Raw genomic sequence first — 57,445 nt, forward strand, 5'->3', positions numbered from 1 at the left:
CTTTCAGAAACACCGTCAAAGACATCAGTATCGGCGGGGCCTTCATCCAAACCCAGGAGGCGTTTATCGTCGGCCAGGAGATCGACCTCTACCTGACCTCCCCCATCAATCAGGTGTCGTGCATGGTGGCCGCCAGGGTGGTGCGGCGGGACCAGAACGGCATCGGTATCCAGTTCGAAAATCTCACCCGCCGCCAGCAGGGGGTCATCTTGTCGCTCGTGGAGCAGCGCGGGTGAAGCCTCGCGGCCGGCCGGCCGCGGAGGGGCCGTCAAATTCCCCCCTTACGTCAGTCAAAATTTTGACGGAATTTCCCGCCAGATCCCCGCTCCTCTTGCATGGAACCAATCCCTAAGCCCCGAAATTCATGAAACCGTGTTTTGGGTCGGCTGGCTCGGTTGTTGCTGTGCTTCCCTGCAAATTTTCCGGGTGAGGGTCGCGGTAAGAAATAATTCCACAATATGGCGCAGGATTTTGTTTCGTCACTAAGGCACATTCGTCGGCGCATATCGAGATATGGGCCGGCGGATGTAACGCCGGGTACGGGCCAAAAGACAAGCAAGATGTGAAATTCTTTTTTGCCGAGGCCCTAAAGTTCCGCGGGTATCGCATGGCATCCAAGGCGCCGGGTTGCGTTGGATGCCGCCAGAGGCTCAGACAGGGTTTTACGGATGGGAAAAACAGCGATTTCGGCCGTTTTGGGGAGTCTCCTGGTGTGGGGCGCCCTTCTTGCGAACGCCTGGGGCAGCACGCTCCCGTCCGGGTCCGCCGAGACGGCAGCGCCCTGCGGCCCCCAGGAGCATCCGCCTTACAACGACGTCGCCCCCCCGCCGGCGGTGACCCTCTGCGGGGAGCCGCTGCCGCTGGGGGACCGGCGGGTATGGGAAAGCCTTGATCGGGAGTTCACCATCGCCGTCTGGAACCGCGCCCAGGTGTTTCTCTGGCTGAAAAGGGCCGGTCGTTATTTCCCTTTCATCGAGGCCAAGCTCGCCGCGGCGGGTATGCCCGGGGATCTCAAGTATCTGGCGGTGGCGGAAAGCGATCTGCAGTCGCATGCCCGCTCCCCGGCCGGTGCGTTGGGGACTTGGCAGTTTATGGAGCGCACCGCCCGCCGCCACGGACTTGTCAAAAATCAGCAAATGGACGAGCGGCGCAATTTTGAGCGTTCAACCGCGGCGGCCCTGAGTTATCTTCAGGCCCTGCGGCAGCAGTTCGGTAGCTGGACGCTGGCGATGGCGGCCTACAATTGCGGTGAGAACCGGGTGGCGCAGGAAATCAGCACGCAGCGGGTCAGCGATTACTACCGCCTGGATCTTCCCCTGGAAACCGAGCGCTATATTTTCAGAATCGCTGCCATTAAAATTATTATGGAGAACCCGGAGCGCTACGGCTACCGGGTTGACCCGGCCCACATTTACGCGCCGCGGGCCGTGGATACCCTCGCGGTCAGTCTGCCGCACCCGGTTCCCATCGCCGATCTGGCCCAGGTCCTGGGAACCGATTTCAAGCTGATCAAGGAACTCAACGGTCATATCCGCGGCCACCAGCTGCCGGCTGGCCGCTACGCCCTCAACCTGCCGGCCGGCAGCGGTGAGGGCATTGCCGCCCTGATGCAGGATCTCGCCCACAGTGGCGGAGATCCGAAGACCGGCGAAGGGCCGCGGCATCACGTGGTCCGGGCCGGTGAAACCCTGAGCCAGATTTCCCAGGTTACCGGGGTTTCCCTCGCCCAGCTGCGCCAGCTCAACGGCATTGACGGATCCCTGATCCGCACAGGCCAGAAGATCCGGATCACCCCCTGAAGTTTCGGGCCTGATACGCTGTGCCGGCCCCTGTCGGGCTCGGGGGGGATGCACCGTCAGCGGCTGGTGGAGACGGCATGCCGGTGGGCGAAACTGTGAAGTTGTTTGGCCATTTTGGGAGGGGTTTTTTCACAAACGGGGGTCGGTGCGGGTTTCTCAATTTTTATGGTACTGGAATCGCTATGAAAAACTCAAACGAAATCACGGTTTGGTTTTTGCTTGCGCAGAAGGCAAGGCCTCTCGGCGAGCATCTCAAACCCTGTTCATCCCACGTAAGGGGTCACGCTAACATGCCAGAATACTTATCGGTATCGGGTTTCCCCAATGGGGACCGCCGTGCCGGCATCGAACGACGACAGTTTTCATACACCGGTGTGATTCCCGAGCGAAGATCGGGCAGAGAGCGCCGCTCGGGAAAGGATCGCCGGGGGGCGGATACCCGGCTTGCGGATACCGGTGCGCGCTGTCGCATGTGCGACCGCTGCGGTCCGGAGGTCGTGCACAGCCTGTGACCCCCGCTACTTCGACATGGACCTCATTGACAAGCGGTCAGTTTCAGGATAACCGAGAAAGGCCAGTGTTTTCGCGGTTGGGATAGCGCTTTGGGGGATCTGAACGCGGAACCGTCGGGGGTGTCATCCAGCCCAACGGTTTCAGCGCTGGAAAGGGACCGCTTCCATCATGAGCGAGCAACGCAGTACCGGCATCCCTGTGGAGAGACGCACCGAGCCCCGCCAACTCACCGAACAGTACCACAGCGTCGAGTTCCGTCTGCTCGGCCTGGAGGCCGTTTACCAGTTTAAAATCTGGGACATGTCCAGCAAGGGCATGTGTTTATTGGTCAAGGAGGAGTCCGAGGTCCTCAACCACCTGGCGGTCGGTGATGTTCTTGAGATGCGCTACTGCCCTGCAGGCCCATGGGGGGACGCTCGCCATATGCGGACCGAAATCCGCCACATCTCCAGGGACGAAAAGGGTGGCTTCAAGGGCCATTTTCTGGTGGGGCTCTCCATCCTCGGGGCATGAGAGCGTAAATGAGCCGCTATGGGCGCCCAAAGGCGGTGTGCGCCCCGAACGGCGCACATCCCTGGGGGTACCCTTCGCCTGGTTGAGGCACCAAAATCAGGCCTCGGAAAAAAGGCAGGGCCGACGATGACCCTGCCTGAAGTCTCCTTGCCCCACGGGCGGCAGCGGGCCCTATGCGCGCCGCACGTTCACCGCCTGGGGGCCCTTGGGCGAAGCTTCGATCTCGAAGGTGACCGCTTCGGCCTCGCGCAAGGTGCGAAATCCGCTTCCCTCGATGCTGGAATAATGAACGAAAACGTCTCCCTGGCTGTCGGTTTCGATGAAGCCGTACCCCTTTTTGTCGTTGAACCACTTAACCCGGCCCTGCGCCATGCCAACCTCCTCATGCGTGTGACGTTTTAGCCCCCCTGCTGCGTTCGTCGGACGATTTTTCCGGATGTGGGTCCGTAGCGGGCCCCTCACCACCCCGATGTCCAAAAAAGTCCCTGAATCTTTTCCCTTATGAAGGTCGTCGACCGCTAAAAACCCCCGCTGCCTTGGGGAAGGCGGTCCCGCAGATGAAGTCCCCCAGCGGTAAGGGTCCTCGAGCGCGACGGACGGGTTGGCTCAATTCTCAGCTACTTTTCGGGGTGATGAAGGCAAAACGGAAACGTCGCTAGTCGTCTTCCATTAGACCAAATGAATTCCGCTGTCAAGTAAAACGGCGGCAGGCCTTGACTGCCGCCAATGCATTGTTAGAACAAGTCGTTAGCGTAAATCCGATGCGTTTCGGGATCACCTGCCGGTGCTCAGGGAGGCGATAGCTTTTTCAGCAATTGATTGGCTGCGGTCAGCAATGGATCCCACACCGGGCCAAAGGGCGGCGCGTAGGCCAGGTCCGCCTGGGTGAACTGGCCGACGCTCAGGCCGGCGTGCAGCGCCACCGCCGGGGCGTTGATGCGGTGCGCCGCGCTGCCCAAGGGCCCCACCATTTGCGTTCCCAGAAGGCGGCCGCTGGACTTGTCGCCCACCATCTGGACCCGGACGGTCGACGAACCTGGCTGACCGTGGGCCTTGGTACGGCTGGCGATGGTCACGGCGGCGGGATCGAAGCCGGCATCCGTTGCTTCCCGCAGGCTCAGCCCGGTTCGGGCGACCTCCAGGTCGAAAATTTTGAAGACCGCCGTGCCGACCACCCCCTGGATTTCGCCGCCCGTGCCGCAGACGGCGTCGGCCACCGCCCAGCCGGCGCGATTGGCGATCAGGGCCAGGGGGCTCCAGGTGTTGCGCCCCGAAACGACGTGAAAGACCTCGGCGCAATCTCCAGCGGCGTAAATGCAGGGATCGACAGTGCGCAACCGGCGGTCCACCGCGATGGCATCGCCGGCTCCCAATGCGAGGCCGGCATCGGCGGCCAGTCGGCTGTTGGGTCGCACCCCGACGCCCACGATGACCATGTCGGCCTGCAGCCTCAGACCGTCGCAAACCACCACCAGACCGTCGCCGGCTGCCTCGATGCGCTTGACGGGGTGGCCCGCATGGCAGGCCACCCCGTGGATGGTCAGCTCCCTGGCCACCATCGCGGCCAGCTCCCGATCCAGCCAGGGCAGCAGGTCCGGCCGGGGCTTGACCATCGCCGTTGCGATGCCGCGATGGTGAAGCGTTTCCACCATCTCCAGGGCGATATAGCCCATGCCGATGATAACGGCCTGGCGCACCGGCTTTTGGGCCAAAAAGGCCTTGATGCGGCGGCCGTCCTCGAGGCTTTTGAGGGCGAAGACCCCCGGGAGGTCGCAACCGGGCAGGTCGGGGATGACGGCCTCGGCCCCGGTTGCGATCAGGAGCCGGTCGTAGGCGACCGTAAACGGTGCGCCCTCCAGGGTGGTGCCGGAAACCCGACGCGCGGCCGGCTCGATGCGGGTGACGCAGTGGCCGGTGCGCAGGTCGATGCCCTGTTTTTCACGAAAGACTTCCGCAGGGCGCACCACGAGGGTTTCGATGGGGCGCTCGGGGTCGGCGATGTTGTAGGGCATCCCGCAGGCGCTGTAGGAAACGTCGCGGGTTTTTTCGAGAACGGTGACCGCCATTTCCGGGCAGCGGCGCTTGGCACGGCTGGCCGCGCTCATGCCGGCGGCATCGCCGCCAATGATGACAAACTGCATAACCGGCTCCTTTCCGGGTGAAAACCGCGGCGGCGGCGGCGCGCTGCGGCGGGAGTGCCCATGGACAGGGGCTAAAAATTCGTTTACCTTGAGTGTCCGCTGCCTGCCCCGCGCCGCAGCCCAAGTCTTTCAGGGTAAAACGACCGTGCGGGGGGAGGCGGCTGGCAGCTGGCCAGCTGGCCGCGCTTGACACGAACCGTTAAACAGGATGCGATCGCACCCCACACAAAACGCATTATCGGGCGGTTGTCAAAACAAATCTGGCGCTTGCCGTCCCTGCCGGCGGCAGCGCCGGGACCGCCCAGGTCACGATGGAAAAAACGATACCGCACCGTCCAGGCGCCCTCCGGAAGCGCCTTGAAAAGCTCCAGCGGATGCTGCCGCAGACCCTCTGCCGGGACCGCTGGCCTTTTTACCGGGCCGCGGCCCGCCTGAAGGCCCAAATGGCGCGCAATCCGGCCGACCCGCTGCTGGCGCGGCAGTTGGCCGATCTGGAGGCCCGGCTGGCGGCCTCGCTGGCGGTCTGTGAGCAGCGCGCGCGCCACCGGCCCGAACCGCGCCACAACCCCGATCTGCCGATTTTCGCCCACCGCGACCAGATTGTGGCCGCCATCCGCAGGCACCCGGTGACGATCATCGCCGGACAGACCGGATCGGGCAAGACCACTCAGATCCCCAAGTTCTGCCTGGCCGCCGGCCGCGGCCTGCAGGGGCAGATCGGCTGCACCCAGCCCCGCCGGATCGCCGCCACCAGCCTGGCCCGGCGCCTGGCCGAGGAACTCGGCACGGCTCCCGGCACGGTGGTGGGGCATAAGGTCCGCTTCCAGGACACAACCCGGCCCGAAGCCTATATCAAGATCATGACCGACGGCATCCTGCTGGCCGAGGCCCAGGGCGACCGCCGGCTGGCGGCCTACGACACCCTGATCGTGGATGAGGCCCACGAGCGCAGCCTGAACATCGATTTCGTCCTGGGCTTGCTGAAAACCCTTTTGGTGCAGCGGCCGGAGTTCAGGCTGATCGTCACCTCGGCCACCATCGACACCGCCAAATTTTCGGCATTCTTCGACCAGGCCCCGGTCATCGAGGTCTCCGGGCGGATGTTCCCCGTGACGGTCCACTACCGGCCGCCGGACCCGGATGGGGCCGAGAACGGGGAGGCCACCCACATCGAGCAAGCGCTTGGAGTGATCGACGGGCTCCAGGCCGGCGGGGCTGCCGGAGACATCCTGGTCTTCATGCCCACCGAGCAGGATATCCGCGAGACCTGTGAGCTCCTGGCCGCCCGGCGTTACCGGGACACCCTTGTCCTGCCGCTCTTCGCCCGGCTGCCAGCCGACCAACAGGCCCGGGTCTTCGCAAGCGCCCCCGGCCGCAAGATCATCGTGGCCACCAACGTGGCCGAAACCTCCCTGACGATTCCGGGGATTCGCTATGTGGTCGATTCGGGGCTCGCCCGCATCTCCCACTACTCGCCCCGTTCACGGACCACCTCGCTGCCGGTGCGGCCGGTTTCGCGCAGCAGCTGTGATCAGCGCATGGGGCGCTGCGGCCGGGTGGCGGACGGCGTTTGCTTCCGTCTCTATGCCGAGGAGGACTACCTGGCCAGGCCGCTGTTCACGGCGCCTGAAATCCTGCGGGCCAACCTGGCCGAAGTCGTCCTGCGCATGATGGCTCTCAAGTTGGGGGACGTCGCGGAATTCCCGTTCATTGATCCCCCGGTCGACGCCAGCATCCGCGACGGTTTCAACCTGCTGCTGGAACTGGGGGCCATCCGGGAGCGCGGCGGCGGTCGCCCGCGCCCCGGGCGGCCGCGCCACGATCTGACCGCCAACGGGCGGATGATGGCCAAAATCCCCATCGACCCCCGCTTGGCGCGCATGCTGCTTACGGCCCGGGCCGAGGGCTGCCTGGAGGAGATCACCATCATCGCCGCCGCCCTGAGCATTCAGGACCCGCGCGAGCGTCCCCCCGAAAGGGCCGCCGAGGCCGACCGGGCCCACGCCGCCTTCAAGGACCCGGCGTCGGATTTCATCACCCTGCTCAACCTCTGGCGGCTTTTCAACGGGAGGGCGGGGGAGCGGATGGGCAGCGCGCAGCTGAAGAAATTCTGCCGCGAGCGTTTTCTCTCCTTTCGGCGCCTGCGGGAATGGCGCGATCTCCACGGCCAGTTGACGGCGATTCTCGAAGAACACGTCCTGCCGGGCCCGCAAGCGCCTCCGGCGGCCGGCATCGGCAGCGCCGCGGCTGAGCCCCAGGGCGATTTCAGCGCCCGCTACGGTGCCATCCACCGCGCCATTCTAAGCGGCTTTCTCTCCAACATCGCCCTCCAGAAGGATGGCAACTTTTACACCGCCGCCCGCAACCGCGCGGCCATGATTTTCCCCGGCTCGGGCCTTTTCAACGCCGCCGGCAAGTGGATCGTGGCTGCCGAACTGGTGGAGACCTCCCGCCTTTTTGCCCGCACCGTGGCCAAGATCGACCCCGCCTGGCTGGAGCCGCTGGCACGCGAGCAGTGCCGCTACACCTATCTCGAGCCCCACTGGGAGCGGGCCCGGGGCGAGGTGGTGGCCCGCGAAGAGGTGACCCTCTACGGCCTGCCGATCGTTTCCGGGCGGCCGGTGTCCTACGGCCGGATCAACCCCGCGGCGGCGGCCGAAATTTTCCTGCAGCGCGCCCTGGTGGAAGGGGATGTGCGCACGCTGCTGCCCTTCATGGTCCACAACCAGGCCCTGATGGCATCCGTGCGGGACCTGGAAGACCGGGTGCGTCGGCGGGACCTGCTGATCGGGGATGCCGAGGTGTTTCAGTTTTACCGCGACCGTCTGCCGGGTGTCAGCGACTGGGCGAGTCTCAAACGGCGGATCCGTGAGGCCGGCGGCGACGCTTTTCTGCACATGACCCGCGAGAGCCTGCTGCGCTACCTGCCCGACGCCGGCGAGTTGGCCCAGTATCCGGACCGGGTGGCCCTGGGGAAAGGGGATTATGCCTGCGACTACAGCTTCGCACCGGGAGCCCCGACCGATGGCGTCACAGTGCGCATCCGGGCCGCCCAGGCGCCCCAGGTGGCCCCCGAAGCCCTGGATTGGCTGGTGCCCGGGCTGCTGAAGGACAAGATCGCGGCCCTGATCCGGGGGCTGCCCAAGGCCTATCGTCGCCAGCTGCTGCCCCTGGCCCGCACGGTGGACATCATCGCAAATGAAATGCCCCGCGGCCGGGGCGCACTGCTCACCGCGCTGGGGCGGTTTGTGCGCCAGCGTTTCGGGGTGGACATTCCGGCCGCGGAGTGGCCCCGGGAGAGCCTGCCGGAGCATCTCAAAATGCGCATCGCCCTGACCGATGCCGGCGGAAAGGAGATCCTGGCGGGCCGCGACCCGGCGCTGCTCACCCGGGAGGTGGCCGCTGCCCCGCAGCCGGAGGCGTTGGCCGCCGCCCGGCGCAGCCGCGAGAAGCACGGCCTGAGCAGCTGGGATTTCGGCGACCTGCCCGGGGTGGTGCCGATTAGGGGCTCCGCCGGCGGCTGCTGGGAGGCCTTTCCGGCGCTCAGCGCCGAGCCCGACGGCATTCACCTGCGGCTTTTTGAAAGCCGCTTGCAGGCCGATGCGGCCCACCCCGACGGCGTGGCGGCCCTGTTGCGCGAGGTGCTCAAAAAGGAGTTCAAGCTGCTGCAGAAATCGGTGGCCCTGCCGCCTGGGCTGAGCGATGCGGCACGCTATTTCGGGGGCCAGCAGGCCGTGGCGGCGGCAATCGGCCAGGCGGTCTGGGATACTCTGTTTCGCCGCGATCTTCGCAGTCGGGAGGCCTTCGAGGCCCAGCTGGCCGCCGCCGGCCCCCGGCTTCAGGCCGCGGCCCGGGTCAAGCTGGCGCTGGTGGCGCCCGTGCTGGCGGCCTATCAGCGGGTGCGCGAAACCCTCTGCGGGCTAGAGTCGTCCCATGCTGGCAACGCCGTGGTGCGCGCCTACCTCCAGGGGCTGCGGGCGGCAGCCGCCGCGCTGGTCCCCGAAAACTTCCTGACGCGCTATCCCGATGCGCGCCTGGCGCACTTGCCGCGCTATCTCGAGGCCCTGGAGATCCGGGCCCGGCGCGGGGTTGACAACCTGGAGCGCGATTTGCTGCGGGCCCGTGAACTCCAGGTCTTCAGTGAGCGGCTGGACCGGTTTCGGGGCATGCTGGGACCGCAGGATTCCAGCGCCAAGCGGGCCGCGGTGGAGGAGTTCGGCTGGATGATCGAGGAATTCAAGGTCTCGCTTTTCGCCCAGGAGCTCAAGACCGCCGTGCCGGTGTCCCCCAAGCGGCTGGACCGTTTGGCGCGGGAGATCGACCGGATGGCATAAGCGCCGCCCGCGGGGGGCTTTCAGGCCTCCGGCCTGAAGCGTGCGACCAGCGCCAGGCAGTGCTCGGCCTCGGCCTGCCGCCCGCGCTTGCGGCAGCCGGCGGCGTAGATGGCGCACTTGGCCGCCAGGGTTTCCCAGGCCGCCCGTCGTTGGTCCGCCGTGAGCACATTCCGGGCCAGCAGGCCGCAGATGGCGCGGATGCGGAAACGATCGAGCCCCGGGGCGCGCGAGAGCTGGTCCGGGTGGCCGCCGCGCTTGACGATCAGCGGGCGCTCGATCAGGTGCACGGGGTGGCGGCAGCCGATCCGCAGCCAGAGGTCGTAATCCTCGCAGGCGGGCAGGCGCTCGTCGAAAAAGCCGGCGGTTTCAAACAACGAGCGGCGCAGCATCACCGCCGAGGGGCTGACCAGGCACAGTTCAAGGGAAGGCTCGAAAATCATGCCGCCGCGCTTGCGGTGGCGCTTGCCGGGGTTGACCCGGACCCCATTGCGGACCCAGATCTCTTCGGTCTGGCAGATCACGGCCTCGGGGTGGCGCTCGAAAAACGCGGTCTGGGCCGCCAGCTTGCCCGGCAGAAAGTAATCGTCGGAATCCAGCAGGGCCACCAGGGGGGCCCTTGCTGCGCGGATGCCGGCGTTGCGGGCGGCGCTGACGCCGCGGTTGGGCTGGCCGATCACCCGCAGCGCCGCGCCGTACCTCGCCAGCAGCGCCGGGGTCTCATCGGTGGAGCCGTCGTCCACGACGATCGTCTCAAAGGCTTCGAAATCCTGGGACAGGACCGAGTCCAGGGCCGTCGCCAGCGACCAGGCGCGGTTGTATGTGGGGATGACGATGCTGACCCGCGGGGCCGGGGGGTGAACGTTCACCGGTATTTCCTCTACTGCGCGATGCTCCTCAAGGACCTCACCCGGCTCTATAGCAGAAGCCGGTCGAACCGCCAAATGGGCCCTGGGCCGCTGACGACCGCATCCTGAAATTTTCTTCGGGGCCGGGGCGGTTTGCCCCCCCGACCCGGCGGGAATTTGCGGCGAAAAAATTAAGGCTTGACAAGTTCTGAATTTTCTCATAAATTCAGTTAGATATACAAAGACCTTGTGCGGTCAGTCAAAAAACTGAAGGAGCTTCAATAACTTACGGGGAGAAACCTGCGGCGGAATTCCTGACCGCAGTCACGGCTGAGGAAAAGGACCTCCCGGGCGTTATCCCCCCGCTGGATGCAGAAAGGAGGAGGGAGCGTATTTTTGAATTTGGACGTCTTGCAGGATTCAGAACCCAAACCCATAAGGAGGAAGGCATGAAAAAAACGGCTGTCATTTTTTTGGCGCTGGCATTCGGCTGCGGATTGTTGCTCGGTACCACGCCTGATTCGGTTCAGGCCCAGACGACCTTCGTGACCATCGGCACCGGGGGCATCACCGGGGTGTACTACCCCACGGGCGGCGCGATCGCCAAGATGGTCAACGAAAAACGCGGCGAATACGGAATTCGCGCCACGGTCGAGGCCACCGGCGGGTCTGTTTTCAACATCAACGCGGTGCTCTCCGGCGACCTGGAGTTCGGTGTGGCCCAGTCGGACCGCCAATACCAGGCCGTCAATGGGCTTGCCGAATGGGCGGAAAAGGGTCCCCAGAAGGACCTGCGGGCGGTTTTCAGCCTCCATCCGGAAACCGTCACCCTCCTGGCGGCGGTGGATGCCGGGATTAAATCCGTCGCCGACCTCAAGGGCAAGCGGGTCAATCTCGGTAACCCCGGTTCCGGTCAGCTCCAAAACTCCATCGACGCCCTGACGGCGGTCGGCATCGACCCTGATAAAGACATCAAGGCCGAGGGCATCAAAGCCGCCGAGGCCCCGGGTCTGCTGCAGGACGGCCGGATCGACGCGTTCTTCTACACCGTCGGCCATCCCAACGGCGCCTTCAAGGAAGCCACGGCAGGCGCCCGCAAGGTGTTCTTCGTGCCCCTTGAAGGTCCCGGCATCGACGAACTGATCAAGGCCAAACCCTACTACGCCAAGTCCGTCGTACCGGTCATGGCGAATTACCAGGGTGCCGCCAACACCGAAGACATCAACTCCTTCGGCGTTCTGGCCACGTTTGTCACCTCCGCCAAGGTGCCCGACGAGGTGGTCTATGCCATCACCAAGGAGGTCTTCGACAACCTCGATACCTTCAAAAACCTTCACCCGGCCTTTGCGATCCTCACCAAGGAAAGCATGCTGGAAGGCATGTCGGCCCCGATTCATCCGGGCGCGATGAAATACTACAAGGAAGTCGGCTTGAAATAAGGCCCTGGCGTGCGCATCGGAGCGGGGCTGGGGGCCCGGGGGTGACTCCGGTCGGTCCCTGATCTGCCCGCACCCCGCGGCGGCTCCGCGGGGTGCGGACACGCCGCTCTGATTTGCCCGCGACGGATCCCAGGCGGGTCGTTTCAAGACGGCACCTGCTGTCACCAGACCCGGAGGCCGGCGCGGGCCCAACCGCCATTTCAAAATAGAAGAGAGGTGGCCGCGATGAGCGAAACCGATATCAAGGGCAAAGACGAAGGTCTGGAACTGGCCCGGCGGATGGCGGAGGAGGAGGAGGGGATCGGGCGGCGGCCCCGGGGGCTGGAAAAATATGTGATCCCAACGATCGCCGTGGCCTGGAGCCTCTTCCAGCTCTCCATCGCCAGCTGGCTGATTCTCGACTCGACCTTCATTCGCGCGATCCACCTCGGGTTTGCCCTGCTGATCGTTTTTCTCAATTATCCCCTCTTTAAAAAAGAACGCTTCGGCTTCAAGTTTCTCTCCGCCACCGACCGTATCCCCATCTTCGACTATCTCATGGCCATCGTGGCCTGCCTGGCGGCGCTCTACATCGCCATCGATTACGCCGGGATGACGGCGCGCTACGGCGCCCCCATCACGCGCGATATCGTGATCGGCATGCTGCTGGTGGTGGTCCTGCTGGAGGCCTCGCGGCGCGTGATCGGCCCGGCGTTGCCGATAATCGCGATCTTTTTCATCCTCTACTCTTTTTTTGGCCCCTACATGCCGGATCTGATCGCCTTTAAAGGCGTTTCGATGAACCGCTTCGTCGGTCAGATGACCATGTCCACCGAGGGGATCTACGGGATTCCCCTGGATGTCTCGGCCACCATCGTCTTTCTGTTCGTGCTCTTCGGCGCAATGCTGGACAAGGCCGGCGCCGGTCATTATTTCATCCAACTGGCCCTCAGCATGCTGGGCGGGTTCAAGGGTGGGCCGGCCAAGGCCGCCGTGGTGGGCAGCGGGTTGACCGGGCTGGTCTCCGGCTCCAGCATCGCCAACATCGTGACCACCGGCACGTTCACCATCCCACTGATGAAAAAGGTGGGCTATCCCCCCACCAAAGCCGCCGCCATCGAGGTCGCCGCCAGCACCGACGGCCAATTGGCGCCGCCCATCATGGGGGCCGCGGCCTTCATCATCGCCGAATACGTCAACGTGCCCTACGTGGAGGTGGTCAAGGCCGCTGCGGTCCCGGCCTTCGCCTCCTACGCCGCGCTTTTCTACATCACCCATATCGAGGCCTCCAAGCTGGGGCTGCAGGGCATGGCCCGCAGCGAACTGCCGCCTTTTTTCAAGACCCTGCTCGGCGGCGCCCATTTCCTGGTGCCCCTGGTGATGCTGCTCTACGAGCTGATCGTCGTGCGCCACTCCCCCGAGTTGGCCGCCTTCAACGCCATCTGGGTGATGGCGCTGATCATGTTCTTCCAGAACCCGGTCAAGGCCTATTTCAAGAAGGAACCCCTGGGGCCGGCCTTCAGGCAGAGTGTCGTGCAGATTTTCGCGGCCCTGGCGGGTGGCGCGCGCAATATGGTATCGGTGGCCCTGGCAACCTCGGCGGCCGGAATCATTGTGGGGGTGGTCGCCCTGGGGCTGGGGCAGCTGATCACCGCCATCATCGACACTCTTTCGGGGGGCAATATTTTTCTCATGCTGGTGATCACGGCCATCACCAGCCTGATCATCGGCATGGGGCTGCCCACCACCGCCACCTACATCGTGATGGCCTCCCTGACCGCCCCGGCGATCGTCGAAATCGGCGGTTTCAACAATTTCATCGTGCCGCTGATGGCCGCCCATCTGTTCTGCTTCTATTTCGGGATCCTGGCCGATGACACCCCGCCGGTTGGGCTGGCGGCATACGCGGCGGCCGCCATCGCCAAGTCGCCGCCGGTGCCCACCGGTCTGCAGGGCTTCATGTACGACATCCGCACGGCGATCCTGCCGTTCATGTTCATCTTCAACACCGACCTGATACTCCACAACGTCACCAGCTGGGCCCAGGGGTTGTTGATTTTTGCCATGGCCTGCATCGGCAACTTCGCCTTCGCCTCGGCCACCCAGGGCTGGTTCGTGGCCCGCAACCGGATCTGGGAGGTGCCACTTTTTTTGTTGGTGACCTTCTCGCTGATGCGGCCGGACGCGGTGGCGCCGATTCTGGGGCTGGCCCATGAGCAGCGCTACTGGACCTACCTCATCGGGTTGGCCATCTTCGGGCTGCTCTACCTGATGCAGCGGCCCCGCATTCCCCTGGCGACGGCGACGGAAAGCGGTTGAACCAGCGGCCGCCGGTGCGCCGGCGGGTCGACCCGGAAGGAGGAAAGCGATGGGCGACATTCAAAAAATCATGGTGGCCATTGCGTTCAGCGACTACTCCCAAGGCATCTTCGACTTCGGGGCGCGGCTGGCCCGCAACCTGGACGCCGAAATCCTCGTGGTGAGCGTCATCAACCAACGGGACGTGGCCGCCGTTCGCAAGGTGGCGGCCCTGGGGTACGCGGTCGACGGCGAACATTATGTCCAGGGGGTGCGTGAGGACCGCCTGAAAATGCTCACGGACTTTGCGGCCAAGACCGGATTTCCCGAGGAGCGCATCACGGTGCGGATCCTGCTGGGTGACCCCCTGGAGGAGCTGTTGAAAACGGCCCTGCGGGAAAATGTCGATCTGATCGTGATGGGGGTCAAGGGGCGCTCTGAGCTGGAACATGTTCTGGTGGGATCGGTGGCCGAGAAGATGTTTCGCCGCAGCCCGATCACCATCGTGTCCTATCGCGGCGAGAAGGAGGCCCACCACCTGCGCAAGCGGGTGGCGCATCTGCTATCGGATTAACGGCCGGGCGAGCGTTTCCTTTTTTCCCCGACCAACCGCGGCGGGTCCTCGAAGGGGCCCGCCGCTTGACTTTCGCACTCGGGGGCCTACCCTATTTTCAACGCTTTTTTGACACCGAAGAATAGAGGAGGTATCCAATGAATTCGCATCCAACCGACCCACAACGGCTTAAAATCATAATGGATCTGGAACGCCTCAACCGCTCCAACGCCGAGGGCTGCCCGGCCTGCGGCCGCAAGTTCTCCCTGGGGGATACCGTCGTACCGGCCTGCGGGGCGTGGGAGGGGGGCCCCAAGCTGATTCACGAACACGAGGCGGTCTTTGACCACAGCCGGGGGGGCTACGTCGAAAGGCGCTGCCACGCGGCAAACCGCGGCCCCATCGGAGCTTGACCCGGCCGGCGTTTTAGCTGGATACCTGTCCGCTGAGTCCGTGAGTAGCTTATCCTTGGGAAAAGGACCCTCGATTGGGACCTCAAAACGCCTTGCGGCATGACCGAGCGGGTGGTTTAAAAGGAAACTCTGTGGCTGCCAATGACCAACCCGATGCTGCCCAAGAGCAAAATTTCGGGTTCCAACCCCGAAGCCTACGCCAGCGGCTGGTGCTTTTTGTGCTGCTGCCGGTGGCGGTGCTGCTGTTTTTGATGGGTCTCGTCGGGTTTGTGTTCGCCCGCAACAGCCTGCTGACCCAGTGGCAGGAAGCGGCCGTGCTCAAACTCCAGCGGGCCGCTCACCGGGTTGACATGCGGCTGGTGGCGCCCAAGGAATGGCTGGGGATTTTCGCCAGCACACTCGGCCTCCCCAGTGCATCCACGGTGCAGCAGATGATCATCGAGCGGCTGCAGACCATGGAGGGGGTCGCCTATGTCAATCTGGTGTGGGAGGATCCCGCCCCGGAGGCCTCCCCCAGGGACCGCCGCCACGATGCCGCCCGGGGCCCCAGCGCGGGGGCTTTCCCCCCGGGAGGTCGTTCGCACCCCATGCACCGCGGGGGATCCAAGGCCGAGATCATGTCGCCGCGTTACGACGAACTTGTGGCGGGGGAAACCGTGACCCTGGTCGCCCCCTTGAGCGACCCGGACGGCAAGCGCCTCGGGCGCCTGGAGGTGGCCCTGCGCTTTGACTACATCATCCAGGACGTGTTGGGGTCGGGTTCGTGGCAGCAGGGTCTCAAGGCGTTTCTGGTGGACGATGCCGGACGGGTGCTGACCTGCACGGTTCCCGGCGGCTCCCTGAATCTCTGCGCCGCCGATGATGTCCTGACCCGCGAGACGCTGGCGGCCATGCAGACCCGGGATTCCGGGACCGTGCTGGGCAGGGGCCTTCCCCCGGCGGAGGTGAGCGGTTTTCACCGTCTCCAGGAGGCCCCCTGGACCCTGATCGTGATCGCCCCCGGGGACATGGTGCTGGCCCCGATCCTGCGCTTCCGGCGCTATTACGCCGTGACGGGGGTGGCTTTCATCGGGTTTGTGCTGGTTTTGATCCGCCTGATGACCCAGCGCACGGTGGCCGCCATCAAGGATGTCTCACGGGCCGCCGAGGCGGTGGCGCGCGGCGACCTGGGCGCGCCCCTGCCGGTGCGCAGCCGCGACGAGGTGGGCGAACTCACCCGCAGCTTCAACACCATGCTTTCTCAGCTGGAGGAGCGTATCCGCATCAAGCAAGCGTTAGGGCTCGCCCAACAGGTCCAGCAGAATCTACTGCCGGACCGCACCCTGACCTTTGGGAACCTCGCGGTTGCCGGCGCCAGCCTTTACTGTGAAGAGACCGGCGGGGATTACTTTGATTTTCTGCAGTTTCCGGCCCTGGGCGACGGGCGGCTGGGGATCGCGGTGGGTGATGTGGTGGGCCACGGCGTGGCCTCGGCGCTGTTGATGGCCACCGTGCGCGCCCTCTTGCGCAGCCGGGCCTCCCAGGGGGGCGCAGCGGGGCGGATTGTAACGGATGTCAACCGCCTGTTGTGCTTGGACACGGCCGCGGCGGGCAATTTCATGACCCTTTTCTTCGCTCTGCTGGACCCTGCCGCCGGGGAGATCCGCTGGGCGCGGGCGGGCCACGAACCGGCCCTGCTCTACGACGGCGGCGAAGACAGCTTTTTGGAGCTGCGCGGCACCGGAATGGCCCTGGGCGTGGATGAGACCCAGGAATACGCGTCCTCCAGCTACGTCGGCTGGAGCGCAAGGCAACTGCTGCTTTTCGGCACCGACGGGATTTGGGAGACCGAGAACATGGGCGGGGAGCGCTTCGGTAAGAAGCGCCTGCGGCAGCTGTTGCGTGAGAACTGGCAGCGCTCGCCGACGGACATTCTGCGGGCCGTCACCGACGCCGTGGCGGCCTTTCGGCGCGATGCGGTTCAGCACGACGACATCACCCTGGTGGTGGTCAAGTTCCGTCCGGCCGCAGCGGCCGGTGACTGAGGCCGCCGCCGGCCGCTACATGGCGTCCACGTCGGTTTCGGCGATCATTCGGTCCAACTCCTTTTTGAGGTTCGGCGGCAAGCCCACGATTTCAAGTGAAAGAAAGCCCTTGATGATCAGGGAGGTGGCGTCCTGCTCGCTGAGCCCGCGGGCCATGAGATACTCGATCTCATCGCGGGCGATCTTGCCCACCGCCGCCTCGTGGGACATCTCCACATCGGGGGTGCGGCCCTCCAGCTCGGGAATGGCGTGAATCGCGCCCTGCTCCGAGAGCAGCAGCCCCTTGCACTCCAGGTGGGCCTTGGCGCCCGGCTGGGCGCCCACCAGGTGACCGCGGGCGATGATTTTACCTCCGGTGGAGACCGCGCGCGAGACGATCTCGGCCCGGCAGTTGGGGGCTTCCATCAGCACCCGACTGCCCACGTCCATCAGCGACCCCGGCCGCGCCATGAGAACCGAGTTGAGGCTGGCGGCGGCGTTTGGCCCCCGGAGGGTCACACTCGGGTACATCTGGATATCGCGCGCCGGCACCAGGCAGATGTAGTTGGAGATGAAGGTGCCGCCCGCCTCGACGATCACGGCGGTCCGGGGGCGCACGGCCATCTGTTCGGGCCAGTGGTGGATCATGGTGAAGGAGAGTGTGGCGCCCTTTTGGACGTAGAACTCTGACACCCCCACATGCAGGCCCGAGCGCACCCCGTGGGAGGTCGCGCAGCCGGTGATGATGTTGAGCTCGGCGTTTTCCTCGGCAATCACGATGTTGTGGACATCCTGGGCGAGCTTGTCCTCGGTGAGGTAGAGACAGGCCTGCAGCGGGTAGTGGGCCTTGGCGCCGGCCCGGGCGCGGATGAAATACCCCTGCCCGTGGCGGGTCTCGGCCCTGCGGGTGTAGCGGTCCTTGTCCATCGCCACCGCCTGCCACCAGTATTCCTTGAGCCCGTCGTATTTATCCCGTGCATCGCCCACGGCCAGCATCTCGACCCCCTCATGGAGGCTGCGGCAGTGGACCACCGAGTGGTCCATCTGGAAAAAACTGCCCGAGCGTTCCTTCTCGCCGGGGTCCACCCCGGCCAGCAGGAGTTGCTTCCGGTCGTCGGCTGGCAGACCCGCGAGGTCGGCCAGCGGCGGGTGGGCCGGAACGTCCTCGCGGTAAAGGCTCAGGTCCAGGTCGGCGGGGCCGTCACCGGTTTGGGTGCTCATGTCTTTTCTCCTTGGCGGAAGCAGCGGTAGCATTCCTTGAAGCCGCAGTCCCGTATAGTGTGCAGCATTTCCCGCGGATTGGCCTGACAGGCGATCCGGCCCTCCATCAGGACATGGCCGACATCCACGTTGACGTACTCCAGGATATGACCGGTGTGGGTGATGATCAGGCCCGACTTGCGGGACTGGGCGTAAATCTGTTTCAGGGTGCGGATGCCGTTGGGGGTGTGTTTGCGGCCGAGTACATGGTTGGTGTACTCGCCGATGAGGTGAATGTTCTCCAGGTCCACACCGGACTCGGGCTCGTCCAAGAGAACCAGGTCGGGGTCCTGCAGCAGCAGTTGGAGCAGTTCGGCGCGCTTGATCTCCCCGCCGGAAAAGCCAACGTTGATTTCGCGGTCGAGAAAGTCCAGCAGGTTGAGTCCCCTGGCCAACTCCTCCAGCAGTGCGCCGTTGCGCCGGGCACTGGCGGTGATCAGCTCCCTGAGTTTCACGCCGCGAATGGTCGGCGGGCGCTGGAAGGAGATCCCCAGGCCCAGCCGGGCGCGTTCGTCGGTGGGCAAGGCAATGATGTTTTGCCCTTTGAACCAGATCTCCCCGCTCACGGTATAGCCTGAAAATCCCATCAGAGCGTTGAGCAGGGTGGTTTTACCGGAGCCATTGGGGCCGAAGATCGCGTGGATCTCGCCTGTGTTGATGCTGAAGTTGACGTCTTTGAGGATCTCTTTGGCGCCCACCCGCACCCTGAGGTCCCTGACGTCCAGCAGGGGTGTTGCCGTCATTTTTCGAATTCCTGTCTGGGGGGCTCCCCGTCATGCGGACCCATGGCGGTGCGCCTATTTTTCATCGGTCGAGGCTTTGACCTCCGCCACGATGTTCTTGAGGTCGCGGCGGCTGCGATAGGGCTGGCTCAGGGCCTGGATGATTTTTTTCATCTGCCTGCGCCGGCGCTCGGCGGCCGCGGTGAGCTTTTCCTCCAGCACCTCCAGCGGGCAGGGTTTCATCAGGTAGTCAAAGGCCCCGCGCTTCATGCCCTCGATGGCCTCGGCGACCGTGGCGTGACCGGTCAACATGATGACCTCCACCAGCGGATGCCGATCCCGGATCAAATTGAAGGTTTCGATGCCGTCAAGCCCCGGCATGCGGACGTCCAGCAGAACCACCTCCACATTGCCGCCCTCTTCCAAGCCCGCCATGACCCGATTGTTGTAATCGATGCCGGCCCGCTCGTCCAGCCACTCGATGGCGGCCTCGCCGCTGTGCACGGTGCTGACGGTGAAGTCCCGTCTACGCAGCCGGTTGGCCAGGGTGGTCACAAAAGGCACTTCGTCATCCACCAGGAGCACATTTGCTTTAACCATTGCCTTGCCTCCCTTGCTTTTACGTCTCATTTTAGTCCTCCCCGGCGCGCATGTCCATAGAAGATTGCGGCGCGGGCCCAGCAACCCGCGTTGACCCGGCTCGCGCCGCGAACGCCCGGGCGTTTGCGGCCTTGACCCCCCGCGCTCTTTTCACTATAGTACTCGCTTTGCGGGGCGCTGCGGCCCGCACACGGCCCTCGGGGCCGGCGCCGTTGGTGGCCGCCGGCTGCAGGCGCTACCATTAAGGGAGTGATCTCGCGATGCATGTGACCTTCTATGGCGCCGTGCGTGAAGTTACCGGCTCCATGCACCTCATCAGCTCGGAAACCGATCGGGTCCTGTTGGACTGCGGGCTTTTCCAGGGACGGCGCCGGGAAAGCGACCGCAAAAACCGCATTTTGCCGTTTGACCCGCGGATTCTGACCAATGTCGTTCTCTCCCACGCCCACATCGACCACTCCGGACGCCTGCCGCTGCTGGTCCGGCAGGATTTCGCCGGCCGCATCATCTGCACCCGGGCCACCGCCGGCGCCTGCAGCTATCTCCTGCCCGACAGCGCCCGTATCCAGGAGTCCGACGCCGAGTACCTCAACTACAAGACCGTGCGGGGGCACCTTTACGACCTGAAGACCTCGCCCCGCACCCATAAGGTCAGCAAACGCGAGGTGCGCCGGATCAAAGAGCTGCTCAAGACCGACCACAACCGCCTCAACACCGGGGTCATCGACGAATTGATCGCCAAGTACCATCTGGAGGCGGTGCGGCCGCTTTACACCGTCGCGGACGCCGAGGCCGCGCTATCGTATTTCGACGGCTATCCTTACCGCGAGCCGGTGGCTGTGGGCCGTGAGATGCACTGCACCTTCTACGACGCCGGCCACATTCTCGGCTCGGCTGTGAGCATCATTCGCCTGCGCGAGGACCATCGCTGCTGCACCGTGGGCTTCAGCGGCGACCTGGGGCGGTTTGGCATGCCGATCCTGCGGGACCCGACCTTGGCCTTCGCGCCCGAGGACGCCGCCCTTGATCTGCTGATTATGGAGAGCACCTACGGCCAGCGGCGGCACAGCGCCGTGGCGGACCTTAAAAGCGCCCTCCAGACCGCTTTGCAGGACGCCATCGCCCGCGGCGGCGTTGTTTTGATTCCCTCATTTGCCTACGGGCGCGCCCAGGTGCTGCTCTACATGCTGCACCTGCTCTACGACGAGGGGGCCCTGCCGCGCCTGCCGATCTACCTGGACAGCCCTCTGGGGACCAAGATGACCCAGGTCTACGCCGAACACCCCGAAGTCTACGACCGCGAGGCCAACGAGGTCTTCCTGGCCAACGGCAAGAACCCGTTCACCTTTCACCACGTCAACTTCGTCGCCTCGGTGGAGGAGTCCATGGCCCTGATGCGCGACCCCCGCCCGGCGATTGTGATCGCGGCCTCGGGGATGTGCGAGGCGGGCCGCATTCTGCACCACCTGCGCTACAAGATCCACGACCCGCGCAACACCATCCTGATCGTGGGCTACATGGCCGAGAACACTCTCGGCCGGCGCATCCTGGAATTCGGGCAGGCTTACGAGGCCGCCGGCCGCTCAGGCCCGGCGCCGGTGGTCAAATTTCTCAACAAGGAATACCCCCTGCGGGCGCGTGTGGTGAAGCTCGACGGCTTCAGCGCCCACGGTGACCGGGATGAGATGCTGCGTTTTTTGCGCGCCTCGAACCTCAAAATCCGACGAATCGCCCTGGTCCACGGGGAGGAGGCACAGTCCCTGGCTTTTGCCGATTTCCTGCGCGGCGAGGGGTTCGACGCCTTCGTCCCCCGGGTCGGGGAATCGGTGCGCCTGTAGCCGCGGGGGCCTTATGATCAGCGTCGAAAATCTCAGCAAAAGCTACGGCGGAAGAGTGCTGTTCGAGTCCATCAGCTTTCGCCTCAACGCCCGCGAGCGGGTGGGGCTGGTGGCCCGCAACGGCGAGGGCAAGACCACGCTGTTGCGGATCATCGTTGGTGAGGAGCAGGCCGATGCCGGCAGCCTGGTCATTCCCCGCAACTATCGCATCGGCTACGTGCGCCAGCAGTTGGATTTCAGCGCTGATACGGTTCTGGGAGAGGGCGTTCGCGGGCTGCCGCCCCACGAGCGCGACCAGGTCTGGAAGGTCGAAAAAATCCTGACCGGTCTGGGGTTTTCCGAAAACGATTTCGGGCGGCGCCCATCGGATTTCTCCGGCGGCTACCAGGTGCGGCTGAACCTCGCCAAGGTCCTGGTCTCTGAACCGGACCTGCTGTTGCTGGATGAGCCCACCAACTACCTGGACATCACCTCCATCCGCTGGATCGAGCGTTTTCTCCTGAACTGGCTCCACGAGGTGATTTTGGTCACCCACGACCGCGGTTTCATGGACAAACTCGCCACCCATATCGTCGGCCTGCACCGCGGCAAGGCCCGCAAGATCGCCGGCGACACCCACAAGTACTACGCCCAGATCGCCCAGGAGGAGGAGATCTTCGAAAAGACCCGCCTCAACGACGAGCGTCGCCGCAAGGAGATCGAGCTGTTCATTTCGCGCTTCCGCGCCAAGGCCCGCCTGGCCAATCTGGTGCAGTCGCGGATCAAGACCCTGGGCAAGATGGAGAAAACGGAAAAGCTGGAAAAGCTCCAGGAGCTGGATTTCGCCTTTCGCAGCCGGCCCTTCAAGGGTAAATTTGTGCTCCAGGTGCGGGGCCTCGCGTTTGGCTTCGCGCCCGGCCGGCCGCTTTTCAAGGGGCTGGACTTTGCGGTGCGCGCCCAGGACCGGATCTGCATCATCGGCCCCAACGGCCGGGGCAAAACCACCCTGCTCAAACTCCTCCATGGCGCCCTGACCCCCACCAGCGGCGAGGTGAGCCCGCACCCGGCGGCGGCCCCGGGCTTTTTCGAGCAAACCAACGTGCAAAGCCTGGTGGACAGCCGCACGGTGGAGGAGGAGATCCTCTGGACCAGCCCGGATGTGGGCCGTCAGCAGGCCCGCAACATCTGCGGTGCGATGCTGTTTGCCGGCGACGAGGCCCTGAAGAAAATCAGCGTGCTTTCCGGCGGCGAAAAGGCGCGCGTGATGCTGGGCAAGCTCTTGCTGACACCGGTCAATCTCCTGCTGCTGGACGAACCGACCAACCATCTGGACATGGAATCCTGCGACGCCCTTCTGGCCGCCATCGATAGCTTCCCGGGCGCGGTGGTGATGGTGACCCACAACGAGATGTTTCTGCACACCCTGGCCGAGCGTCTGATCGTCTTCCAAGGCGGCACTGCCCGCCTCTTCGAAGGCGGCTACCAGCGCTTCCTGGAAACCGAAGGCTGGCGCGACGAGGGCGGAGCCGCCGGCGGGAGCCGCAGCGGCGCGCAGATGGTCAAGCTCAGCAAAAAAGAGGCCCGCCGCCGGCGCTCGGAGATCATCACCCGGCGCGGCCGGGAACTGCGCCCCCTGGAAGAGGCCATCGCCGCGGCGGAGAACCGGATCGAGGCCGAGGAAGCCCGGCTGAAGGATCTCAACGGCGGGATCTTGGCGGCCTCCCAGAACGGGGACGGCGCGCGCATCGCCGAACTCTCGCGAAGCCTGCATGCCTGCCAGGAGGCCATCGACCGGCATTTTGCGGAGCTTGAGAAACTCAGCGCGGCCCTGAACCGGAAAAACGCCGGCTTCGAGTCCCAGCTGGCCCAGCTGGGGGAGGGCGACGCGTCGGACTGAGGGCCGCAAACCGGCAGGCCCCGCAACGGGCGGGGATGGCCGCCGCGGTCGCACCCACGGACACTTAACCGGAAGCTTTCGCCATGGAGACCCTTGCTGCCAATACCGTGCGCTTTGTGGACAGCCATCTGCACCTCGATCTCGTCGCCAAATCCCATCGGGCGCGGATAACCTGGCTGCGCAAGGCCGGGTGCCTGCCCGTCGCCTGGGCCATGGGCGGCGGCGGGGGGAGCGTCCCCAAGCTGCGCAAGTACCTCGAGGCCCAGCGCAACACCATGCACCGCCTGCGCAAGGCCGATCTGGCGGGGTGGTTTCTGACCGGCGTGCACCCGCGCCATATCCCGGCGGCCCTCAAACCCGAGGCGCTGGCCTCCTTGCTGGCGCCTTTTCTCGCCGATCCCTTCTGCCGCGGGGTCGGCGAGATCGGCCTGGATGCCGCCGACGAGCGCGAAAAGGAAATCTTCATCGCCCAGCTGGAGTTGCTGCGCACCGAAATGAGCCGCCATCTGGTGGTCGGGGTGCACACCCCGCGCGAGGACAAAGAGCGGGTGACCGAGGAAATCCTGGCGATCCTCAACCGCTACACGCCATGGGCGGACCGCATCGTGGTGGACCACTGCAGCCTTGCAACCCTCGGGGCGGTGCTGGAGGGCGGCTTCTGGGCCGGCGTGACCCTCAGCCCGGCGAAGTCCTCGGCGGCGGATGTGGTCGAAATGTTGGCGCGCTACCCGCGCGCCCTGCACCGGGTGATGCTCAACAGTGACAGCGACGGTGAGTTCCACGAGGACCTGCAACGTTTCGTCGCTTCCCAGGGCCTGCCGCCGGAAGCCCTGGTGCGCCTGAGCCGCGATAACGCCCTGACCTTCTATCGTCTGCCGCGGCCGTCAAAGCCGGTCTGATCCGCCTGGCGGCGCGGCCGCAAGATAAGTTTCAGCCCCATTCAGGCCCGGCCCCGGCCGCGCGCCAAGGAGGTGGCCCATGTCCTATATCCTGGCCTTTTACGGCAGCCCCCGGCGCCGGGGCAACACCGCCACCCTGCTGCAGCACGCGGTTCAGGGGGCGCGTGCGGCCGGCGCCGAGGTCGAGGAGGTCGTCCTTAGGGACCTCAAGATGTCCCCCTGTCTGGAAATATACGGCTGCAAGAAGGACGGGCGCTGCGTGATCCAGGACGACTATCAGCCACTCCACGACAAGCTGCTGCGGATGGACGGGATCATGCTGGCCTCGCCGATTTTTTTCTACACCGTTTCAGCCTTCACCAAGGTCCTGATGGACCGCTGCAACGTTCACTGGGTCAAAAAATACTGGATCGACCAGGCGACCATGGGAAAATGGGAAAATCGCCGCAAGGGGCTCTTCATCGCCGCCGGGGCTACCCGGGGGCGTAAATTGTTTGCGGGGGTCGAGCTGAGCATCCGCTATTTCTTCGATGCCCTGGACACCCAGTTGTGGCGGTCATTGTGCTTTCGCGGGCTGGACTTTCAAGGGGACGTGCTGAAGCATCCGGCGTACTTGGAAGAGGCCTTGGCCGCCGGCCGCGACCTGGCCCTGGCGCTGGCAGCCGACGCCGAAAGCGCCGGGGAGAGCCCACCCCCCGCAACTGGAGGCGTCTGAATCGCCATGGAGCTGAAAAGCCTGAACCTGAAAACGGCCGCTGTGGAGACCCTCGTGGTGCCGGTCTGCGAGGATGCCGAGCTGCACCCCAACCCGGTCCTGAGCGCCCTGGCAGCCCAAGCCAAGGCCCTGCCCGAATTCAGTGGCAAAAGCGGTGAGGCGCTGACCCTGCACGCACTCCAAGGGCTCCCGCTGCGCCGGGCGATCTTCCTCGGCCTGGGCCCCCTGGCCGCCATCGACCGCGAAGGCCTGCGCCGTTTTGCCGGGGCTGCCGTTCAGAGGTGCATCGGCTGCCGTCTGGCGGAGGCCCTGATCGCCGTGCCGGCGGCCGCCCGGCTGAAGATTACGGTCCCCGACCTGCTGACAGCCCTTCTGGAAGGCGCTTTTCTGGCCAACCATCGGTTCGACCGCTACAAGGCCGAAAAAAAGGAGACCCCCCTGGCCCGGCTGGCCTTTCTGGTCCGGTCCCAGGTGGCCCGGCAGCACCGCGACCTGCCCGAGCGGGTGGCCACGGTCTGCGGCGGCACCCTGCTGGCGCGGGAGTGGGTCTCCATGCCGGCCAACGACAAGCGGCCCGCGCAGTTCGTGCAGGCCTTAACCGAACAGGCCCGGGCCGCAAATCTGGACGTGACCGTGCTCGACGAACGGGCCCTGCAAAAGGAGAAGCTCGGCGCGCTTTTGGCCGTCGGCGGCGGCAGCGACAGCAGACCCGCGCTGGTGCTGATCGACTACAACCCCCGAGGGGCGCGCCGAAGCCTGGCGCTGGTGGGCAAGGGGGTGACCTTCGATGCCGGCGGTCTGAATCTCAAACCCACCGGGTCCATCGAGGAGATGAAGATCGACATGGCCGGTGCGGCCGCGGTGGCGGCCGCGATGATCGTGATCGCCCGGCTGAAGCCCAAGCTGCGGGTGGTGGCGGCTCTGCCGGTGGTGGAGAACATGATTTCCGGCAGCGCCTACCGGCCCGGGGATGTCGTCACCAGCTACGCCGGCAAGACGATCGAGATCGGCAACACCGACGCCGAGGGGCGCCTGATCCTGGCCGATGCCATGGCCTACGTGGTCCAAAAATACCGGCCGGACACCCTGATCGACCTGGCGACCCTGACCGGGGCCTGCGTGGTGGCGCTGGGGGAGGGGATCGCCGGGGTTTTTTCGCGCGACGACGATCTGGCCGAGGGCATCCTGCGCGCCGGCCGGGTGACCCATGAACGCTGCTGGCAAATGCCTCTACCGGACGACTACAAGGAGCTGCTCAAGAGCGAGATCGCCGATCTGCGCAGCGTGGGGACCACCCGCTGGGGCGGCGCCATCGCCGCGGCCTTGTTTCTGTCGGAGTTTGTCGGCGACACCCGCTGGGCGCACATCGATATCGCCGGCCCGGTCTATCGCAAGAAGGAAGACGCCTACTGCGGTGCGGGGGGCACGGGCTTCGGCGTTCGGCTGCTCTGGGAGCTGATTGAAAAGCTCTGAAGGGGCCGGGCCGCCCGCAATCCCGGGCGGCCCGGCCGCGGGGGTTACTCTGAAGGGGCAAAATCGGGGTCGCTGAGCTTGACCATCCCGACGCCCCCCTGGATGTTGCGGGTTTCCTTGACGCCCTTGCTGCGCAGCAGCAGCTGGGCCTCGTAAGATCGGGGCCCGGAGCCGCATATCAGGCAGAGCTTCTCTCCCTTGGGGACCTCGTCCAGGCGGCAAATCAGCTCCTCCTGGGGGATGTTAAGCCACTGGCTGCCGTATTTTTCCATAAACGGCGAGGACTGCACCACGCTGCGTACGTCCAGCACCCTGATCTTGCCGTCCTTGAAGTCTTCGAGAAACTCGGCCACATCGATGGGCTCCTGCCGGCCCTCCATGATGTTTTCAAGGGCATTGGCCGCGTTGTTGACGATGTCCATGGCCGAGGCAAAGGGTGGGGCGTAGGCCACCTCGAGGTTGGAGATTTCCTCCAGGCAAACATCGTGATGCAGCAGGGCGGCCACGGCATCCACGCGCCCCTTGACGGCGTCGCCGGCTTTGCCCACGGCCTCGATCCCCAGCACCCGGCGGGTCTTGCGGTCGGCAATCAGCTTGATATACATGAGCTCCTGGGACGGGTAAAAGTGCGCCCGGTCCGACTGCACCACAACCGCGTGCACCGGGTCAAAGCCCGCAGCGGCCGCTTGGCGCTCGGTCAGCCCGGCCCGGGCGATGCCGAAGTCGAAAACCTTCAGGCAGAAGGTGCCCACCGTGCCGCTGATGCGCCCCCAGCCCCCGGTGATGTTGGTGCCGATTACCCGGCCCTGGCGGTTGGCCAGGGAGCCCAGCGGCATGTGGACGGTCTCGCCGCTGACCTTGTGCAGGATTTCAATGCAATCCCCCCCGGCGAAGATATCCGGGTCCGAGGTCCGCAGCCCCTCGTCCACCCGGATGCCGCCGAAGCGCCCGACCGCCAAACCGGCCTCCCGGGCCAGGGTGCTGTTGGGGCGCACCCCCACGGCCAGGATCACCAGCTGGCACGGGATTTGGCCGTTGCTGGTCTCCACCGCCTGGACCCCGCTCTGGGCGTCCCCCAGAATGCGGGTGACCCGCTCCGAGAGCAGGACCCGCACCCCCTTTTCGGTCATGTGGTTTTTGATCAAGAGCGCCATGTCCGACCCGAAGGCCGGCGGCAGGAGCTGGTCCATCATCTCCACCAGGGTGGTTTCCACTCCCCACAGATCGGTCAGGGCCTCGGCCATTTCAAGGCCGATGGCGCCGCCGCCGATGACCACCGCGCTTTCCACCTGCCCCTTGGCGATCATGTCCTTGATGAGCTTGGCGTGGTGAAGGTTGGCGACCAGCGACACCCCGGGCAGGTCGACCCCCGGCAGTGGCGGCCGCACCGGGGTGGCGCCGGTGGCCAGGACCAGCTTGTCGTAGGGCAGGTTTTCTTCTTTGCCGTCAGGCTGGTGGCGTATTTTGAGTGTTTTGGCCCGGCGGTCGATGGCCAGGGCCTCGGCATGCACCACATCGACGCACTTGGCGTTTTTGAAAAACCGGCTGTCGCGCAGGACGTGGGCGCTGGTGGAGCGCAGGCCTTCCAGGTCGGCCACGTCACCGCCGATGTAGTAGGGAATGCCGCAGCCGCCGTAGGAAATGATATAGTCCCGATCCAGCAGTTTGACTTCCGCCTCGGGGTCCAGACGCATCACCCTGGCGGCCACCTTGGGGCCCAGGGCCACAGCGCCGACGATTATCACACGCTTTGCCATAGTTTCTTTTCTCCTCGTCCGGTCGGTCCGGAAACGCTTTGTTGCGGTTGCACATCAAACAGGATATATCCCAAAAACTCCTTTTAGCCACCTGTCGCAGGCCTGTCAAGGTCTTGCATGTTCCAAGGGCCGCACTGGCGGCGGCGGCCCCGCAAGCCCTGGGCCGCGGCCTGAAAAGAGTTCTTGCAAAACGGGCGGTTGGTTTTATATTTAGCGTGTTTTTCGTCGCAGGTGAAACGTCTGCCGCAATGCGAAGGAGTACTAAAATGTCGAATCAACTCAAAACCACCTTTCTTCTGGCCCTGTTGACGGTCTTCATCGTCCTGGTTGGGCGGTTGCTGGGCGGCCAGCAGGGGATGATCCTCGCCTTTTTGCTGGCGGCCGGGATGAATTTTTTCAGCTACTGGTTCTCGGATAAAGTGGTCCTGCGGATGTACCGCGCCCGCGAGATCACCCGCGAGCAAGCCCCGGAAATCTACGACATCGTGGCCTCCCTGGCCCAGCGGGCCGGACTGCCGATGCCCAAGGTCTGCATCATTCCCCAGGAGACCCCCAATGCCTTCGCCACCGGTCGCAACCCCGAGCACGCCGTCGTGGCGGTCACCGAGGGGCTGCTGCGTCTGATGGACCGCGAGGAGATCACCGGGGTGCTGGCCCACGAACTGGCCCACGTCAAAAACCGTGACATTCTCATCGGTTCCATCGCCGCCACCATGGCCGGGGCGGTGATGATCCTGGCCAACATGGCGCGCTGGTCGGCCATTTTCGGCGGCGTCAACCGCAACGATCAACAGGGCGGCGGCTTGGGCATGATCGGCCTGCTGGTCACCTCGATCCTCGCGCCGATGGCCGCCATGGTGATCCAGATGGCGGTTTCGCGCTCGCGCGAGTACCTGGCCGACGCCACTGGCGCCGGATTTTCCGGCAATCCCGAGGGGCTGGCGCGGGCTCTGGAAAAACTCGGCGCCTACTCCAAGCAGCTGCCGATGCAGGCCGCCCCCGCCACCGCGCACATGATGACCGTCAACCCGCTCACCGGTGGCGGCCTGGCCAACCTTTTCTCCACCCATCCGCCGTTGTCCGAACGCATCGCCCGGCTGCGCGGTGTCCGCCCCGCCACCGGCAGCGGCAGGCCGCAATCGGATGGCGAGGCCAGCAGCGGCCGGGACGCGGGCCGTGCCATGTGGGACCGCCTCTCCCGTTGAAGGAGCGGCTTGCCAAAAGGAGCGCTTGGTATGAAAGACGATCGGGGGCACTACTACTACCCCTTTCCCCAGAACAAGCGGGTGCGCATGTACGTGCGGCAGGGTGAGGCAGGGGTTGATTTCAGGCTTTGGAACCAGGACGATCCGCAGCTGTGGACCGAGCACGGCTGGGTGCCTTACGCGGCCATCACGGCGGCCAGCGCCATTTACCGCAAGAAGGGCTTCGATCCGAACCAGGCCTATGATCTCAAGTTGGCCAAGGCGCTTTTGGCCGAATCCCCCTAAGCGCCCGCCTCTGTTTGCCACGGAGGAGCGAAATTGCCGTTTTTGCGGGACCCGGTAAATCCAACCCCGACCGCTAAGCCCGAAGGGACCCTATGAAATCCTATCTCATCCTTTGTCTGCTGGTGATCGCCCTGGCGCTGCCGGCTTGCAGCGGTCCCAGCCCCACAGAGCTTCTCGAGACCGCCCGGCTGGAAGAGAAGCAGCACAACCCCGAGCACGCCGCAACCCTCTACCGCGAGATCATTTCCAAATTTCCCGACAGCGAGGCCGCCAAGACCGCCGCCGCCCGACTGGCGGCCATGGCGCCAACCCCATGAGTTTCCCGAATTTCAGCCAAAACCGAGGAAAAGGGCGATGACCGCCGACGCGAACCTTAAGAAACTGCAGCTTCGGATCGAGGAACTGGAGGATATCTGTGACCAGTGCCTGAAATCCGAACAGATGCTGCGCCGCAGCAACCAGACCATCAAAAGCATCCTGGCGCACTCTGCGATCGGATTCGGGTTGGTGGAAAACCAGGCCTTCGTGGAGGTTAACGAGGCCATGCGCAAACTCTTCGGTTTCAGCCGCAGAGGCGATTACGAGGGTAAGCGCCTGTCTGCCTTGTATCCCGCCACGGGGGATTACGCGCGTATCGCCGACGGTATCGAGACGACCCTGCGGGCCGGTGAGGTCGTTCAACTGGATACCACCTTCCGGCGCAAGGACGGCTCCACCTTTCTGGGCCACCTGAAAATCAGCACCCTGGATCCCGCCAATCCGATGCGGCGGGCGGTGGTGTCGGTTTCGGACATTTCCTGGCGCAAAGCGATGGAAGCGGAGCTGATGGAAAAAGAGAAGCTCCAGGGGGTGATCGAGATGGCCGGTGCCATCTGCCATGAGCTCAACCAACCAATTCAGGTGGCGACCTTCGAGTTCTCCCAGGTGCTGGAAGAATCGGACCTTGCACCGAAAGTACGGGCCGATTTGACCAAGATCAAACGCCAGATCGACAAGATCGCATCGATTACCGGCAAATTGATGCGGATCACCCGCTATGAAACCTGCGAATACATCGAGGGCAAGAAGATCATCGACATCGACCGGGCTTCGGGCCTGCTCCCTTAGGGCGATTGATTCCCCGGTGAAACCAGCCGGCCCGGGAAGCCCCCGGTTTTGGGCAACTCGCCGAAAGCGGTTGACCTCCCCCGCGACAACGGCTATAATTAATATGTTTTTGCGTGACGGGCTGCGACCCGTCCGCGGGCAGGTCCGCGGCTGGCCGAAAATCCCGGCCGCCGGGTGTTGCCGTCAAATCGGCCGCGTGCCATGAAGCGGCGCCGGCGGTTGCCGGCAACGCAGGGGAAAACGGCTCTTGGACGGGGGTTATGGAAGAGATCTACTGCCGGTGGCCGCAGGTGGAGAGACGCTCCGGGGAGGACCGCCGATCCGGCGCCTTTCGGCTCTTCAGCCGGCACTGGCTGGCGGGAAAGCGCGGGGAGCCGCGGCGGCAGTCGGACCGTGAACGGTCCTATCGGGTAGACCGCTACCATCCCCGGGTCCTGATCCCCGTCGCGCTGATTCTGACTTTGAGCCTGCTGGATGCGGCCCTGACCCTCTACCTGATCGGGCACGGGGCCGCTGAAATCAACCCCCTCCTGAACTATTTCCTCAACCGAGGCCACCTGCCGTTTTTGATCGTCAAGTATGGCCTGACCGCAATCGCAATCCTCATCGTGGTCTACAACGCCAACGTTTTCCTTTTTCGCTCGCGCATCCGGACGCGGATTCTGCTGGCATTTTTCATTCTGCCGTTTTTCCTGGTGGTTCAATGGGAGTTGTTCCTGATTTTCTTCTGGGTCTGACGGACCTTCGGTCCCACCCGGACTGGAGACGGGGATGACTGCGACCGTGGTTCAAAACGGGTACCCCCCCCGGGTGACCCTCTTTGAGGTGGGCCCCCGGGACGGCTTTCAGTTCGAAAAAACGCTGATTCCCACCGATTTGAAGTTGGAAATGGTTCAGGGCCTGGTCGCTGCGGGGCTCCGCAACATCCAGGTGACCTCTTTTGTCAATCCCCGCAAGGTCCCCCAGATGGCCGATGCCGAGGAGCTGGTCCGGCGCCTGCCCAAGGATCCGGCTGTTTGCTTCTCCGGCCTGGTGCTCAACCGCGTCGGCCTCGAGCGGGCCTGCAAGAGCGGCCTGCAAGCCGTGGAGATTTCCGTCTCCGCCAGCGACAGCCACAGCCGGCGCAACACCGGGATGCCCCTGACGGTGGCCGTGGCCCAGGGCCAGGAGCTGATCCGGACCGCTGTCCGCGAGGGGCTGCGGGTGCGCGCCAGCGTGCAGTGCGCCTTCGGCTGTGTTCAGGAGGGGCCCATTGCAGAGGACCGGGTGGGCCAGATTCTGGCCGCTTTCAAGGCCTCCGGGGCCCACAGCCTGGCGCTGGCCGATACCACCGGGATGGCCACGCCGCCGGCCATCAAGCGCCTGTTGCGGCGGTTGCTGCCCGCAACCGGAACCACGCCTCTGACCCTTCACCTCCACGACACCCGGGGCCTGGGCTTGGTGAACCTGATGGCCGGCCTGGAGTGCGGGGTGACGCGGTTTGACACCGCCTTCGGCGGCTTGGGCGGGTGCCCCTTTGTCCAGGGCGCCGCGGGCAATATCGCCACCGAAGATACCTTATACCTGTTGGCCGCCCTCGGGGTCGAAACCGGGGTCGACGCGACCGCTGTGGCCCGCTGCTCCCGCCGGCTGGCGGCTTTTCTGGGCAAGACCATGGCCGGCAAGCTCTACCGGCTGGAAATCTGACCAGAGGCTGGGGCGCCGGCAGTCATGGCCCATCAAGTTTGCCGGCCGGTCTACCGAATAGAGAACTGCGGCAGCGCCCTTTTTTGGAGGTTCCGCCAAAAGTCCAATTTCTGCGTTGCGCTGCATCTCGAAGTCGCTGCGGCGTAAGTTAAGTCCGGCTCACTCTTCGAGATTTGCGCGCCGTTAATTGAACTTTGTTCGAAACCGTCTGGTTTGAGGCTTTTTACCGTTCCATCTTTTTTGGCACATTCTTCGGGCTGAACGGATGAACGACAGTGAGCGGCAAAAAATCCTGTTTGTCGACGACGAGGAGAGCATCCTCGAAATCGCCCGGGAATTTTTCCTGCACAAAGGCTACCAGGTTTACACGGCCTGCAACGGCCGGGAAGCGCTGGCGCTGGTGCATGCCGAGCCGATCGACTGCTGCTTCACCGATATCAACATGCCCGAGATGGACGGGCTCGAACTCGCCGAGCACATCCGCACCTTCGACAACACGATACCCGTCATCGTCATGACCGGCTACCCCTCCATGGACAACACCCTGCGGACTCTCAAAAACGGTGTCGTCGATTTCCTGATCAAACCGGTCAATCTCAACCAGATGGAACTCTGCGTTCAGCGCGTGCTGCGGGAGCGGCAGCTGTTCGTCGAAAACATCCTGCTGAAGAAGGAGGTCGCCCACAAGGAGCGCCTGGAAAAGCTCAACCGCGAGCTGCTCTGCAAGGTCGAGGAACTGCACGTGCTCAACAAGATCATGCGCAATTTCAACACCATCAGCCAGAGCACCGACGTTTTCAAGCGGGTCATCGACCTCACCCTTGAAATAACGCCGGCGGAGGACTCCCGTTTTTACGTGATCAACGACGGGCTGCAAAAACCGGTGGTCATCGCGCGTGCCGGAGCCCCGGGTGGCCCGGGCGGACCGCCCGAAAATGCGGCCGACCCCGTCCCGCAGGCGGCGGCCGAAGAGGCCGCGATCGAAACCCTCATTCTGGAGAGTGTGGCGGATGAGGTGCCCCTGCTGGTTGCCGAAAACCGCGGCGCCCGCGGGCTGGCGGAAGATATTCGATCTTTCGTGGCGGTTCCCCTCAAAATCCGGGAAAAAGTCTTCGGCGTGCTGACCGCCATGGTGCGCTCCGCCGGGCCGCGGTTCAACGAGAAAGATCTCTACTATCTCTCCTTCATGACCCAGAATGCCGCCTATGCCGTCGAAAATCTAGCCCTCTACGAAAATATCTATGAAAATCTCTTCTCCACCCTGTTTGCCTTCGTGAAAGCCATCGAAGCCCGCGACCAGTACACCCAGCAGCACTCCAACCGCGTGACCGGGATCGCCATCGCCATCGGCAAACAGCTGGGCTGCACCACCGAAGAAATCGGCATTCTGAACCTGGCCGGCCAGCTGCACGATATCGGTAAAATTGGCATCCCTGACGATATTTTGCTAAAACCCGGGCGCTTGACTCCCGAAGAATTCGAGACCATCAAGGGGCACTCCCTGATCGGCGCCAGCATCGTGGGTCAGCTGGGTCTCTGGGACCGGGAACAACAGATCATCCGCTCCCACCACGAGCGCTTCGACGGCACCGGCTACCCGGACGGCCTGGCCGGCGAGGAGATCCCCCTCCTGGCCCGGATCCTTTCCATCGCGGACGTCTACGACGCCATGGCCTCCGACCGCACCTACCGCAGGCGCATGGCGGAGAGCCGCATTCTGGAAATCATCCAGGAGGGCGCCGGGTCGCAGTTCGACCCCACCATCGTCAGCGTCTTCATGCAGCTCTACCGGGAAGGTAAAATTGCCGGCCAGGAGTGGGAGGCAGGGCAGGACGCCGATCGCCACCCGTCGCCGCCCCTGTCCCTGACAGCCTAACACCCCGAGGGCATTTGGTATTTACACCCGCCCCGGTTGATGCTATGAATTCCCGCCTACCTTCGCGGATCAGGCTTGCACGTTCCCCCGTCCCATCGCCGCCGGCCGGCGGCCGCTGCCGGCCGGCCGGGCTTGCTGGACGGTTCTGGTGTGGATATGGATGAGAAACGGACGTTTGTTCGCGCCCTGATTTCGACCCGCGCAAAAATAAAGCTGCTCACGCCCCGGGAGCTGGAAGAAATTCGGAGCTTGCGGACCGCGGCGCGTCCGCTGCAGGGCCAACTGCCGCAGCCTGCGGATGCAGACGACTCTGCCCCGGCCTATCTGGGGGAATTGGTCGAGTACTTGATCCAGATCGACGACAAGCTGGACCGTGTCATGGATCTACTGATCCACGGCAAGGGCGGCGATGCGGCCCCGCCAGAGGTTCTGCAAACCATCGACATCAGCGGCGCCGGCATGTTCATGGTTCTCTCGGCGCCCCTGGATGTTGGCCAGCTGCTGCAGGTCACCATCCGTTTTCCGGGTTTTCCCCTGGGGCTTTTCAAGGTTTTGGGCGAGGTGGTGCGGATCGAACCCGCCAGTGAAGAGCAGGCCTTGGTCTACCACACTGGGGTGCGGTTTCTGGAAATGACCGACGCCGAGCGGGACCGCCTGGTCGCCTACACTTTCATGCAGCAGCGCCGGACCATCCGGGAGTCCAAAAAGGAATCCTGACCGGCGGACGGGGCCGACGCCGCCCGCCGTCCCTTGCCGGGCCCACGGCCAAACTGTACCAGAGATCACGGAAGCGCACCCAGATCATGAATACCCCCAAAGTCCTGGTCATCGACAGTGACCCGATTCTCACCGACACTCTGGTGGAGGCCCTCAAAAAAAACGGTGGCTGTCAGGTGGAAACCTCGCCGGAGACCGAACGTGTCCGCGAGCTGCTGGATAGCCACTATTTCAACGTGGTGGTCACCGATTTCAACACGATGGATGCAACCGGCCCCCATCTCCTGGACTATGTCGTGGCCAACTGTCCCGCCACCCCCTGCGTGGTTTTCGCCCAAAAGGCCTCCATCCGCGATTCCGTCGAAGCCATCAAACGGGGGGCTTTCGACTATCTCTCCGCACCCCTGATACCCGAGCAGCTCGCTGCGGTGGTGGCCCAGGCGGCTGCCAAGGGCGAGCCTTCCCGGTTCGGCCGGCGCAAGGAGGATTTCGCCTCGGGCTCCCACTTCTGCGACCTGGTGGGTGAAAGCCCTTGCATGCGGCAGGTCTTCCAGGCCGTCGAGAAGGTCGCCCGGGCCGACAGCACCGTCCTGATTACCGGTGAAAGCGGCACCGGCAAGGAACTCATCGCCCGCGCCATCCATTGCCGCAGCGATCGCTGCGACGGGCCGCTGGTGGTGATCAACTGCGGCGCGATCCCGGGCGAGCTGCTGGAAAGCGAGTTGTTCGGCCATGAAAAGGGGGCCTTTACCGGCGCCCATCGGTCCCGTATGGGGCGCTTCGAGATGGCCAACGGCGGGACGATTTTCCTCGATGAAATCGGCGACATGAGCCCGAATCTGCAGGTCAAGCTGCTGCGCGTGCTGCAGGAGCAGAACTTCGAGCGGGTGGGCAGCACCCGCACCATTAAGGTCGATATCCGCGTGCTGGCCGCCACCAACAAGGACCTTGGGCACTCCATCGAGGTCGGCACCTTCCGCGAAGACCTCTTCTATCGGCTCAACGTGATTCCCATCACGGTGCCGCCGCTGCGCGAGCGAAGAAGCGACATCCCGCTGCTGGTCAACTTCTTTCTCAGCCGCTTGGGGGGCCGCCGCCGCCAGGACCGCAAACGGATGAAAGTGCTGACCGATGCGGCCATGGAAAAACTGATGCAGTACCCGTGGCCCGGAAACGTGCGCGAGCTGGAAAACCTGGTGGAACGCCTCTCGGTGCTGGTGGAGGACCCGGTGATCGAAGTGGCCGACCTGCCCGAGCGCATTCGCGGCCAGGCGCCGGCCGCCTCAGCGGCCGCTTTCCGGGACGTTGCGGGGGGCGTCGACTTCAATGCCGCGGTCGAAAATTTTCAGCGCAGCCTGATTCTGCAAGCCCTCCAGCAAACCGGGGGGGTCAAGGCCAAGGCGGCGGAGCTGCTGCAGATGAACCGCACCACCCTGGTTGAAAAAATCAAGAAAATGAAGCTCGAAGCCGAGGCCGGCTGAGATCCAGACCGTCCCTCCGCGGGCCGCGCTTTCGCCAAAATTTTGACAGATCTTCCCGCGGCGACCGGTTCGCCGCCCCCCAACAGTATCCCCCGCATCCAGCCTGACGCCCCGGCAGGCCGGCGATTTTCTCCAGCTGCAACCGCGCGCCCCCTTCTGCGTCGCCCATAACCCTTTGATGGCACAGTGTTTGCTCTCGTCTTTGCCTGATGCCCCGCGGCTTTTTGCCGATTCCTCTGGCTCACGGGCCTGCCTTCCACGGCTGGGGAGCGGGGCAGCGGATCAGATCGCTCGCACGGCCGGCGGCCCTTATCGGCGCTGGCAGACAGGAGACGGACGTGTTCAGGCCGATTTTTTGGCGGCGCAAATATATCAGGTGGCGGCGTGTTTCCAAAGGTGTGGGCCTGGTCCTGCTGGTGCTGTGGGGGTTGGGGCCCAACGCCGGTCTTGGGGCCGTCAAGCCGGCGGGTCAAATCGAGAAAATTGCGCTCTCGGCGGATCCTCTGCGGATCGCAGTTCACCTTCCCGGCCCCGTGCCCTTCAAGGTCGTTCAGGTGGATGCAGGTGAAGTCCTAATCGCCCTTCGCAACCTGCGCCATGTGGATTCGGTTCCCCAAAGCGGCCGGGGCGGGGCCTTTCTGAAAAGCCTTTCGCTGGCCGGGCTGCCCCAGGAGGTCGTGGGAATTACCCTGAAAACCGCCGGGCCCGTAAAAAACATAGGGGCCCAGTGGCTGGAGGATAACCGGGTGCTGGCCGTGACTCTGGTGGGCCCTGAAAAACCCCAGCCGCCGCCCCCTGTTGTACCCGCTCAGCCGGCGGGCAAATCGACGCCGGACGCTGGCGCCCAGCCGCCGCCCCCGACCCCCTCCGACAGCCGGAAGCGGGCGACGGATGCCGCGGCGATTCGTTTTATCCCCGGCACCCTGGATGCCCTTCTCGAGGAGGTCGCCACGTCCGGGTGCGGGACCGAAGCCGACCTTGAGCGGGCGCTGGCGCTCTGCCGAGCAGGGCAACGGCACGAGGCGGCCGCACTGCTGGAAGAATACCTCGCAGACCTGTCGCCGGACGCGCCGGGCGCCGGGGGCGGCTGCGCCGAGGCAGGCCTTTTCCTGCACGCCTACTGCCTCTTCCAGGCTCGGACGGCGGGGGATGCCATGGCCCGGCTGGAGGCGGCGCAGCACTTCCAGGACGCCATCAACCGCTTTCCGGACTCGCCGCTGCTGCCCTACGCCCTGTCCGCCCTGGGCGCTACCGCCATGGCCTTCAACAATTTTGAGGAGGCCAGGGGCTATTTCAAACTGGTTTTGGACCGCTACCCCGATTATCGGGGGACCCCCGAGACCCTGCTGGGTCTGGGCCGGGTGCACGCCGCCAAGAAAAATCACGAGGCTGCCGTTTCCGCCTTTCGCAAAATCATCGACGCTTTCCCCGGCTCCCAGCCGGTTGCCGAGGCCAAAATGGCTTTGGGCCAGAGCCTGTATGCCACCAATCACCTTCAGGAAGCGATCACCGTGCTGAGCGCGATCCGGGCCGAAAGTCCCCGCCGGGTTTACGCATCCCCGGATCTCCTGGTTTCTCTGGGCAACGCCTATTATCAGAGCGGGCAGTTGGAAAAGTCCTGTCAGACCCTGGCGGCGGCCTACAATGCCTTCCCCCGGGACGGCCAGAACCACATCCTCCTGACCCGCATCGGAGACATTTACCGGGATCTCGGCCAGCCTGCCAAGGCCCTGCCGTTCTACAGGCTGGTGCGCCAGCGCTTCCCGGGAACCGACGGCTATCTGATCAGCTCTCTGCGGGAGGCGGAGGCCATCACCGACGCGGCCGAGAAGGAAAAAATCTACCGCATGATCATCGCGGACTACCCCGCCAACCCGCTCTCCAATCTCGCCCTGGTCAGTTTGGCCGAGCATTTCAGCCGCACCGGCGAGGACGAAAAGAGCATTGCCGCCATTCGCAAGTTTTTCGACAAGTACCCGCGGGAATTGAACCAGGAGGCCGTTTTCATCTTCCAGGAAGCCTACCTGCGGGTGTTCAGGCGGCTGGCGGCCGCCAACGACTACCCCGGCATCCTGGCGCGCTTCGAGGCCGACCGGACGATTCTGAAGCGGGTGGAGAGCCCGGATCTTTTCTACCTGGCCGGGCAAGCCTACCTCCAGGCCCGGCTTTACCGTCAGGCCGCCGGGGCTCTCAAGAGCGCCCATGACCTCTACCTGTCCAGCCGGCGCCCGTCGGAGCTGGCGTTTGAATTGGGGGCCGCGCTCCAGGGCGCCGGGGACCCCGCCAGGGCCCTGCCGTTTCTGGAGGCCTTCCTGGAAAAGACGCCCGACGCCCCGCATGCCGCAGAAGCCAGCTACCGCTGCGGGCAGATCCTGATTGGCGACAAGGTTTACGACAAGGCCCTGGCCCGTTTTCAAACCGCCCTGGCCTCTGCAGGCCGGCCGCATGACCGGGCGCTGACGCTTATGGGGATGGCCGAGGCCTACCGCGGACTGAACCGCCCCCAGGCCGCAGTCGACAGTCTGCTTGAGGCCGTCAACCACCTGGCGGGCGCCTCCGATAAGGCCTACGAAACGCTTTTCACGGCCCACCGCCGCCTGGGGGAGGCCTACCGGGCTTTGGGAGCCTTTGACAAGGCGGCCGATGCACTGGCCATGGCCTTGAAATTTACCGAGCAGCCCGAGAAGTATCCGGACCTCCATTTCCTCCTGGGGGAAACCTACCAGAAGGGTGCTGCAGCCGAACAGGCCCGTCTGGCCTTTGGCGCGGTCGCGGCCTGCGGCGACCCGTTCTGGGCACGCCTGGCCGAGGAGGCCCTGCAGCGGCTGGCCATCGAGGGCCGGTTGGCGCGGCAGGCTTGAGAGCGATGACCGCGGGAAATAAACCGACGCCCGGAAGGCTGCCGATGATCCCCACCAATCCCCGGTCTGAGGGACGATGACGTCAAACTGCCAGATTCTCGTCGCGGAGGAAAACTACCGGGAGCGGGCCGCCTTGGCCCGCCTGCTGGAAGCGTGGGGTTATCCCGTGACCACCGCCATCGACGGTCACGACGCCCTGCGCAAACTTCAGGAGCAGCCGTTTCGACTGGTGATCGCCGGCAGCCGTCTGCCCGGGTGCGGCAGCCTGGAGGTGATGCGCCAGGCCCTGGCCCAGGATGACGCCCCGGCGGTTGTGATCCTTTCCGCTCAGGCCTGCGTGGATGAGGCCGTGGCCGCGATGAAAGCCGGCGCGCTGGACTTCATGATCAAACCGGTGGCGCCCGAGCAGCTCAAGCAGCGGGTCGAGGGCGTCATGGGCGCCGAGCCCGGAGGTCTTGAGGCCGATCGTCGACGCGCCCCGGAGCGCGCCATTATCACCCGGGACCCGTCGATGCAGCGCCTGCTGTCCCTGGCCGGACAGGTGGCCGACAGCCGTGCGGCGGTTTTGATCCAGGGCGAGAGCGGCACCGGAAAGGAGCTTCTGGCCCGCTTCATACATGGCCGCAGCCGGCGCCGGGAAGGCCCCTTCCGGGCCGTCAACTGCGGTGCGCTGCCCGAGTCCCTGCTGGAAAGCGAGCTTTTCGGCTATGAAAAAGGGGCCTTTACCGGTGCATTGGGACGTAAAACGGGTGTCTTCGAACAGGCCCAGGGCGGGACCCTGCTGCTCGATGAAGTCACCGAGATGGCTTTTCACCTCCAGTCCCGCCTGCTGCGGGTGCTGCAGGAGGGCGAGGTCGACCGCGTCGGCGGCACCCACCCGGTAAAGCTCGACGTGCGCGTTATCGCCACCACCAACCGTGATATCAAGGCCGCCGTGGCCGAGGGCGACTTTCGCGAGGACCTCTTCTACCGCCTCAACGTCATCCCGTTGAAGATTCCGCCGCTGCGGGAACGAAAGAACGACCTGCCGCTTTTGGTGTGCCATTTCATCGAAAAATACAACGAGATTGACGGGCGCTCCGTCAAGAATTTGACTGATCAGGCCCTTGCAAAGCTCGCCGGACTGCCCTTCAGGGGCAACGTGCGCGAACTGGAAAACCTGGTGGAACGGGCGTTGCTGCTGGCCGGGGGCGAGACCATCACGGCCGAGGACCTGCTGCTGGATGAGGGCCTGCTACCGGCGGAAAACCCGCCATCGGACGCACCGACGTCGGCCGGGACGGGCCCCGAGCCTTTGCGGGAGGCCGAGCGCCGGCTGATTTTGGATGCCCTGGACCACACCGCGGGCAATCGCACCCACGCCGCCAAAGTCCTCGGGATCAGCGTCCGCACCCTGCGCAACAAGCTCAACGAATATGGGCAAAAGTCCTCCTGAGCCCGGCATGACGACGCCTACGGCGGGCCCCGATCGGCACAGGGATTGCTTTAGCCCACAGGCGGACAGGGCGGCCGGCAAATTTTTCCACCCCGGTCGCCGAACATTTAAAAGGAGTGCTCGGATGGCAGAGATGTTTATCTTCGACGACACCACCCGGCTGCTGGGCAAGGCCATGGACGTTACGGCCCGGCGGCACGCCCTGATCGCCGGCAATATCGCCAACCTCGACACGGTCGGCTACCGGCCCCAGGACCTGGACTTCAAAAAGACCCTGGCCGCCGTCATGGCCGAGGGCCACCGCAAACTGGCCACCCCCCATGCCCGCCATATCCCGGCGGCCGAAACGGTCCGATTGGCGCCCAGCGCCATCGTAGACGGTGACGCCGGCCCGGGGCTGGATTCGGTCAATATCGACCGCGAGATGACCCATTTGATGGAAAACAACATCCAGTACCGCAGCAGCGTCGAACTGCTCCTGCGCAAGATCAGCCTGCTGCGCCAGGCCATTACCGAAGGAGGTCAATAATGGATCTCTTCAGGGCGCTCAATGTCAGTGCGTCCGGGCTGCACGCGCACCGCCGCAAGATGGACGTGATCGCCGAAAACCTGGCCAACACCGAAACCACCCGCACCGAAGCCGGCGGACCCTACCGCCGCAAGATGGTGGTATTCGAGGCCAAGCCGCTGGAGAGCTTTCGGGCGGTGCTCAACCGGCTGCGCGAAGATGCCGGCGGGGTGACGGTCAGCGAGGTCGTCCAGGCCCGCGACGCCCCTCGGATGGTTTACAACCCGGCCCATCCCGACGCCGACCCCGAGAGCGGCTACGTGGCCATGCCCAACATCAATCTGCTGACGGAGATGGCCGACATGGTGGTGGCCCGGCGGTCCTATGACGCCGGCGTGACCGCCCTGTCAACCACCCGCGGCATGATGCTCAAGGCCCTCGAGATCGGGAAATAATCCGCTTCAGCGGCCCGAAGGGAGTGCATATGAACGATATCAAAATCGGGACCCCCGCCATGACCCTGCCGCTTTCCGCCGGCGAGGGAGGGGTGCGGCGCTCGGAAGGCTTCAGCGATGCCCTCAAGCGCGCCATCGGCGAGGTCAACCAGTTGCAGCAGGCCGCCGACGGGGCAGCCGCCCAGGTGGTTCGCGGTGAGACGGGCATTCATGAGGGGATGCTGGCGATGGGCAAGGCGGATCTCTCCCTGCGCCTGATGCTTCAGGTGCGTAACAAGGCCATGGAGGCCTACCGGGAAATCATGCAGATGTCGGTATGAGGATTCCGGCCACCATCACTGCCACGGTGCTTCCGATCCCGAGAGGTTATCGGCCGGCCGCTGAGGGTCATGGCGACCATCCCGGCACCGACCCGATAAAACCCGACAAATCCATGGACCCGCCAGAATGAACAGCGCTCTGCAACAGATCGTGCACCTCTTCAACGCCATGCCCCTGCCGCGCAAGCTGCTGATGGCGGCCGTGGCGCTGACCGTCCTGGGGGGGTTTGGCCTGATGTTTTTCTGGGCCAACCGGATCGAATACCAGCCGGTGTTTACCGGTCTGGCGGCGGAGGACGCCGCCCAGATCGTCGAAAAACTCAAGGAGCAGCAGATCCCCTATCGGCTGGAAGGCGGCGGCAGCGTCATCCTGGTGCCGGCCGAGAGGGTCTACGACATTCGCCTCAGCATGGCCGGCGCGGGCATCCCCAAAGGCGGCGCGGTGGGGTTTGAAATCTTCAATCAAACCGAGTTCGGAACCACCGAATTCGTTCAGAAGCTCAATTTCCAGCGCGCCCTGCAGGGGGAGCTGGCCCGCACCATCCGCGATTTCAGGGAGGTCAGCGACGCCAGGGTGATGATCGTCATGCCCAAGGAGTCGGTCTTTGTGGAGGAGGCCCGGCCGCCCTCGGCATCGGTGCTGCTCAAGCTGCGCGCCAGCCTCTCGCCGGAGAAGGTCAGCGCCGTCGTGCACCTGGTGGCCAGCGCGGTGGAAGGGCTCGAACCCGATCGGGTCACGGTGGTGGACACCACGGGCAAGGTGCTTTCCAAGGGCGGCGGCGAGGAGCACAAGGCCGGCTCGCTGGCCGCCGGTCAGCTGGAGTACCGCAAAAGCTACGAGCAGGACCTGACCCAGCGCATCCAGACCCTGCTGGAGCGGATCGTCGGCAAGGGCCGGGCCATCGTGCGGGTTTCCGCCGAGATGGACTTCGACCAGGTGGCCATCGACGAGGAGATCTACGATCCGGACAGCCAGGTGGTGCGAAGTCAGCAGATCGTGAACGAGTCGGCCAACCGCAAATCCAGCCCCAACGCCAATGTCTCCAGTGTGGATGCCGTCAACGCCGCCGGTGCCGGTTATGCCCGTGAAACCGCCGATGTCAGCTCGCGCCAGGATGAAACGGTCAATTACGAAATCAGCCGAACCGTCAAGCGGATTTCCAGGCCGGTGGGCAGCCTCAACCGGCTGTCGGTGGCCGCGGTGCTGGACGGCAACTACGTATCCGCCCAAGAAAACGGCCAAACGGTTCGCCAGTACGTGCCGCGAACGACCGAGGAGCTCGCCCAGTTTACCAAAATCGTCAAGAACGCCATGGGCTACAGCGCCGACCGCGAAGACCAGATATCGGTTGAATCCGTTCCTTTTGCCGATATGCAAGACCTGCAGCTGGAAAAACCCCAAGGGCTCGACTGGGTCCGACTGGTGCGTCAATTCGGCCGCAGCGCGCTCAACGTCGTCTTGGTGCTGCTGGTGTTTTTCTTCGTGGTGCGGCCGCTGCTGAGAACCTTTCGGGATCTCAAAACCGAGGTGCGCACGCCGACCCTTGGCGGCGGCGAACACAGCCGGGCGGCCATCGCCACCGAACAGCGGGAGGCTCTGCCTGCGCCCGAGGGCCTTTCCCCCCGGCAACAGGCAGCCGCCCTGGCCCAGAAGGACATCGATAAATCGGCAGGTCTCATCAAGGGCTGGCTAAACGAGTCTGGGTCATGATGAAAAGCAAGCTGGACCCCCAGAACCTCACCGGGCCCCAGAAGGCGGCCGTCTTCCTGCTGACCATGGGGGAAGAGTTCGCCTCGGCGGTGTTCAGGAAAATGACGGAAAACGAGATCAAGAAGGTTGCCGGAATCATGTCGGAGATCCGGCATATCCCCGGGGAGGTGCTGACCGCGGTGTCCGAAGCTTTTGTCGACGGCTATCGCCAGGAGGACCAGGTGCTGGTGCCCGGGGACGGCTTTATCCAAGAGGTGATCGCCCAGGCCCTGGACCCCAAGGCCGCCGAAGCGATCGTCGCCCATATCCGCGAGAAAAAGCAGGAAATGCCCTTCAAGTGGAGCCGCGAAGTGGACCGCGAGGCCCTGGCCCAACGGATCAAGAACGAGCATCCCCAGACCATCGCCATGATTCTCTCCTATCTGCCGCCCGAAATATCAGCCGAGATTCTGATGACCGTGCCCGACGAGCAGAAGGGGGACATCGCCCTGCGCATCGCCAACCTGGGGCAGGTGCCCTCGGAGGTGGTCAAGGCCGTCGATCAGGCCCTGCAGTCGGATCTCAGCAACCTGGACAATGCAGCTGCGGCCGCGGGCGGGCTGGAGAAGCTGGTCCAGATTCTGGGCAGCGTGGACCGGGCCACCGAGGACACCGTCCTGGAGTCCATCGAGGACGAGCGCGGCGAGCTTGCAAACGAAATCCGGGAAATGATGTTCGTCTTCGAGGACCTGGTCAAGGTCGACGACCGCGGCATCCGGGAGATCCTCAAAAAGGTGGAAAGCCAGCAGCTGGTGCTGGCGATGAAGACCGCCAGCGAGGATATGAAGGCCAAGATTCTCAACAACCTCTCCTCACGCGCCGCGGAGATGTTGAAGGAAGACCTGGAGGTCATGGGCCCCGTGCGGCTGGCGGAAGTCGAGCAGGCCCAGCAGCAGATCGTGCGGGCCGCCAAGGAACTGGAGGCCGAAGGGGCCATCGTGCTGGGCGGCAAGGGAAAGGAGGACGTTCTTGTCTGATCCTTTGCATGCCCCTCAGGGGACGGCCGAGTGGCAGCCGATGCATTTTCAACGCGCCCCCGATCCGGACAGCGGCTGGGCGGCGGCCTCTCCGGGCGGCAGCGTCCTTCAATCCGGCTTCAGCGCACTTTACCCCCCGGGCGAGGCCGCGTGTGCGGCCCCCGCGCCCCAGGAGGCCCCGGACCAGGACCCGGCGGATGCCGAGGCTCTGCGCCGGGAAGCCTACCAGGAGGGCCTGGCCCGCGGGCAGGCTGAGGGCTTCGCCGCCGGCATGGAAAAGGCGGGCGAGGTGGTTGAAAACCTGCACCGGCTGCTTACCGCTGCCGAGCAATTGTGGCCCGCCCTGTGCCGCACCTACGAGCACCAGATCATCGCGCTGGTGGGACGGGTGGCGGAAAAGGTGGTCTGCGGGCATGTGGTCCTGGACCGGGAGGTGGTGCGGCGGACGATTCTCAAGGCCTTCGAGCAGATTCCCGAACCGCTGAACGTCGCCCTGGAGGTCAACCCCGAAGACTACGAGTACCTTGAGGCTCTCAAAAAACCCCTGATGGCCGAAATCCGCGGCCTCAAACAGCTCAGCCTGCAGGCCGACCCGTCGGTCGGCCGCGGCGGCTGCCGCATCGAAACCCGTTCCGGGACCATCGACGCCACCCTGGAGGCGCGCCTGGAGGCCGTTCGCCAATGCCTTCTGGAGACCGCCCCGCCGCCCCTCGTCGCCGCCGCTGCTGAAGCGCCGCCGGCGGATGACCGGCCCGGGCCGGCCTCGGCAATTCCCCCAGCGGTCCTTTCCCATGACCCCTGATCTGCACATCGACTGGGAACCGTATCAGCAGGCCGTTGCCGCCGCGGTCAGCATGCGTTTGGAGGGGCGCATCGCCAAGGTCATCGGGCTGATTGCCGAGGGCACCGGCCCGGACGTGAGCATCGGCAGCCTGTGCCGCATAAGCAACGAAAACGGCCCGGACCTTCTGGCTGAGGTGGTCGGCTTCAAGGAGGCGCGCGTATTGCTGATGCCATACGGTGATACCCGCGGGATCCGGCCCGGCAGCCGGATCGGGCTGGTCGACACCAGCCCCCGGGCCGATGTGGGCCGGGGGTTTCTCGGCCGGGTGGTGGACGGGCTGGGGCGGCCCATCGACGGCAAGGGAACCATCGCCGCCGAGGCCCGCTACCCCCTGCATGGCCGCCCCATCAACCCCATGGAGCGCGCGCCGATCCGGCAGCTCATGGATGTGGGCATCGGGGCCATCAACACCATGGTGCCCTTGGGGAGGGGCCAGCGGGTGGCCATCATGGCCGGCTCCGGGGTGGGCAAGAGCGTGCTGATGGGCATGATGACCCGCCACACGGCAGCTGATGTCACCGTGATCGGGCTGATCGGCGAGCGCGGCCGCGAGGTCGGGGATTTCGTTGGGCAAACCTTGGGCGCCGAGGGGATGCGCCGGGCCGCAGTCGTGGCGGCCACCTCCGACGCCCCGCCGCTGGTGCGGATGCGCGGCGCCTATCTGGCCACCACCCTGGCGGAGTATTTTCGGGACCAGGGAAAAAACGTGCTCCTGATCATCGACTCCATCACCCGTTTTGCCATGTCCTCCCGGGATGTTGGGCTGGCGGCCGGAGAGCCCCCCACCAGCCGGGGCTATACCCCGTCGTTCTTCGCCCAGCTACCGGTGCTGCTGGAGCGCGCTGGCAACTTGCAGGGGCGGGGCAGCATGACCGGCATCTACACCGTCCTGGTGGAGGGCGATGACATGAATGACCCGGTGGGCGACGCCGTGCGCTCCATCGTCGACGGCCATATCGTGCTCTCGCGCAAGCTGGCCAACCGCGGCCACTACCCGGCCATCGAGGTGCTGGAGTGCGTCAGCCGCGTCATGCGCGATGTGGTCGATCCGCAGCACCTGGCGCTGCGCGCCAAGGCGGTCGAACTGCTGGCGGCCTATCAGGGAGCCGAGGACATGATCGCTATCGGGGCTTACAGCGACGGCAGCGACCCGCAGATCGACCAGGCCAAACGGATGATGCCGCACCTCAGGCAGCTGCTCTCCCAGGAGATCGATCACCGGGTTGCCTATGGCGACGCGCTCCAGGCCCTGAGCGCCCTTTTCAAGGCCTGAGGCGGATCGCGTGAAACGTTTTCGATTTCGCCTGGCGGCGTTGCTGCGCTATCGAGAGTTTCAGGAGCGGCAGACCCGGCAGGCCGTTCTGGAGGCCAGTCGCGTGCTGGGGGAGTGCGAGGCCGATCTGGCGCGGCAGCAGGGGCGTCTGGACCAGGCGCGGGCGGCCTGTGAGGGTGAAGCACTGGGGGGGATGACCGCGGAGCGCTTCCTGCTTTTCACCCGGTTTGTGGCGGGGCTCGAAGCCCGGCGCGATGCCGCCCAAGCCCGGCGCCAAACGCTGCTGAAGGAGCTGGACGCCTGCCGCAAACGGCTGGCGGATGCCGTCGCTCAGCGGCAAGCCGTGGAAAAACTCAAAGAGCGCCGCCAGTCTGAATACGATCAGGACATGGCCAAGGAGTTGCAAAAGCAAACCGAGGAGATTGTCCTCATGCACCGGGGCCGGAAGGAAAAAAAATGAAGCGCCGCCGCCGCAACGCCATCAAAAACCTGCTGGTCGGTCTTTTGATGCTTAAAATCTCGCTGACCCTGGTTTTCCTGGCGGCCCCACTTTGGGCTCCCGATGCGGTGCTGCTGGAGAACCATGCCATTGCCCAGGAAACTGCGGCCCCAGCGGCTAAGGAGCCCCCTTCGGGCGAGACCCCGGCTGGCATTGACCCGTCGGCCGCTGCCACCCCCGCCACGGAGGAGGTCAAACTGACCCTGGCCAGCCTGGAGGAGAAACGGCTGGAGATCGAGAAGGAAAAAGAGCGGCTGAGCGAGCAGCAGGCGCGCTTGGAAAGCTTGAAGGACGAACTGACGCTCCAAATCGATGAACTCGCCCGGATTCGTCAGGAAGTGGAGGCCAGCCTGGCCGTCAAGGAGCAGCAGGAGACCGAGAAGCGGCGCCTGGCCCGGGAGCAGGAGGAGGCCAAGTTGAAACACCTGGTCAAGGTCTACACCAGCATGAAACCCAAAAACGCCGCCGCCCTGATCGACAAACTTGACCTGGATGTCGTGCTCAAGCTCTTTGCCCAAATGAAAGGCGAGCAGGTCGGGCAGATTCTCAGCTATGTCAGCCTCGATCGCGCCGCTCTGGTGAGCGAACGGCTGGCGCAAAACGCCGCCGGCCGGGGCAAGTAAACGCCCTCCGACAGCCCTCGTGATGACAGCCCCCGGCAACCCCGGGGGTTTTTTTGTTCCTCAGGGGCCGCTGCCGGACCGAATCTCAAACAGGAGCGCGCACCGGATGGGCGGCAAAAATTGCCGTTTCTCCCCCCGGCCGGGGTAAAAACTGCAGCCGCATGGCCCAGGATGCGAATCGGCAGCCGCCCAAGTTTGATTCCAATATACTGGAAAAAAAGGAAAACAGTTTTTTGGCAGGGGTGGCATAGGTGTTGCTCAGGGTCACAGCCAGCGGCAGCACCCATTTGCGGCCGGTATCAGAAAGGAAAGTCGGCATGTTGGCACCAGCGTTTCAGATTCAGAGTATTTTGACACCTCTGGCGGTCACCGGCGCACCGGCAGAACCGGCTGCATGCCCGGGCGGCTTCAGCCGTGCGCTGCACCGGGCGCTCCAGACCGGCGCGGCCCGGGAGGCGGGCACCGACGCGAAAGCAGGCACGGCCCAGCCGCCGCCGGGGGACAAATCCCGGTGGCTGCAACAGTTCAAGGCCCAGCTTGCGCAGCACGGGGTTGACTGCGGCGTCACGGCCGTGGACCGCGCTGGGCTGGCGACGCTGCTGCCGCTGCTTGCCGCGGCGGGTTTCGACGCCCAGGCGGCGGCCGGCCTTTTTGCCGAGCTGCAGGCCACCTCCGACAGCGGGGAGGTACGCCTGGCGGACCTCTTGGCGGGTCTGCAGGCGGGGGCTGCAGACTCGGTAAACTCTTCCGACGACCAAGCTTCGATGCTGGCGCTTTCCAGCCTGCCCTACCTGGAAACCCTGCTCAGCGCCTTCGGCATGCCCCCGGCGGATGTGGATCAGGTGGTGGCTGCATCCAAAGTCGAAGGGCAGGGTATCGCCCTAATGCCGCTGGTGGATGCCCTTAAACGCTGTCTGACGGCGAAGCCGGATCTGGCCGTGCGGGTAGCGGATGAAAAAACCCGCCTTCAGGCTGCGGAGTTGATGGGCCGCATGGGACTTGACCCAGACGGCCCCCACGCGGGAGGCGTTTTGAATCTGGAACAGTTTGTCGCCCGGCTGGAAAAACTGGCCGACCAAACCGCCGGCCCGCGGACCGAGCCGTCGGCGCTGGGGCCCCAAATCGATCGGTTTTTAGAAGGCTGTCACACATTGGGCCCCCAGACGCCGACGTCGGCTGGGCCGTCAGCGGTTGAAAATGGGATGTCAGCGATCCCGTCGCCCCACGCCGCCGGCCTGGAAACACCCCGGAGCGCGTCGGCGGCCCAGGGCCCCCCGCCGGCGGGGGAACCGCCGGCCGGCTCGCCTCCCCAGTCGTCTGCCGGTGAAGCGGCCCCGACGGTCGGGATGCTGGCTGCGGCCGAAAGCCGAGGTTCTGCTGCGACCGGCGGACCAGGCGGAACTTCTGCGGCCGCATCCGATCCCGGCCTGCCGGCCCATGTGCTCAACCAGGTGGGGCGCCAGATCGTGCGGGCCCGCCTGAGCGACGCCAGCGAGGTCCGTTTCCAGCTCAAACCGCCGCATCTGGGTCGGATTCAGTTGACCATCGATCAGGGCCCAGAGGGCCTCAAGGTTACCGTCCTCACCGAGCAGCAGGCGGCCCGCGACATGCTGACCGCGCATGCAGCCGACCTGCGCGCGGCGCTCCAGGAGCAGGGGATCCAACTGGCCAAGGTGGATGTTCAGTTCAGCCCCGACTTCGCCCAGACCATGGCCGACAGCCGGCGGGATTCGGCACGCGGCCGTCCGGGAAGCGCTCCGGCGGGCGCCCGGCGCAATGAGGGGGGCGAGACCGACCCGCTATCGGGTGCCCTGCCCACAAGCGGCGGGCGCGATAACGCCCTCAATATCGTGGTGTAGAGCCCAGCGAATACTAAAAAGAGGGGAGTGATCATGACAATCGAACCGGTTTCAAACGCAAGCGGCAGCCTCGCCGCCATCAGCGGCAGCTACGTCGACAGCACCCAGAAGGAAAAGGACAACGGCCTGCAGCAGTCCGACTTTCTCACCATGATGGTGGCCCAGTTGCAGCACCAGGACCCGCTCAACCCGGTGGAAGGCACCGATTACACCTCCCAACTGGCGCAGTTCAGCGGCCTGGAGCAGCAGATCAATACCAACACGAATCTGGAGGCGATCCTGAGGGCACTCGAAGACCAGGGGGCAAATGAAAACCTCCTGGACTATATCGGCAAGCAGATCACCTGCCGGGACAACCTGGTAACCCTGGAGAACGGCGTTGCCGGCGGTGCCACTTTCAGTCTGCCGGAGCCCGGGCAGGTCATCGTGACGATCACCGATGGCGCTGGAAACCAGATCACCAGCTATGCCCAGACCGATTTGGCCGCCGGCACCCACGCGGTTGTCTGGAACGGGCAAAGCCTCGACGGACAAAACGTCCCCGACGGCACCTATCGCTATGAAATCCAGGCCATCAGCGCCAGCGGCTCCCTCCAGAACGTTCAGACTGCCTTCACCGGCACCGTCACCGGTTTGACCTATGCCAACGGCTCCCCGCAATTGTTGATGGGCGGCCGCAGCGTCGATCCCCAGAGTGTGCTCAGCGTTGGGCTGGCACCCGAAGGGTAGCCCCAGGCGGGCGCGGCCCGCGGGATGAATTGCCAGCCTTTACAACTGGCACTTGGGATCAAAGCCTATCACCAAAATTGGAGACTGAACCATGTCATTGACCAGCTCACTTTACTCCGGCATCAGCGGTCTTTCGACCCTGGGAAATTCCATGCAGATCATCGGCGACAACATCGCCAACGTCAACACCGTCGCCTTCAAGGGCAGCAACTACACCTTCCAGGATCTCCTCAGCCAGTCGGTGGCCACCCAGTCCGGCACTTCCCAGGTGGGCCGCGGCACGGCCCTGGGCAACATCTCGGCCAATTTTCAGCAGGGCTCCTTTGAATCCACCGGCAACACCACCGACCTGGCCATCGGCGGCAAGGGTTTCTTCGTTCTGCGCGAGGCCGGCAGCAACTCCCAGTTCTACACCCGTGCGGGCAATTTCAGTTTCAACAACGACGGCTACCTCACCAGTCCCGAAGGCTACGTGGTCCAGGGCTGGGCGCTGAACGAGGACACCGGCGAGGATGTGGGCTCCATCGCCGATATCATGCTGGACTCCTTTACCTCGCCGCCGCGCCAAACCGATCAACTCACCGTGATCACCAACCTGGACGCCGATGCAATCAGCAACAGCGCCGACCTTGCGGCCGCCTGGGACGCCACCAACGCGCCGCCCATGGCCGCCACCAGCTACGAATACCAGTCGACGGTCAAGGCCTACGACTCCCTGGGATCCACCCACGACATCACCATCTACTACGACATCATCGACGGCACCTCCAACTGGGAGTATGTCGTGACCTGTAATCCCGCCGAAGACCGCCGCGGCTTTCCCGCGGGCGACCCCAACGCGGGCCTCCTGGCCCGGGGGCAGATCGATTTCTCGACCAGCTCCGGCACCATCACCAACCTGAACCTGGAGAACCTCACCGCCGGTGGTTGGGTCCCTGCGGCCCTCAATCCCGACGGCTACTTCGAGTTTACCGCCGATTTTCTCGGTGGGGTGCCCCTTTCCGTCGATCTGGACATCGGGACCCGCTGGGACGGCACCGGCTTCGCCAACTCGTCGCTGACCACCACCCAGTACGCTCGGGCCTCCTCCACCACCTTTCAATCCTCCACCGGCTATGGTGCCGGCGACCTTCAGGGGGTCTCGGTGGGCACCGACGGGATTGTCACCGGCAGCTATTCCAACGGGCAGCTGATTCCGCTCTACCGGGTGGCCCTGGCCAGCTTCCAGAACGAGCAGGGGCTTTTCAAGCTCGGCGGCAATCTCTATCAGGAAACCAACGAAAGCGGCGACCCGGTCACCAACCACCCCGGCACCAACGGTTTGGGGAGCATCACCCCCAACTCGCTCGAGCAGTCCAACGTCGACATCGCCAACGAGTTCGTCAAGATGATCACCACCCAGCGGGGCTACCAGGCCAATTCCAAAATCATCACCACCGTGGACGACATGCTGGCCGAGACGATCCAGATGAAACGCTAACTGGAATGGGGCAGGGGCGGCGGGCGGCTGGGCGCCCGCCGCTTCCTTCCGACGGCCGTCATGGAATTGACGTCCGTACCGCCAATTTGACCCCCCGACCCTGACCGCAGACCCTGCCAGGGGCCTCCGGCAGCGGTGGATCCGGCAAGGCCTCCCGGGGCGGGGTCTTTTGAGATGCCCAGCGCCGGCACCTTTCTCCTCTTTGCGGCCACTCAGGCCACCCCGCCTGGCACTTTCCTTGCTTAAAGCCTCTTCAGTTTTCTATCCGCGTCGGTTTTCCGTCGCCCCGCCGGCAGAATCTTCAATCCGCCGATTCTGAAAAGAGACGCTAATGGACATAGCCACGCTTCTGGGAACGGTGTCCGCCTTCGGGCTGGTGTTGATCGCGATCATCATGGGGGGCGGACTCTCTCTGTTCATCAACGTTCCTTCGCTGATGATTGTCGTGGGAGGGACCCTCGGGGCCACCATGATCAATTACCCCCTCAAAGACGTCCTGGGAGCGCTGCGGGTGGTTAAAAACGTGTTTTTGAGCAAGAGCGCCTCGGTGGAGAAGATCGTCGAGCAGTTCGTGGGTTTCGGCAACAAGTCACGGCGTGAGGGCATCCTCTCGCTGGAGGAGGATGTCAAGAACGTCGAGGACATCTTTCTCAAGAAGGGCCTGCAGCTGTCGGTGGACGGGCTGGAGCCCGGGTCGATCCAGAACATCCTGGAGACCGAAATCGCGTTTCTGCGGGAACGACACCAGCTGGGGGCCGAAATTTTCGCCACCATGGGCACCTTTGCACCTGCCCTGGGGATGATCGGGACCCTCATCGGGCTGGTTCAGATGCTGCAGTCCATGGAGGATCCCAGTTCCATCGGCCCGGCGATGGCCGTGGCGCTGTTGACCACCTTCTACGGCTCGCTGATCGCCAACCTGGTCTGCATGCCGATCTCCGGAAAGCTCAAGACCCGCAGCAAAGAGGAGACGCTCGCCAAGGAGATGATCACCGAAGGCGTGATCTCCCTTACCAAGGGCGAAAACCCGCGGATTCTCGAGCAGAAGATGCTGGCGTTCGTCTCACCGAGCCAGCGCCAGTCCCATTTCAAATAATCCTCCCAACGGCGGACGACCCCGAGGGGCGCCAGAATGGCCCGCAAACAGAAACAACCCGCAGCCGCAGGCAGCAACCTTATTCAGGTGATGACGGTCTCGCTCTTTATCATTCTGCTGGCGTTTTTCATTCTGCTCAACGCCATCGCGGTGGTGGACGAGCAGCGGCAGCGCCAGGCGCTGGGATCCCTGCTGGAGAGCTTCGCGGGTCTTTCGGGTGGCTTCAGTTTTCTTGAGCGCAAGCAAAGCCCTTCGGCGCTGCCCCCCTTTCCGGCGCCGGCAGGCAGGGTGGACTTCACCCCCTTGCTGGAAACCGCCGAGCATTTGAACCAGCAGGTGCGGATCCGGAGCACCCAGCGCGGTGCGGTGGTGTCGCTGCAGGCCGATGGGCTTTTCCAGGGTCCGGGGGTGCAAATCCGGCCGGCGGCGCATCCCCTGCTGGTGCGGTTGGCAGACCTGATCCTGAAAAGCGAGGCCCCCGTCGAGGTCAGCGGCCACAGCGACAACAGCCCAGCCGACCCCACCCAGGGAGGATCCCCCATGGCGCTCTCCGCCCGGCGGGCGCTTGGTGTGCTGCGGTTTTTGGTCGACCGGGGGGGGGTGCCGGCCGAGCGCATCACGGCCTACGGTCGGGGGCCGCATCAACCCCTGGCCGCCAACACCACCCGCGAGGGCCGGGCGCTCAATCGGCGGGTGGACGTGCTGCTGCTGCATCCCCGGGGCCTTCAGAAGCCCCAGCGGGGCTTCACCTTCAAATCGTTTTTCTTCAAGGTGTTCAGGTAGCGACGGATGCTGGCGATCCATCCCAAGGGGAGGTAACAGCCGTTTTGGCCAGAAACAGCGGCAGAAAAAACCGCGGACAGGACCTTGCGCAGGTCGACCCCAACGCCTGGATGGTGACCTTCGCCGACTTGGTGATGCTGCTGCTGACCTTCTTCGTTTTGCTGCTGACGATGAAGTCCATGGACACCGGAAAAGTGCGCACCATTTTCAACATCGCCGCCGCCACCCAGGGCCCCATGAGCCACAGCGCGGTCAGCCCCCGGGTCAGTCCCATCGACGACGCCCAGGGCGCCCCGCGGATCGACACCCTCAGCGATAGCCGTCTGGTGGCCGAGGCGGTGGAACTTCTTAACGGCATTCAGCGGGTGAAGGCCGAAAACCCCGAGATGGCAGCCGTTCTCGATCTGCTGGGGGTTTCCGAGGACCAGCGGGGGGTGGTGATCTCGCTGGAGGCCGACCACCTCTTCGCTTCCGGTGAGGCCGTGATCCGTCCCCAGAAACTCCCGATCCTGGAGGGCATCAAAAAGGTCCTGCGGTTTGCGGCCAACCAGATTCTGATCATGGGCCATAGCGACCGCCAGCCGGTGGTCGGCGGCCGTTTCGCCAGCAACTGGGAGCTCTCCTTGGAGCGCGCCCTGAGTGTCCACGCGGTGCTGACCGCACCGCCGGGGCTTGACCCGGCGCAGCTGGGGGTGGGCGGCTATGGCGACCGGCGGCCGCTCTTCGGCCCCGATACCCCGGAAAACCGCGCCCGCAACCGGCGGGTGGAATTTATTCTGCGAAAACCGAATTGAGCGAGGAAAGACCGGTGCAAAGCAATTTTTCGGTGCAAGTCAAATCCCTGCCGGCGCTGCTGTTGGCGCTGCTGACGCTCTGCAGCCCGATGACCGGCTGCAAGGGGCAGGAGGCCGATGGCCGGCAGGCGGCGGTGGCGGCTGATTTCGGCCAGATTTTCGACCTCGACACCTTCGTGGTCAATCTGGGCGACCAGGGCGGCAAGCGCTACCTGAAGACCAAGATCGCCCTGGAGTACGGCAGCGAAGCGCTCGGAAAGGAAATGATCACCCGCCTGCCCCAACTGCGGGACATGATTCTGCTCCTGCTCAGCAGTAAAACCCTGGATCAGATCCAGGATATCGACGGCAAAATCGCGCTGCGCAACGAACTGATGGCTCGGATCAACCAGACCCTGCAGCAGGGGCATATCAAAAACCTCTATTTCACCGAGTTCGTCATTCAGTAGCCCGGGGGCCTGATGAGCGATATTCTTTCCCAGGATGAGGTCGACAGCCTTCTCAGCGGTCTGACCACCGGCAAGGTCGAAGCCGAGACCGACACCGGACCCGATCCCCAGGAGGTTCAGGCCTACGACTTCACCCGCCAGGACCAGGTGGTGCGCGGGCGGATGCCGACCTTTGAGCTGGTCAACGAACGGCTGGCCAAGGAGATGCGCGCCGGCGTCTCCAACCTGCTGCACACCAGTGTGGGGATTGCCCTGAAGGCCACCGACACGATCAAGTTTTCCGAATTCACCCGCTCGCTGCCGGTGCCCACCAGCCTGCATCTCTTCCGCATGGAGCCGCTGCGCGGCTTTGCCCTGATGGTCCTGGAAAGCCGGCTGGTCTATAACCTGATCGACACTTTTTTCGGCGGCCGCGGCGACGGCAAGGCCAAGATCGAGGGGCGCGAGTTCACCCCGATCGAGACCGTCATGATCCAGAAGGTGGTCGCCGTTTGTCTCGAGGCCCTCAAAAAGGCCTGGCGCCCGGTGGAGGTGATCGATACGGTCTTCGTCCGCTCGGAGATGAACCCCCAGTTTGCGACGGTTCTGCTGCCCTCGGACCTGGTGATCGTCTCGCGCTTCGAGGTCGAGCTGGAGCAAAGCGCGGGTCTCATCACGGTCAGCCTGCCCTATGCGATGATCGAACCCATTCGCAGCAAGCTCAACGCCGGCTTCCAGAGCGACGCCCTTGAAGTCGACCAGGCTTGGCAGCGGCGGATGCGGGAAATCCTGCAGGTCGCCGAGATCAGTTTTGGGGTGGCTCTGGGGGCCACCGAGATAACCGGCGAGCGCCTGATTCACCTCAGGGTCGGGGACGTGATTCAACTGGACAACGATGCCGAGGAGCGCCTGACCGGTTTGGTGGCCGGGGTTCCCAAATTCAAGGGTTTTGCCGGCACCCACCGGGGGTGCCAGGCCTTCAAGGTGGACAGCCGATTGGAGTAGCACGCGATGGATGCAGACAACAGGGCGGCAGCGGCAGCCGTCGCCGAGGGCGCCGAAACGGCGGCCGCCGGCGGCGGAGAGCGGGACCTGGACTTTATCCTCGATATTCCCCTGGAGTTGTCGGTGGAGCTCGGGCGCACCCGTATGTTGGTCAACGACCTCTTGCAGTTGGGCCAGGGGGCGATCGTGCAGCTGGACAAACTGGCCGGTGAGCCCCTGGAGATTTTCATCAACCGCAAACTGGTGGCCCGCGGGGAGGTGGTGGTGGTCAACGAAAAATTCGGCGTGCGTCTGACCGACATCATCAGCCCCACGGAGCGGGTCCGCACCCTCGGCTGAGCCGGCTGCCCGCTGACGGAACGCGGTCAGGGATTCAAGGAACGCGCGATGGATGGATTGTCCTCCCCGGCGGCGGCCGCGGCACCGCCGGAACTGTGGTTTTCACTGCTCAAAAGCGCCGCGACGCTCTGCATCGTGCTGGCCCTCTTGGTCGGGGCGCTGGTTTTGATGCGCCGGCTTTTCGTCCAACGGGGCGCACTGGGCGGGGCGCAGATCATCAAGACCGTCGCCGTCCAGTACGTGGCGCCCAAGGAGCGGGTCATCCTGCTGGATGTGCTGGGCGAAAAACTGCTGATCGGGGCCACCCCCCAAGCCATCACCCTGCTCTCCCGGCTGCCCGCCGGGTGTCAGCTGCCCTCGCCGCCGGCCCCCGACTCGGCCGGCCTTTTTAAAGACCTTCTCAAACGGACGCTCCAGCGCGAGCAGCGGCCGCGCGCTTGAAACCCGCCGGGCCGCGGCCGCCGGACCAGGACAGGCAGATCCCAATGAAGGCCCTTCACCCCACAAGCGGGACCCTTTTGCGCCTCCTTCTGGCCGCGCTGTTGTTGGCCTTGGCGGCGGCGCCGGCGGCGGCCGTGCCGCTGCCCTCCTTGCAGATCGGTGTGGAGGAGGCCCGGTCCCCGGAAGAGGTGGCCGTGGTCCTGCAGATCATTGCGCTCTTGACGGTCCTTTCTCTGGCACCGGCGATCCTGGTGCTGATGACCTCCTTTACCCGCCTGGTTGTGGTGTTCAATTTTCTGCGCCAGGCGATTGGTGTGCAGCAGGCCCCGCCCAACCAGGTCCTCATCGGGCTGGCGCTCTTCATCACCTTCTTCGTGATGGCCCCGGTCTGGCAGCAGGTCCACCAGACGGCCTTGCGTCCCTACCTCGACAAGGAAATCTCCTACCAGCAGGCCTTCGAGAGTGCCCAGGCGCCGGTGCGCAAGTTCATGCTGGCCAACACCCGCGAAAAGGATCTGGCGCTTTTCGTGAAAGTCTCCGGCGCCGATCGGCCCCGCACGCCGGCGGATGTGGGCATGCTGGCGCTGATCCCGGCCTTCGTGATCAGCGAGTTGAAAAC

Annotated in this window: 52 protein-coding genes and 1 pseudogene (1 of these 53 cut by a window edge); 45 read left to right on the plus strand and 8 right to left on the minus strand. The window is 64.5% G+C overall.

Annotated features, from left to right (window positions below; translation table 11 throughout):
• The 3 genes from LJE63_02030 to LJE63_02040 all read left to right on the plus strand — a co-directional run.
• On the plus strand, positions 1 to 236 hold a 236-nt coding region (locus LJE63_02030; protein ID MCG6905377.1), incomplete at its 5' end, for a PilZ domain-containing protein.
• Positions 237 to 668: 432 nt separating this feature from the next.
• Positions 669 to 1,799 carry a transglycosylase SLT domain-containing protein gene (locus LJE63_02035; GenBank protein MCG6905378.1) on the plus strand — a complete coding sequence of 377 codons (1,131 nt, stop codon included), beginning with the start codon at positions 669 to 671 and terminating at the stop codon, positions 1,797 to 1,799.
• 681 nt (positions 1,800 to 2,480) lie between these two features.
• Positions 2,481 to 2,825, plus strand: a complete 345-nt coding sequence (locus tag LJE63_02040) for a PilZ domain-containing protein (GenBank protein ID MCG6905379.1) — start codon at positions 2,481 to 2,483, stop codon at positions 2,823 to 2,825.
• A gap of 171 nt (positions 2,826 to 2,996) precedes the next feature.
• On the opposite strand, the gene LJE63_02045 is transcribed toward LJE63_02040, so the two are convergent.
• Both LJE63_02045 and LJE63_02050 read right to left on the minus strand, forming a co-directional pair.
• Entirely contained in the window at positions 2,997 to 3,197 is a 201-nt protein-coding gene (locus tag LJE63_02045) for a cold-shock protein (GenBank protein ID MCG6905380.1), read from the minus strand.
• A gap of 416 nt (positions 3,198 to 3,613) precedes the next feature.
• Complete coding sequence (locus LJE63_02050) at positions 3,614 to 4,966, minus strand: FAD-dependent oxidoreductase (GenBank protein ID MCG6905381.1); 1,353 nt, start codon at positions 4,964 to 4,966, stop codon at positions 3,614 to 3,616.
• 311 nt (positions 4,967 to 5,277) lie between these two features.
• Here LJE63_02050 and hrpA point away from each other — a divergent pair, with 311 nt between their 5' ends.
• Entirely contained in the window at positions 5,278 to 9,300 is a 4,023-nt protein-coding gene (gene hrpA, locus LJE63_02055) for an ATP-dependent RNA helicase HrpA (protein ID MCG6905382.1), read from the plus strand.
• Positions 9,301 to 9,320: 20 nt separating this feature from the next.
• Here hrpA and LJE63_02060 read toward each other — a convergent pair whose 3' ends face one another.
• Positions 9,321 to 10,166 (minus strand): glycosyltransferase, encoded by an 846-nt coding sequence (locus tag LJE63_02060; protein MCG6905383.1) that lies wholly within the window; start codon positions 10,164 to 10,166, stop codon positions 9,321 to 9,323.
• A gap of 428 nt (positions 10,167 to 10,594) precedes the next feature.
• Between LJE63_02060 and LJE63_02065 the strand changes: the two genes are divergently transcribed.
• The 5 genes from LJE63_02065 to LJE63_02085 all read left to right on the plus strand — a co-directional run bounded on the left by LJE63_02065 (position 10,595) and on the right by LJE63_02085 (position 16,851).
• Entirely contained in the window at positions 10,595 to 11,584 is a 990-nt protein-coding gene (locus LJE63_02065) for a TAXI family TRAP transporter solute-binding subunit (GenBank protein MCG6905384.1), read from the plus strand.
• 225 nt (positions 11,585 to 11,809) lie between these two features.
• Positions 11,810 to 13,882, plus strand: coding sequence for a TRAP transporter permease (locus LJE63_02070; protein MCG6905385.1), 2,073 nt, complete (start codon positions 11,810 to 11,812; stop codon positions 13,880 to 13,882).
• Between the two features lie 49 nt (positions 13,883 to 13,931).
• Positions 13,932 to 14,435 (plus strand): universal stress protein, encoded by a 504-nt coding sequence (locus LJE63_02075; protein ID MCG6905386.1) that lies wholly within the window; start codon positions 13,932 to 13,934, stop codon positions 14,433 to 14,435.
• A gap of 137 nt (positions 14,436 to 14,572) precedes the next feature.
• Positions 14,573 to 14,827, plus strand: coding sequence for a hypothetical protein (locus LJE63_02080; protein ID MCG6905387.1), 255 nt, complete (start codon positions 14,573 to 14,575; stop codon positions 14,825 to 14,827).
• Between the two features lie 131 nt (positions 14,828 to 14,958).
• Positions 14,959 to 16,851 carry a SpoIIE family protein phosphatase gene (locus LJE63_02085; GenBank protein MCG6905388.1) on the plus strand — a complete coding sequence of 631 codons (1,893 nt, stop codon included), beginning with the start codon at positions 14,959 to 14,961 and terminating at the stop codon, positions 16,849 to 16,851.
• A 15-nt stretch (positions 16,852 to 16,866) separates the two neighbouring features.
• Here LJE63_02085 and LJE63_02090 read toward each other — a convergent pair whose 3' ends face one another.
• From LJE63_02090 to LJE63_02100, 3 genes are read right to left on the minus strand one after another with little or no spacing between them, the layout of a single operon-like run.
• A complete protein-coding gene (locus LJE63_02090; GenBank protein ID MCG6905389.1) occupies positions 16,867 to 18,051 on the minus strand; it encodes a SufD family Fe-S cluster assembly protein in 1,185 nt (394 codons plus the stop codon).
• The gene (locus LJE63_02095) at positions 18,048 to 18,833 is read right to left on the minus strand and encodes an ABC transporter ATP-binding protein (GenBank protein ID MCG6905390.1); all 786 of its coding nucleotides are present in this window, start codon (positions 18,831 to 18,833) and stop codon (positions 18,048 to 18,050) included. Before LJE63_02095 ends, LJE63_02090 begins: the two co-directional genes overlap by 4 nt.
• 54 nt (positions 18,834 to 18,887) lie before the next feature.
• On the minus strand, positions 18,888 to 19,412 hold the full coding sequence (locus LJE63_02100) for a response regulator (protein MCG6905391.1): 525 nt from the start codon (positions 19,410 to 19,412) through the stop codon (positions 18,888 to 18,890).
• Positions 19,413 to 19,672: 260 nt separating this feature from the next.
• Here LJE63_02100 and LJE63_02105 point away from each other — a divergent pair, with 260 nt between their 5' ends.
• From LJE63_02105 to LJE63_02125, 5 genes are all read left to right on the plus strand, one after another.
• Positions 19,673 to 21,250, plus strand: a complete 1,578-nt coding sequence (locus LJE63_02105) for an MBL fold metallo-hydrolase (protein ID MCG6905392.1) — start codon at positions 19,673 to 19,675, stop codon at positions 21,248 to 21,250.
• A gap of 13 nt (positions 21,251 to 21,263) precedes the next feature.
• Positions 21,264 to 23,126, plus strand: coding sequence for an ATP-binding cassette domain-containing protein (locus tag LJE63_02110; protein ID MCG6905393.1), 1,863 nt, complete (start codon positions 21,264 to 21,266; stop codon positions 23,124 to 23,126).
• An 83-nt stretch (positions 23,127 to 23,209) separates the two neighbouring features.
• Entirely contained in the window at positions 23,210 to 24,025 is an 816-nt protein-coding gene (locus tag LJE63_02115; protein MCG6905394.1) for a TatD family hydrolase, read from the plus strand.
• Positions 24,026 to 24,104: 79 nt separating this feature from the next.
• Complete coding sequence (locus LJE63_02120; protein ID MCG6905395.1) at positions 24,105 to 24,740, plus strand: flavodoxin family protein; 636 nt, start codon at positions 24,105 to 24,107, stop codon at positions 24,738 to 24,740.
• Positions 24,741 to 24,746: 6 nt separating this feature from the next.
• Positions 24,747 to 26,213, plus strand: coding sequence for a leucyl aminopeptidase (locus LJE63_02125; GenBank protein ID MCG6905396.1), 1,467 nt, complete (start codon positions 24,747 to 24,749; stop codon positions 26,211 to 26,213).
• 44 nt (positions 26,214 to 26,257) lie between these two features.
• On the opposite strand, the gene LJE63_02130 is transcribed toward LJE63_02125, so the two are convergent.
• Positions 26,258 to 27,970 (minus strand): FAD-dependent oxidoreductase, encoded by a 1,713-nt coding sequence (locus LJE63_02130; GenBank protein MCG6905397.1) that lies wholly within the window; start codon positions 27,968 to 27,970, stop codon positions 26,258 to 26,260.
• Positions 27,971 to 28,236: 266 nt separating this feature from the next.
• Here LJE63_02130 and htpX point away from each other — a divergent pair, with 266 nt between their 5' ends.
• The 20 genes from htpX to LJE63_02230 all read left to right on the plus strand — a co-directional run bounded on the left by htpX (position 28,237) and on the right by LJE63_02230 (position 47,872).
• Entirely contained in the window at positions 28,237 to 29,175 is a 939-nt protein-coding gene (gene htpX / locus LJE63_02135) for a zinc metalloprotease HtpX (protein MCG6905398.1), read from the plus strand.
• 30 nt (positions 29,176 to 29,205) lie between these two features.
• Entirely contained in the window at positions 29,206 to 29,460 is a 255-nt protein-coding gene (locus LJE63_02140; protein ID MCG6905399.1) for a hypothetical protein, read from the plus strand.
• A 92-nt stretch (positions 29,461 to 29,552) separates the two neighbouring features.
• Complete coding sequence (locus LJE63_02145) at positions 29,553 to 29,777, plus strand: tetratricopeptide repeat protein (GenBank protein MCG6905400.1); 225 nt, start codon at positions 29,553 to 29,555, stop codon at positions 29,775 to 29,777.
• Between the two features lie 37 nt (positions 29,778 to 29,814).
• A complete protein-coding gene (locus LJE63_02150) occupies positions 29,815 to 30,567 on the plus strand; it encodes a PAS domain S-box protein (GenBank protein MCG6905401.1) in 753 nt (250 codons plus the stop codon).
• A gap of 260 nt (positions 30,568 to 30,827) precedes the next feature.
• Complete coding sequence (locus LJE63_02155) at positions 30,828 to 31,304, plus strand: DUF5658 family protein (GenBank protein MCG6905402.1); 477 nt, start codon at positions 30,828 to 30,830, stop codon at positions 31,302 to 31,304.
• 34 nt (positions 31,305 to 31,338) lie between these two features.
• A complete protein-coding gene (locus LJE63_02160) occupies positions 31,339 to 32,253 on the plus strand; it encodes a hydroxymethylglutaryl-CoA lyase (protein MCG6905403.1) in 915 nt (304 codons plus the stop codon).
• Between the two features lie 265 nt (positions 32,254 to 32,518).
• Positions 32,519 to 34,129, plus strand: coding sequence for a response regulator (locus LJE63_02165; protein ID MCG6905404.1), 1,611 nt, complete (start codon positions 32,519 to 32,521; stop codon positions 34,127 to 34,129).
• 156 nt (positions 34,130 to 34,285) lie between these two features.
• The gene (locus tag LJE63_02170) at positions 34,286 to 34,846 is read left to right on the plus strand and encodes a PilZ domain-containing protein (protein ID MCG6905405.1); all 561 of its coding nucleotides are present in this window, start codon (positions 34,286 to 34,288) and stop codon (positions 34,844 to 34,846) included.
• 86 nt (positions 34,847 to 34,932) lie between these two features.
• Complete coding sequence (locus tag LJE63_02175; protein MCG6905406.1) at positions 34,933 to 36,327, plus strand: sigma-54 dependent transcriptional regulator; 1,395 nt, start codon at positions 34,933 to 34,935, stop codon at positions 36,325 to 36,327.
• A 338-nt stretch (positions 36,328 to 36,665) separates the two neighbouring features.
• Positions 36,666 to 39,188, plus strand: a complete 2,523-nt coding sequence (locus LJE63_02180; GenBank protein ID MCG6905407.1) for a tetratricopeptide repeat protein — start codon at positions 36,666 to 36,668, stop codon at positions 39,186 to 39,188.
• A gap of 76 nt (positions 39,189 to 39,264) precedes the next feature.
• Entirely contained in the window at positions 39,265 to 40,623 is a 1,359-nt protein-coding gene (locus LJE63_02185; protein ID MCG6905408.1) for a sigma-54 dependent transcriptional regulator, read from the plus strand.
• Positions 40,624 to 40,747: 124 nt separating this feature from the next.
• On the plus strand, positions 40,748 to 41,152 hold the full coding sequence (gene flgB / locus LJE63_02190) for a flagellar basal body rod protein FlgB (GenBank protein ID MCG6905409.1): 405 nt from the start codon (positions 40,748 to 40,750) through the stop codon (positions 41,150 to 41,152).
• Positions 41,152 to 41,586 carry a flagellar basal body rod protein FlgC gene (flgC, locus tag LJE63_02195; protein ID MCG6905410.1) on the plus strand — a complete coding sequence of 145 codons (435 nt, stop codon included), beginning with the start codon at positions 41,152 to 41,154 and terminating at the stop codon, positions 41,584 to 41,586. Before flgB ends, flgC begins: the two co-directional genes overlap by 1 nt.
• A gap of 29 nt (positions 41,587 to 41,615) precedes the next feature.
• The gene (fliE, locus tag LJE63_02200; protein MCG6905411.1) at positions 41,616 to 41,906 is read left to right on the plus strand and encodes a flagellar hook-basal body complex protein FliE; all 291 of its coding nucleotides are present in this window, start codon (positions 41,616 to 41,618) and stop codon (positions 41,904 to 41,906) included.
• Positions 41,907 to 42,033: 127 nt separating this feature from the next.
• Complete coding sequence (fliF, locus tag LJE63_02205) at positions 42,034 to 43,617, plus strand: flagellar M-ring protein FliF (GenBank protein MCG6905412.1); 1,584 nt, start codon at positions 42,034 to 42,036, stop codon at positions 43,615 to 43,617.
• Complete coding sequence (gene fliG, locus LJE63_02210) at positions 43,614 to 44,633, plus strand: flagellar motor switch protein FliG (protein MCG6905413.1); 1,020 nt, start codon at positions 43,614 to 43,616, stop codon at positions 44,631 to 44,633. Before fliF ends, fliG begins: the two co-directional genes overlap by 4 nt.
• Complete coding sequence (locus LJE63_02215; GenBank protein MCG6905414.1) at positions 44,626 to 45,435, plus strand: hypothetical protein; 810 nt, start codon at positions 44,626 to 44,628, stop codon at positions 45,433 to 45,435. The genes fliG and LJE63_02215 overlap by 8 nt, the downstream gene beginning before the upstream one ends.
• Complete coding sequence (locus LJE63_02220) at positions 45,425 to 46,750, plus strand: FliI/YscN family ATPase (GenBank protein MCG6905415.1); 1,326 nt, start codon at positions 45,425 to 45,427, stop codon at positions 46,748 to 46,750. Before LJE63_02215 ends, LJE63_02220 begins: the two co-directional genes overlap by 11 nt.
• A 10-nt stretch (positions 46,751 to 46,760) precedes the next feature.
• Complete coding sequence (gene fliJ / locus LJE63_02225) at positions 46,761 to 47,210, plus strand: flagellar export protein FliJ (GenBank protein MCG6905416.1); 450 nt, start codon at positions 46,761 to 46,763, stop codon at positions 47,208 to 47,210.
• Positions 47,207 to 47,872 carry a hypothetical protein gene (locus LJE63_02230; GenBank protein MCG6905417.1) on the plus strand — a complete coding sequence of 222 codons (666 nt, stop codon included), beginning with the start codon at positions 47,207 to 47,209 and terminating at the stop codon, positions 47,870 to 47,872. Before fliJ ends, LJE63_02230 begins: the two co-directional genes overlap by 4 nt.
• Before the next feature lie 85 nt (positions 47,873 to 47,957).
• Here the strand turns inward: LJE63_02230 and LJE63_02235 are convergent, their stop codons facing one another.
• Entirely contained in the window at positions 47,958 to 48,191 is a 234-nt protein-coding gene (locus LJE63_02235; GenBank protein MCG6905418.1) for a hypothetical protein, read from the minus strand.
• Here LJE63_02235 and LJE63_02240 point away from each other — a divergent pair.
• From LJE63_02240 to fliP, 11 genes and pseudogenes are all read left to right on the plus strand, one after another.
• Positions 48,190 to 49,731: a flagellar hook-length control protein FliK gene (locus LJE63_02240; GenBank protein ID MCG6905419.1), complete on the plus strand. Its 1,542-nt coding sequence runs from the start codon at positions 48,190 to 48,192 to the stop codon at positions 49,729 to 49,731. The genes LJE63_02235 and LJE63_02240 overlap by 2 nt on opposite strands.
• Before the next feature lie 33 nt (positions 49,732 to 49,764).
• Positions 49,765 to 50,460: a flagellar hook assembly protein FlgD gene (locus tag LJE63_02245; protein ID MCG6905420.1), complete on the plus strand. Its 696-nt coding sequence runs from the start codon at positions 49,765 to 49,767 to the stop codon at positions 50,458 to 50,460.
• 91 nt (positions 50,461 to 50,551) lie between these two features.
• The gene (locus LJE63_02250; protein ID MCG6905421.1) at positions 50,552 to 51,940 is read left to right on the plus strand and encodes a flagellar hook protein FlgE; all 1,389 of its coding nucleotides are present in this window, start codon (positions 50,552 to 50,554) and stop codon (positions 51,938 to 51,940) included.
• A gap of 331 nt (positions 51,941 to 52,271) precedes the next feature.
• Positions 52,272 to 53,036, plus strand: coding sequence for a MotA/TolQ/ExbB proton channel family protein (locus LJE63_02255; protein ID MCG6905422.1), 765 nt, complete (start codon positions 52,272 to 52,274; stop codon positions 53,034 to 53,036).
• Between the two features lie 36 nt (positions 53,037 to 53,072).
• The gene (locus LJE63_02260) at positions 53,073 to 53,819 is read left to right on the plus strand and encodes an OmpA family protein (protein MCG6905423.1); all 747 of its coding nucleotides are present in this window, start codon (positions 53,073 to 53,075) and stop codon (positions 53,817 to 53,819) included.
• 44 nt (positions 53,820 to 53,863) lie between these two features.
• A complete protein-coding gene (locus LJE63_02265) occupies positions 53,864 to 54,613 on the plus strand; it encodes an OmpA family protein (protein ID MCG6905424.1) in 750 nt (249 codons plus the stop codon).
• Between the two features lie 14 nt (positions 54,614 to 54,627).
• The gene (locus tag LJE63_02270) at positions 54,628 to 55,062 is read left to right on the plus strand and encodes a flagellar basal body-associated FliL family protein (GenBank protein ID MCG6905425.1); all 435 of its coding nucleotides are present in this window, start codon (positions 54,628 to 54,630) and stop codon (positions 55,060 to 55,062) included.
• A 12-nt stretch (positions 55,063 to 55,074) separates the two neighbouring features.
• Positions 55,075 to 56,046 carry a flagellar motor switch protein FliM gene (gene fliM / locus LJE63_02275; GenBank protein ID MCG6905426.1) on the plus strand — a complete coding sequence of 324 codons (972 nt, stop codon included), beginning with the start codon at positions 55,075 to 55,077 and terminating at the stop codon, positions 56,044 to 56,046.
• A gap of 81 nt (positions 56,047 to 56,127) precedes the next feature.
• Positions 56,128 to 56,385 (plus strand): annotated as a pseudogene (gene fliN, locus LJE63_02280) (flagellar motor switch protein FliN).
• A 48-nt stretch (positions 56,386 to 56,433) separates the two neighbouring features.
• Complete coding sequence (locus LJE63_02285; GenBank protein MCG6905427.1) at positions 56,434 to 56,826, plus strand: flagellar biosynthetic protein FliO; 393 nt, start codon at positions 56,434 to 56,436, stop codon at positions 56,824 to 56,826.
• A gap of 44 nt (positions 56,827 to 56,870) precedes the next feature.
• Positions 56,871 to 57,445, plus strand: the 5' portion of a protein-coding gene (fliP, locus tag LJE63_02290; protein MCG6905428.1) for a flagellar type III secretion system pore protein FliP. It continues 199 nt past the right edge of the window; 575 of the gene's 774 nt are visible here — the first part of the coding sequence; it begins with the start codon at positions 56,871 to 56,873; its stop codon lies off the right edge, out of view.

The sequence above is a fragment of the Desulfobacteraceae bacterium genome, from assembly GCA_022340425.1.
Classification (GTDB): Bacteria; Desulfobacterota; Desulfobacteria; order Desulfobacterales; family JAABRJ01; genus JAABRJ01.

Bases quoted from the DNA above. Each gene is read 5' to 3' on its own strand.
- LJE63_02155 (MCG6905402.1), top strand. From the start codon at position 30,828: ATGGAAGAGATCTACTGCCGGTGGCCGCAGGTGGAGAGACGCTCCGGG.
- flgC (MCG6905410.1), top strand. From the start codon at position 41,152: ATGGATCTCTTCAGGGCGCTCAATGTCAGTGCGTCCGGGCTGCACGCG.
- LJE63_02255 (MCG6905422.1), top strand. From the start codon at position 52,272: ATGGACATAGCCACGCTTCTGGGAACGGTGTCCGCCTTCGGGCTGGTG.
- flgB (MCG6905409.1), top strand. From the start codon at position 40,748: ATGGCAGAGATGTTTATCTTCGACGACACCACCCGGCTGCTGGGCAAG.
- LJE63_02130 (MCG6905397.1), bottom strand. From the start codon at position 27,970: ATGGCAAAGCGTGTGATAATCGTCGGCGCTGTGGCCCTGGGCCCCAAG.
- LJE63_02105 (MCG6905392.1), top strand. From the start codon at position 19,673: ATGCATGTGACCTTCTATGGCGCCGTGCGTGAAGTTACCGGCTCCATG.
- fliG (MCG6905413.1), top strand. From the start codon at position 43,614: ATGATGAAAAGCAAGCTGGACCCCCAGAACCTCACCGGGCCCCAGAAG.
- fliF (MCG6905412.1), top strand. From the start codon at position 42,034: ATGAACAGCGCTCTGCAACAGATCGTGCACCTCTTCAACGCCATGCCC.
- LJE63_02150 (MCG6905401.1), top strand. From the start codon at position 29,815: ATGACCGCCGACGCGAACCTTAAGAAACTGCAGCTTCGGATCGAGGAA.
- LJE63_02285 (MCG6905427.1), top strand. From the start codon at position 56,434: ATGGATGGATTGTCCTCCCCGGCGGCGGCCGCGGCACCGCCGGAACTG.
- LJE63_02140 (MCG6905399.1), top strand. From the start codon at position 29,206: ATGAAAGACGATCGGGGGCACTACTACTACCCCTTTCCCCAGAACAAG.
- LJE63_02100 (MCG6905391.1), bottom strand. From the start codon at position 19,412: ATGGTTAAAGCAAATGTGCTCCTGGTGGATGACGAAGTGCCTTTTGTG.
- LJE63_02175 (MCG6905406.1), top strand. From the start codon at position 34,933: ATGAATACCCCCAAAGTCCTGGTCATCGACAGTGACCCGATTCTCACC.
- LJE63_02070 (MCG6905385.1), top strand. From the start codon at position 11,810: ATGAGCGAAACCGATATCAAGGGCAAAGACGAAGGTCTGGAACTGGCC.
- hrpA (MCG6905382.1), top strand. From the start codon at position 5,278: ATGGAAAAAACGATACCGCACCGTCCAGGCGCCCTCCGGAAGCGCCTT.
- LJE63_02125 (MCG6905396.1), top strand. From the start codon at position 24,747: ATGGAGCTGAAAAGCCTGAACCTGAAAACGGCCGCTGTGGAGACCCTC.
- fliE (MCG6905411.1), top strand. From the start codon at position 41,616: ATGAACGATATCAAAATCGGGACCCCCGCCATGACCCTGCCGCTTTCC.
- LJE63_02120 (MCG6905395.1), top strand. From the start codon at position 24,105: ATGTCCTATATCCTGGCCTTTTACGGCAGCCCCCGGCGCCGGGGCAAC.
- LJE63_02065 (MCG6905384.1), top strand. From the start codon at position 10,595: ATGAAAAAAACGGCTGTCATTTTTTTGGCGCTGGCATTCGGCTGCGGA.
- LJE63_02110 (MCG6905393.1), top strand. From the start codon at position 21,264: ATGATCAGCGTCGAAAATCTCAGCAAAAGCTACGGCGGAAGAGTGCTG.
- fliM (MCG6905426.1), top strand. From the start codon at position 55,075: ATGAGCGATATTCTTTCCCAGGATGAGGTCGACAGCCTTCTCAGCGGT.
- LJE63_02230 (MCG6905417.1), top strand. From the start codon at position 47,207: ATGAAGCGCCGCCGCCGCAACGCCATCAAAAACCTGCTGGTCGGTCTT.
- LJE63_02185 (MCG6905408.1), top strand. From the start codon at position 39,265: ATGACGTCAAACTGCCAGATTCTCGTCGCGGAGGAAAACTACCGGGAG.
- LJE63_02160 (MCG6905403.1), top strand. From the start codon at position 31,339: ATGACTGCGACCGTGGTTCAAAACGGGTACCCCCCCCGGGTGACCCTC.
- LJE63_02095 (MCG6905390.1), bottom strand. From the start codon at position 18,833: ATGACGGCAACACCCCTGCTGGACGTCAGGGACCTCAGGGTGCGGGTG.
- htpX (MCG6905398.1), top strand. From the start codon at position 28,237: ATGTCGAATCAACTCAAAACCACCTTTCTTCTGGCCCTGTTGACGGTC.
- LJE63_02245 (MCG6905420.1), top strand. From the start codon at position 49,765: ATGACAATCGAACCGGTTTCAAACGCAAGCGGCAGCCTCGCCGCCATC.
- LJE63_02260 (MCG6905423.1), top strand. From the start codon at position 53,073: ATGGCCCGCAAACAGAAACAACCCGCAGCCGCAGGCAGCAACCTTATT.
- LJE63_02050 (MCG6905381.1), bottom strand. From the start codon at position 4,966: ATGCAGTTTGTCATCATTGGCGGCGATGCCGCCGGCATGAGCGCGGCC.
- LJE63_02115 (MCG6905394.1), top strand. From the start codon at position 23,210: ATGGAGACCCTTGCTGCCAATACCGTGCGCTTTGTGGACAGCCATCTG.
- LJE63_02240 (MCG6905419.1), top strand. From the start codon at position 48,190: ATGTTGGCACCAGCGTTTCAGATTCAGAGTATTTTGACACCTCTGGCG.
- LJE63_02220 (MCG6905415.1), top strand. From the start codon at position 45,425: ATGACCCCTGATCTGCACATCGACTGGGAACCGTATCAGCAGGCCGTT.
- LJE63_02045 (MCG6905380.1), bottom strand. From the start codon at position 3,197: ATGGCGCAGGGCCGGGTTAAGTGGTTCAACGACAAAAAGGGGTACGGC.
- LJE63_02090 (MCG6905389.1), bottom strand. From the start codon at position 18,051: ATGAGCACCCAAACCGGTGACGGCCCCGCCGACCTGGACCTGAGCCTT.
- LJE63_02075 (MCG6905386.1), top strand. From the start codon at position 13,932: ATGGGCGACATTCAAAAAATCATGGTGGCCATTGCGTTCAGCGACTAC.
- LJE63_02235 (MCG6905418.1), bottom strand. From the start codon at position 48,191: ATGCCGACTTTCCTTTCTGATACCGGCCGCAAATGGGTGCTGCCGCTG.
- LJE63_02250 (MCG6905421.1), top strand. From the start codon at position 50,552: ATGTCATTGACCAGCTCACTTTACTCCGGCATCAGCGGTCTTTCGACC.
- LJE63_02165 (MCG6905404.1), top strand. From the start codon at position 32,519: ATGAACGACAGTGAGCGGCAAAAAATCCTGTTTGTCGACGACGAGGAG.
- LJE63_02040 (MCG6905379.1), top strand. From the start codon at position 2,481: ATGAGCGAGCAACGCAGTACCGGCATCCCTGTGGAGAGACGCACCGAG.
- LJE63_02145 (MCG6905400.1), top strand. From the start codon at position 29,553: ATGAAATCCTATCTCATCCTTTGTCTGCTGGTGATCGCCCTGGCGCTG.
- LJE63_02170 (MCG6905405.1), top strand. From the start codon at position 34,286: ATGGATGAGAAACGGACGTTTGTTCGCGCCCTGATTTCGACCCGCGCA.
- LJE63_02080 (MCG6905387.1), top strand. From the start codon at position 14,573: ATGAATTCGCATCCAACCGACCCACAACGGCTTAAAATCATAATGGAT.
- LJE63_02035 (MCG6905378.1), top strand. From the start codon at position 669: ATGGGAAAAACAGCGATTTCGGCCGTTTTGGGGAGTCTCCTGGTGTGG.